General features: G+C 71.3%; 54 protein-coding genes and 2 pseudogenes (1 of these 56 only partly in view). 31 read left to right on the top strand and 25 right to left on the bottom strand.

What is annotated here, in order from left to right:
* The first annotated feature begins 4 nt into the window (after nt 1-4).
* The gene (locus QFZ76_RS43635; protein ID WP_307678877.1) at nt 5-649 is read left to right on the top strand and encodes a peptide deformylase; all 645 of its coding nucleotides are present in this window, start codon (nt 5-7) and stop codon (nt 647-649) included.
* Here QFZ76_RS43635 and QFZ76_RS43630 read toward each other — a convergent pair.
* Nucleotides 646-2,079: an NAD(P)/FAD-dependent oxidoreductase gene (locus QFZ76_RS43630; RefSeq protein ID WP_307678876.1), complete on the bottom strand. Its 1,434-nt coding sequence runs from the start codon at nt 2,077-2,079 to the stop codon at nt 646-648. The two genes, QFZ76_RS43635 and QFZ76_RS43630, sit on opposite strands and share 4 nt — an antisense overlap.
* 119 nt (nt 2,080-2,198) lie before the next feature.
* On the opposite strand from QFZ76_RS43630, the gene trxA reads away from it, so the two are divergent.
* Complete coding sequence (gene trxA / locus QFZ76_RS43625; protein ID WP_266451010.1) at nt 2,199-2,585, top strand: thioredoxin; 387 nt, start codon at nt 2,199-2,201, stop codon at nt 2,583-2,585.
* Nucleotides 2,586-2,621: 36 nt separating this feature from the next.
* Here the strand turns inward: trxA and QFZ76_RS43620 are convergent, their stop codons facing one another.
* Genes QFZ76_RS43620 through QFZ76_RS43605 form a run of 4 tightly spaced genes read right to left on the bottom strand, consistent with a single transcriptional unit; the run spans nt 2,622 to nt 7,079 of the window.
* Entirely contained in the window at nt 2,622-4,058 is a 1,437-nt protein-coding gene (locus QFZ76_RS43620) for a benzaldehyde dehydrogenase (RefSeq protein ID WP_307678875.1), read from the bottom strand.
* Between the two features lie 31 nt (nt 4,059-4,089).
* The gene (locus QFZ76_RS43615) at nt 4,090-5,268 is read right to left on the bottom strand and encodes a 4-hydroxybenzoate 3-monooxygenase (RefSeq protein WP_307678874.1); all 1,179 of its coding nucleotides are present in this window, start codon (nt 5,266-5,268) and stop codon (nt 4,090-4,092) included.
* A gap of 18 nt (nt 5,269-5,286) precedes the next feature.
* Nucleotides 5,287-6,333 carry a LacI family DNA-binding transcriptional regulator gene (locus tag QFZ76_RS43610; protein WP_307678873.1) on the bottom strand — a complete coding sequence of 349 codons (1,047 nt, stop codon included), beginning with the start codon at nt 6,331-6,333 and terminating at the stop codon, nt 5,287-5,289.
* A gap of 59 nt (nt 6,334-6,392) precedes the next feature.
* On the bottom strand, nt 6,393-7,079 hold the full coding sequence (locus tag QFZ76_RS43605; protein ID WP_307678872.1) for a TetR/AcrR family transcriptional regulator: 687 nt from the start codon (nt 7,077-7,079) through the stop codon (nt 6,393-6,395).
* Nucleotides 7,080-7,179: 100 nt separating this feature from the next.
* On the opposite strand from QFZ76_RS43605, the gene QFZ76_RS43600 reads away from it, so the two are divergent.
* Complete coding sequence (locus tag QFZ76_RS43600; protein ID WP_307678871.1) at nt 7,180-7,743, top strand: NAD(P)H-dependent oxidoreductase; 564 nt, start codon at nt 7,180-7,182, stop codon at nt 7,741-7,743.
* 89 nt (nt 7,744-7,832) lie between these two features.
* Here QFZ76_RS43600 and QFZ76_RS43595 read toward each other — a convergent pair whose 3' ends face one another.
* Entirely contained in the window at nt 7,833-8,738 is a 906-nt protein-coding gene (locus QFZ76_RS43595) for a LysR family transcriptional regulator (RefSeq protein WP_307678870.1), read from the bottom strand.
* 114 nt (nt 8,739-8,852) lie between these two features.
* On the opposite strand from QFZ76_RS43595, the gene QFZ76_RS43590 reads away from it, so the two are divergent.
* A complete protein-coding gene (locus tag QFZ76_RS43590) occupies nt 8,853-9,071 on the top strand; it encodes a hypothetical protein (RefSeq protein WP_307678869.1) in 219 nt (72 codons plus the stop codon).
* Here QFZ76_RS43590 and QFZ76_RS43585 read toward each other — a convergent pair.
* A complete protein-coding gene (locus tag QFZ76_RS43585) occupies nt 9,047-9,928 on the bottom strand; it encodes an LLM class F420-dependent oxidoreductase (RefSeq protein ID WP_307678868.1) in 882 nt (293 codons plus the stop codon). The two genes, QFZ76_RS43590 and QFZ76_RS43585, sit on opposite strands and share 25 nt — an antisense overlap.
* A gap of 96 nt (nt 9,929-10,024) precedes the next feature.
* On the bottom strand, nt 10,025-10,993 hold the full coding sequence (locus QFZ76_RS43580) for a TerC family protein (RefSeq protein WP_307678867.1): 969 nt from the start codon (nt 10,991-10,993) through the stop codon (nt 10,025-10,027).
* Between the two features lie 247 nt (nt 10,994-11,240).
* Between QFZ76_RS43580 and QFZ76_RS43575 the strand changes: the two genes are divergently transcribed.
* Together QFZ76_RS43575 and QFZ76_RS43570 are read left to right on the top strand one after the other, a co-directional pair.
* Nucleotides 11,241-12,218: an alpha/beta hydrolase gene (locus QFZ76_RS43575; protein WP_307678866.1), complete on the top strand. Its 978-nt coding sequence runs from the start codon at nt 11,241-11,243 to the stop codon at nt 12,216-12,218.
* 107 nt (nt 12,219-12,325) lie between these two features.
* Nucleotides 12,326-13,312: a helix-turn-helix domain-containing protein gene (locus QFZ76_RS43570; protein WP_307678865.1), complete on the top strand. Its 987-nt coding sequence runs from the start codon at nt 12,326-12,328 to the stop codon at nt 13,310-13,312.
* A gap of 56 nt (nt 13,313-13,368) precedes the next feature.
* Here QFZ76_RS43570 and QFZ76_RS43565 read toward each other — a convergent pair whose 3' ends face one another.
* The gene (locus QFZ76_RS43565; RefSeq protein WP_266450998.1) at nt 13,369-13,722 is read right to left on the bottom strand and encodes a hypothetical protein; all 354 of its coding nucleotides are present in this window, start codon (nt 13,720-13,722) and stop codon (nt 13,369-13,371) included.
* A 177-nt stretch (nt 13,723-13,899) separates the two neighbouring features.
* On the opposite strand from QFZ76_RS43565, the gene QFZ76_RS43560 reads away from it, so the two are divergent.
* The 5 genes from QFZ76_RS43560 (at nt 13,900) to QFZ76_RS43540 (ending at nt 18,655) form a co-directional block, all read left to right on the top strand.
* Complete coding sequence (locus tag QFZ76_RS43560) at nt 13,900-14,358, top strand: MarR family winged helix-turn-helix transcriptional regulator (protein ID WP_307678864.1); 459 nt, start codon at nt 13,900-13,902, stop codon at nt 14,356-14,358.
* Nucleotides 14,359-14,827: 469 nt separating this feature from the next.
* Complete coding sequence (locus tag QFZ76_RS43555; protein ID WP_307678863.1) at nt 14,828-16,021, top strand: CaiB/BaiF CoA-transferase family protein; 1,194 nt, start codon at nt 14,828-14,830, stop codon at nt 16,019-16,021.
* A gap of 99 nt (nt 16,022-16,120) precedes the next feature.
* Nucleotides 16,121-16,867 (top strand): GntR family transcriptional regulator, encoded by a 747-nt coding sequence (locus QFZ76_RS43550; RefSeq protein ID WP_307678862.1) that lies wholly within the window; start codon nt 16,121-16,123, stop codon nt 16,865-16,867.
* Nucleotides 16,868-16,887: 20 nt separating this feature from the next.
* Nucleotides 16,888-17,676: an electron transfer flavoprotein subunit beta/FixA family protein gene (locus tag QFZ76_RS43545; RefSeq protein WP_307678861.1), complete on the top strand. Its 789-nt coding sequence runs from the start codon at nt 16,888-16,890 to the stop codon at nt 17,674-17,676.
* A 16-nt stretch (nt 17,677-17,692) separates the two neighbouring features.
* Complete coding sequence (locus QFZ76_RS43540; protein ID WP_307678860.1) at nt 17,693-18,655, top strand: electron transfer flavoprotein subunit alpha/FixB family protein; 963 nt, start codon at nt 17,693-17,695, stop codon at nt 18,653-18,655.
* Nucleotides 18,656-18,856: 201 nt separating this feature from the next.
* Here the strand turns inward: QFZ76_RS43540 and QFZ76_RS43535 are convergent, their stop codons facing one another.
* Nucleotides 18,857-19,564, bottom strand: a complete 708-nt coding sequence (locus QFZ76_RS43535) for an SDR family NAD(P)-dependent oxidoreductase (protein WP_307678859.1) — start codon at nt 19,562-19,564, stop codon at nt 18,857-18,859.
* Nucleotides 19,565-19,677: 113 nt separating this feature from the next.
* On the opposite strand from QFZ76_RS43535, the gene QFZ76_RS43530 reads away from it, so the two are divergent.
* The 3 genes from QFZ76_RS43530 (at nt 19,678) to QFZ76_RS43520 (ending at nt 23,230) form a co-directional block, all read left to right on the top strand.
* Entirely contained in the window at nt 19,678-20,517 is an 840-nt protein-coding gene (locus tag QFZ76_RS43530; protein ID WP_307678858.1) for a helix-turn-helix transcriptional regulator, read from the top strand.
* 440 nt (nt 20,518-20,957) lie between these two features.
* Nucleotides 20,958-21,665 carry a hypothetical protein gene (locus tag QFZ76_RS43525; RefSeq protein ID WP_307678857.1) on the top strand — a complete coding sequence of 236 codons (708 nt, stop codon included), beginning with the start codon at nt 20,958-20,960 and terminating at the stop codon, nt 21,663-21,665.
* A gap of 68 nt (nt 21,666-21,733) precedes the next feature.
* Nucleotides 21,734-23,230 carry a FadR/GntR family transcriptional regulator gene (locus QFZ76_RS43520; protein ID WP_307678856.1) on the top strand — a complete coding sequence of 499 codons (1,497 nt, stop codon included), beginning with the start codon at nt 21,734-21,736 and terminating at the stop codon, nt 23,228-23,230.
* A gap of 58 nt (nt 23,231-23,288) precedes the next feature.
* Here the strand turns inward: QFZ76_RS43520 and QFZ76_RS43515 are convergent, their stop codons facing one another.
* Complete coding sequence (locus tag QFZ76_RS43515) at nt 23,289-23,447, bottom strand: hypothetical protein (protein WP_307678855.1); 159 nt, start codon at nt 23,445-23,447, stop codon at nt 23,289-23,291.
* The gene (locus QFZ76_RS43510) at nt 23,417-23,917 is read right to left on the bottom strand and encodes an alcohol dehydrogenase catalytic domain-containing protein (protein ID WP_307678854.1); all 501 of its coding nucleotides are present in this window, start codon (nt 23,915-23,917) and stop codon (nt 23,417-23,419) included. The genes QFZ76_RS43515 and QFZ76_RS43510 overlap by 31 nt, the downstream gene beginning before the upstream one ends.
* 123 nt (nt 23,918-24,040) lie before the next feature.
* Between QFZ76_RS43510 and QFZ76_RS43505 the strand changes: the two are divergent.
* The 4 genes and pseudogenes from QFZ76_RS43505 to QFZ76_RS43490 all read left to right on the top strand — a co-directional run.
* Nucleotides 24,041-24,415, top strand: a pseudogene (locus QFZ76_RS43505) (RICIN domain-containing protein); the annotation flags it as partial.
* A 36-nt stretch (nt 24,416-24,451) separates the two neighbouring features.
* Nucleotides 24,452-25,330 (top strand): pectate lyase, encoded by an 879-nt coding sequence (locus QFZ76_RS43500; RefSeq protein WP_373464568.1) that lies wholly within the window; start codon nt 24,452-24,454, stop codon nt 25,328-25,330.
* A gap of 264 nt (nt 25,331-25,594) precedes the next feature.
* On the top strand, nt 25,595-27,673 hold the full coding sequence (locus tag QFZ76_RS43495) for a bifunctional polysaccharide deacetylase/glycosyltransferase family 2 protein (protein ID WP_373464445.1): 2,079 nt from the start codon (nt 25,595-25,597) through the stop codon (nt 27,671-27,673).
* A 30-nt stretch (nt 27,674-27,703) separates the two neighbouring features.
* Complete coding sequence (locus tag QFZ76_RS43490; RefSeq protein ID WP_307678853.1) at nt 27,704-28,918, top strand: LCP family protein; 1,215 nt, start codon at nt 27,704-27,706, stop codon at nt 28,916-28,918.
* 21 nt (nt 28,919-28,939) lie between these two features.
* On the opposite strand, the gene QFZ76_RS43485 is transcribed toward QFZ76_RS43490, so the two are convergent.
* On the bottom strand, nt 28,940-30,121 hold the full coding sequence (locus QFZ76_RS43485; protein WP_307678851.1) for a N(5)-(carboxyethyl)ornithine synthase: 1,182 nt from the start codon (nt 30,119-30,121) through the stop codon (nt 28,940-28,942).
* Between the two features lie 525 nt (nt 30,122-30,646).
* Here QFZ76_RS43485 and QFZ76_RS43480 point away from each other — a divergent pair.
* The 3 genes from QFZ76_RS43480 (at nt 30,647) to QFZ76_RS43470 (ending at nt 32,526) form a co-directional block, all read left to right on the top strand.
* Nucleotides 30,647-31,741: an acyl-CoA desaturase gene (locus tag QFZ76_RS43480; protein WP_307678850.1), complete on the top strand. Its 1,095-nt coding sequence runs from the start codon at nt 30,647-30,649 to the stop codon at nt 31,739-31,741.
* A 66-nt stretch (nt 31,742-31,807) separates the two neighbouring features.
* Nucleotides 31,808-32,305, top strand: a complete 498-nt coding sequence (locus QFZ76_RS43475) for a DUF2975 domain-containing protein (protein ID WP_307678849.1) — start codon at nt 31,808-31,810, stop codon at nt 32,303-32,305.
* Entirely contained in the window at nt 32,305-32,526 is a 222-nt protein-coding gene (locus tag QFZ76_RS43470; protein ID WP_307678848.1) for a helix-turn-helix transcriptional regulator, read from the top strand. The genes QFZ76_RS43475 and QFZ76_RS43470 overlap by 1 nt, the downstream gene beginning before the upstream one ends.
* A 25-nt stretch (nt 32,527-32,551) precedes the next feature.
* Here the strand turns inward: QFZ76_RS43470 and QFZ76_RS43465 are convergent, their stop codons facing one another.
* The 4 genes and pseudogenes from QFZ76_RS43465 to QFZ76_RS43450 form a co-directional block, all read right to left on the bottom strand.
* Nucleotides 32,552-32,806, bottom strand: coding sequence for a hypothetical protein (locus QFZ76_RS43465; protein WP_307678847.1), 255 nt, complete (start codon nt 32,804-32,806; stop codon nt 32,552-32,554).
* Nucleotides 32,803-32,967 carry a hypothetical protein gene (locus QFZ76_RS43460; protein WP_307678846.1) on the bottom strand — a complete coding sequence of 55 codons (165 nt, stop codon included), beginning with the start codon at nt 32,965-32,967 and terminating at the stop codon, nt 32,803-32,805. The genes QFZ76_RS43465 and QFZ76_RS43460 overlap by 4 nt, the downstream gene beginning before the upstream one ends.
* 69 nt (nt 32,968-33,036) lie before the next feature.
* Nucleotides 33,037-33,702, bottom strand: coding sequence for an SDR family NAD(P)-dependent oxidoreductase (locus tag QFZ76_RS43455; RefSeq protein WP_307678845.1), 666 nt, complete (start codon nt 33,700-33,702; stop codon nt 33,037-33,039).
* Nucleotides 33,699-33,880 (bottom strand): annotated as a pseudogene (locus tag QFZ76_RS43450) (alcohol dehydrogenase); the annotation flags it as partial. The pseudogene QFZ76_RS43450 and the gene QFZ76_RS43455, both read right to left, overlap by 4 nt.
* 199 nt (nt 33,881-34,079) lie before the next feature.
* Here QFZ76_RS43450 and QFZ76_RS43445 point away from each other — a divergent pair.
* From QFZ76_RS43445 to QFZ76_RS43420, 6 genes are all read left to right on the top strand, one after another.
* Nucleotides 34,080-35,222, top strand: coding sequence for a LacI family DNA-binding transcriptional regulator (locus QFZ76_RS43445; protein ID WP_307678844.1), 1,143 nt, complete (start codon nt 34,080-34,082; stop codon nt 35,220-35,222).
* A 371-nt stretch (nt 35,223-35,593) separates the two neighbouring features.
* Entirely contained in the window at nt 35,594-36,985 is a 1,392-nt protein-coding gene (locus tag QFZ76_RS43440; RefSeq protein WP_307678843.1) for an ABC transporter substrate-binding protein, read from the top strand.
* Between the two features lies 1 nt (nt 36,986).
* On the top strand, nt 36,987-37,883 hold the full coding sequence (locus QFZ76_RS43435; protein WP_307678842.1) for a carbohydrate ABC transporter permease: 897 nt from the start codon (nt 36,987-36,989) through the stop codon (nt 37,881-37,883).
* The gene (locus QFZ76_RS43430; protein WP_373464444.1) at nt 37,880-38,812 is read left to right on the top strand and encodes a carbohydrate ABC transporter permease; all 933 of its coding nucleotides are present in this window, start codon (nt 37,880-37,882) and stop codon (nt 38,810-38,812) included. The genes QFZ76_RS43435 and QFZ76_RS43430 overlap by 4 nt, the downstream gene beginning before the upstream one ends.
* Nucleotides 38,813-38,860: 48 nt before the next feature.
* Nucleotides 38,861-40,996, top strand: coding sequence for a beta-galactosidase (locus QFZ76_RS43425; RefSeq protein WP_307678841.1), 2,136 nt, complete (start codon nt 38,861-38,863; stop codon nt 40,994-40,996).
* 40 nt (nt 40,997-41,036) lie between these two features.
* The gene (locus QFZ76_RS43420; RefSeq protein WP_307678840.1) at nt 41,037-42,842 is read left to right on the top strand and encodes an RICIN domain-containing protein; all 1,806 of its coding nucleotides are present in this window, start codon (nt 41,037-41,039) and stop codon (nt 42,840-42,842) included.
* Between the two features lie 133 nt (nt 42,843-42,975).
* Here QFZ76_RS43420 and QFZ76_RS43415 read toward each other — a convergent pair whose 3' ends face one another.
* Nucleotides 42,976-43,989, bottom strand: coding sequence for a CdaR family transcriptional regulator (locus tag QFZ76_RS43415; protein ID WP_307680300.1), 1,014 nt, complete (start codon nt 43,987-43,989; stop codon nt 42,976-42,978).
* Nucleotides 43,990-44,328: 339 nt separating this feature from the next.
* On the opposite strand from QFZ76_RS43415, the gene QFZ76_RS43410 reads away from it, so the two are divergent.
* Nucleotides 44,329-44,475, top strand: a complete 147-nt coding sequence (locus QFZ76_RS43410) for a hypothetical protein (RefSeq protein WP_307678839.1) — start codon at nt 44,329-44,331, stop codon at nt 44,473-44,475.
* A gap of 126 nt (nt 44,476-44,601) precedes the next feature.
* Nucleotides 44,602-45,183: a hypothetical protein gene (locus tag QFZ76_RS43405; protein WP_307678838.1), complete on the top strand. Its 582-nt coding sequence runs from the start codon at nt 44,602-44,604 to the stop codon at nt 45,181-45,183.
* Nucleotides 45,184-45,242: 59 nt separating this feature from the next.
* On the opposite strand, the gene QFZ76_RS43400 is transcribed toward QFZ76_RS43405, so the two are convergent.
* The 3 genes from QFZ76_RS43400 to QFZ76_RS43390 all read right to left on the bottom strand — a co-directional run bounded on the left by QFZ76_RS43400 (nt 45,243) and on the right by QFZ76_RS43390 (nt 48,019).
* Entirely contained in the window at nt 45,243-46,691 is a 1,449-nt protein-coding gene (locus tag QFZ76_RS43400) for a flotillin family protein (RefSeq protein WP_307678837.1), read from the bottom strand.
* Between the two features lie 124 nt (nt 46,692-46,815).
* Nucleotides 46,816-47,301 carry a hypothetical protein gene (locus QFZ76_RS43395; RefSeq protein ID WP_307678836.1) on the bottom strand — a complete coding sequence of 162 codons (486 nt, stop codon included), beginning with the start codon at nt 47,299-47,301 and terminating at the stop codon, nt 46,816-46,818.
* Between the two features lie 163 nt (nt 47,302-47,464).
* Nucleotides 47,465-48,019 carry a TerD family protein gene (locus QFZ76_RS43390; protein WP_373464443.1) on the bottom strand — a complete coding sequence of 185 codons (555 nt, stop codon included), beginning with the start codon at nt 48,017-48,019 and terminating at the stop codon, nt 47,465-47,467.
* A gap of 306 nt (nt 48,020-48,325) precedes the next feature.
* Here QFZ76_RS43390 and QFZ76_RS43385 point away from each other — a divergent pair, with 306 nt between their 5' ends.
* Complete coding sequence (locus QFZ76_RS43385) at nt 48,326-48,871, top strand: isochorismatase family protein (protein ID WP_373464442.1); 546 nt, start codon at nt 48,326-48,328, stop codon at nt 48,869-48,871.
* Nucleotides 48,872-48,940: 69 nt separating this feature from the next.
* Here the strand turns inward: QFZ76_RS43385 and QFZ76_RS43380 are convergent, their stop codons facing one another.
* The 3 genes from QFZ76_RS43380 to QFZ76_RS43370 are packed head-to-tail and all read right to left on the bottom strand — an operon-like array spanning nt 48,941 to nt 50,964.
* The gene (locus tag QFZ76_RS43380) at nt 48,941-49,171 is read right to left on the bottom strand and encodes a hypothetical protein (RefSeq protein ID WP_307678833.1); all 231 of its coding nucleotides are present in this window, start codon (nt 49,169-49,171) and stop codon (nt 48,941-48,943) included.
* Entirely contained in the window at nt 49,168-50,745 is a 1,578-nt protein-coding gene (locus tag QFZ76_RS43375) for an amidohydrolase (RefSeq protein ID WP_307678832.1), read from the bottom strand. The genes QFZ76_RS43380 and QFZ76_RS43375 overlap by 4 nt, the downstream gene beginning before the upstream one ends.
* 6 nt (nt 50,746-50,751) lie before the next feature.
* Nucleotides 50,752-50,964, bottom strand: coding sequence for an MbtH family protein (locus tag QFZ76_RS43370; RefSeq protein WP_307678831.1), 213 nt, complete (start codon nt 50,962-50,964; stop codon nt 50,752-50,754).
* A gap of 87 nt (nt 50,965-51,051) precedes the next feature.
* Here QFZ76_RS43370 and QFZ76_RS43365 point away from each other — a divergent pair, with 87 nt between their 5' ends.
* Entirely contained in the window at nt 51,052-52,179 is a 1,128-nt protein-coding gene (locus tag QFZ76_RS43365) for an alpha/beta hydrolase-fold protein (protein ID WP_307678830.1), read from the top strand.
* Nucleotides 52,180-52,245: 66 nt separating this feature from the next.
* Here QFZ76_RS43365 and QFZ76_RS43360 read toward each other — a convergent pair whose 3' ends face one another.
* On the bottom strand, nt 52,246-54,182 hold the 3' portion of the coding sequence (locus tag QFZ76_RS43360; RefSeq protein WP_307678829.1) for a nitrate- and nitrite sensing domain-containing protein. It continues 67 nt past the right edge of the window; the window shows 1,937 of its 2,004 coding nt (coding positions 68-2,004); the start codon falls outside the window, past its right edge; it ends in the stop codon at nt 52,246-52,248.

Genomic DNA, 54,182 nt, shown 5'->3' with positions numbered 1-54,182 from the left:
CGCGATGGCTTCTCCCCGTGATCGCGCACCCCTGGCGGAACTGGTCGAGGAACTCCTGGCCACGGACGGCCCCTTGCCCATCGTCGCCGCCGGTGATCCGGTGCTGCGGCGCGGCACCGAGCGCTTCGAGGGACAGCTGGAGCCCGCGCTGCTGGCCCGTTTCGTCGAGGCCCTGCGGGTCACGATGCACGCGGCGCCGGGCGTGGGCCTCGCCGCGCCTCAGGTGGGCGTGCCGCTTCGGCTCGCCGTCATCGAGGATCCCGCGCCGGTGCCGGAGGAGGTACGGCTGGTCCGCGGCCGGGTGCCGCTGCCGTTCCGGGTCCTGGTCAATCCCTCGTACGAGCCCGTCGGCACCGCCCGTGCCGCGTTCTTCGAGGGCTGTCTGAGCGTGCCGGGCTGGCAGGCGGTGGTGGCCCGGCCCGCTCAGGTGCGGCTGACCGGCCAGGACGAGGCGGGCCGCCCGGTGGACGAGGTGTTCACCGGCTGGCCCGCACGGATCATCCAGCACGAGACGGACCACCTCGACGGCACCCTGTACCTGGACCGTGCGGAACTGCGCTCGCTGTCCTCCGGCCAGGCGATGGCGGAGCGCTGGACGCAGCCGTCACCTCAGGAGGCGGCCGCGTCCCTGGGCTTCCCGCTGCCCTAGTTGTCCCGGTACGCCTCCAGCAGTCGCAGCCACACCTCGCTGATCGTCGGGTAGGACGGCACCGCGTGCCACAGCCTGCTGATCGGCACCTGTCCCGCGACCGCGATCGTCGCCGAATGGATCAGTTCGCCGACGCCGGGACCTACGAACGTGACGCCAAGCAGGATCTCGCGTTCGAGGTCGACGACCATGCGGGCGCGTCCCTTGTAGCCGTCGGCGTACAGGCCCGCTCCGGCGACGGAGGCGAGGTCGTAGTCGACCGCGCGGACACGGTGGCCGGCCTGTTCGGCCTCCGCCAGTGAGAGCCCTACGGCAGCCGCCTCGGGGTCGGTGAACACGACCTGCGGGACGGCCGCGTGGTCGGCGGTCGCCGCGTGGGCGCCCCAGGGGTCGGACTCCAGGATCGGGGTGCCGGAGGCGCGGGCGGCGATGGCGGCGCCCGCGATGCGGGCCTGGTACTTGCCCTGGTGGGTGAGGAGGGCGCGGTGGTTCACGTCGCCGACGGCGTACAGCCACTTGCTGCCGGTGACGCGCAGGCTGTCGTCGACCTCCAGCCACGAGCCGGGCTCCAGGCCGATGGTGTCCAGGCCGATGTCGTCGGTGCGCGGGGCGCGTCCGGTGGCGAAGAGGATCTCGTCGGCCTCGATGCGGTCACCGGTGTTGGTGACGACCACGACCGTGCCGTTCTCGCGGGTGACCGACTCGACGGAGGTGCCGGTGCGCACGTCGGCGCCGGCCTCGACGAGGGCTTCGGCAACCAGTTCGCCGGCGAAGGGCTCCATGCGGTTGAGCAGGCCCTTGCCGCGGACGAGGACGGTGACCTGCGAGCCGAGGGCCTGCCAGACGGTGGCCATCTCGGTGGCGACCACTCCCCCGCCGACGACGACCAGCCGGCCGGGCGCCGCCTTGGCGCTGGTGGCCTCGCGGCTCGTCCAGGGCTTGACCTGCGCGAGACCGGGCAGGTCGGGCAGGACGGCGCGGGTGCCGGTGGAGACGGCCACGGCGTGCCGGGCGGTCAGCACGTGCCGCTCGCCTTCGGGGCCGGTGACCGTGACCGTGCGCGGTCCGGTGAGGCGGCCGTGTCCTCGGTAGAGGTCGGCGCCGATGCTGTCGAGCCATCCGACCTGGCCGTCGTCCTGCCAGTGGGAGGTGTAATAGTCGCGGTGCGCGAGGACCGCCGCCGTGTCGAGGGGGCCCTGCACCGCCTGGCTCAGTCCGGGTGTGCGGCGGGCGTCGGCGCGGGCGATGACCGGGCGCAGCAGGGCCTTGCTGGGCATGCACGCCCAGTACGAGCATTCGCCGCCGACCAGCTCGCTTTCCACGACCGCGGTGGAGAGGCCGGCCGCACGGGTGCGGTCGGCGACGTTCTCCCCCACGGGCCCGGCACCGAGCACCACGACGTCGTACGCGATGGATTCCGTTTCCGTCATGGGGTCAGTCTGGTGGGTGGTGTGCGTGGAGGCCACATGGGTAAGCGCGCGGAATATGTACCAGGGCCGCCGTGTTGTGCCAGCGGCTTCGCCCCCACACCAGGAAGAGGGATCACGCCATGAGCAGCACCGTGGAGCTCACCAAGGAGAACTTCGACCAGACGGTCACGGACAACGAGTTCGTCCTGATCGACTTCTGGGCGGCCTGGTGCGGTCCGTGCCGTCAGTTCGCGCCGGTCTACGAGAAGGCGGCCGAGGAGAACCCGGACCTGGTGTTCGGCAAGGTGGACACCGAGGCGCAGCCGGAGCTGGCCTCGGCCTTCGGCATCCAGTCGATCCCGACGCTGATGATCGTGCGTGACCAGGTCGCCGTGTTCGCCCAGCCGGGCGCCCTGCCCGAGGCCGCCCTGACGGACGTCATCGGGCAGGCCCGCAAGCTGGACATGGACGAGGTCCGCAAGGCCGTCGCGGATCAGCAGGCACAGGCCGAGCAGAACGGCCAGTAACCCGCCGTACCAAGGCACTTGGACGTACTGAATGCCTTAGAAGGGGTACGGCGCCACGTCCGCGCGCACCGTCGTCCAGCGCACGTCGGTGAAGGCCTCCAGGTTGGCCTCGCCGCCGAAGCGGGCGCCGGTGCCGGACGCGGCGACGCCACCGAACGGGGCGACGGCCTCGTCGTTCACGGTCTGGTCGTTGATGTGGACGATGCCGGTCGGGATCCGCTCGGCGAGGTCGAGTCCGCGGGCGGCGTCCCGCGTGACGATGCCGAGCGAGAGGCCGTAGGGGCCGGTCGCGGCCAGGGCTGCCGCCTCCTCGGGCGTGCCGAAGGACCGTACCGGCGCGACCGGGCCGAACACCTCCTCCGCGTAGGCGGGCGTGCGGTCGTCGACGTCGGCGAGGACCGTCGGCCGGTAGAAGAGCCCCTCATGCGTGCCGCCCGCGGCCAGCTTGGCGCCCTGGGCGGTGCTCGCCTCGACCAGGCCGTGGATCTTGGTGAGCTGGCCGGAGTCGATGATCGGGCCGAGATGGACCTGACCGCGGTGCGGGTCGCCGACGGCGAGCGAGTCGGCCTTCGCGGCCAGCCGCTCGACGTACTCGCCGTACAGCGACTCGTGCACCAGGTGGCGGCCGGTGGTCATGCAGATCTGGCCCTGGTGGAAGAAGGAGCCCCAGGCGGCGGTGGAGATCACGGCGTCGAGGTCGGCGTCCTCCAGGACGATCAGGGCGGAGTTGCCGCCGAGTTCCAGGTGCGCGCGCTTGAGGTGGCGTCCGGCGGCCTCGCCGACGGCCCGGCCGGCCGCGGTGGAGCCGGTGAAGGAGATGACCGGTACCCGCGGGTCGGCGACCAGGGCCTGGCCTGCGTCCGGGCCGCCCGGCAGGACGTGGAACAGTCCTTCCGGCAGGCCCGCCTCGGCGAAGACCGCGGCGAGTGACAGCCCGCCGCAGACCGCGGTACGCGGGTCCGGCTTCAGGACGACCGCGTTGCCCAGCGCGAGCGCCGGGGCGACCGAGCGGATGGAGAGGATCAGCGGGGCGTTGAAGGGCGAGATCACGCCCACGACGCCGACCGGGACGCGCCGCGTGTAGGACAGCCGGGCCGCCTCGCTGGGCAGCACCTGGCCGGCCGGGCGGGAGGCGAGGGCCGCGGCCTCGTAGCACTCCTGGGCGGCGACGTGCAGTTCGAAGTCGGCCTTGCCGGGGATGGACCCGGACTCGCGGACCAGCCATTCGCGCAGTTCGTCGGCGTGCGCGGCGAACAGGTCGCCGGCCTTGCGCAGGACGCCCGCACGGACGAAGTGGGGTGCGCGGGCCCACTCCGCCTGAGCGGTGCGGGCGGCCTCGGCGGCGGTCCCGACGTCCTCGGCGGTGGCGAGGGTGACGGTGCCGAGTGTGTCGCCGGTGGCGGGTTCGGTGACGGCGTGTTCAGGTCCCGACAGGGTGCGGGACTGCCAGGTCTTGGGGTCGAGCAACGGCATGACGGCTCTCCGTTTCGGTCACCGGCGGGACTCACAGGGCGAGCGGGAGTCCCGAGTAGTTCGCGGCCAGTTCGGCCGCCGCGTGGCGGGATGCGGTGATCCGGCGCAGCCGCGCGAGCTGCATCCGCTGGTCGAACGCATCCCCGTTTGGTTGAGCGTGCAACATCCTAGTCATGTCGTACGAGAACCGGGTCGCCTGCCACACGCGGGCCAGGCACGACTCCGAATAGCTGTCGACGAGCCGCGCGGATCCCGTGCGGTGCAGCTCCGTGAGGGCACGGGCCAGGACGCGGACGTCGGACACGGCGAGGTTGAGACCCTTGGCGCCGGTGGGCGGGACGATGTGGGCGGCGTCCCCCGCGAGCAGCAGCCGGCCGTGGCGCATCGGCTCGTGGACGTAACTGCGCATCGGGGTCACGGACTTGGCGGTGATCGGACCGCGGTCCAGAGTCCAGTCGGCGTCGATCGCGAAGCGGGCGGCGAGTTCGTCCCAGACGCGCTCGTCGGGCCAGTCGCCCGGATCGGTTCCGTTCGGGACCTGGAGATAGAGGCGGGAGACCGACGCGGAACGCATGCTGTGCAGGGCGAAGCCGCGTTCACCGCGGGCGTAGATCAGCTCGTCGCAGGACGGCGGGACGTCGGCGAGGATCCCCAGCCAGGAGTACGGGTAGTCATGGGCGTACGTCCGGCTCGTCTCCGTGGGGAAGGCGTCGCGGGCGATGCCGTGGGAGCCGTCGCAGCCGACCACCCAGTCGCAGGTGAGCGTCCGTTCGCGGCCCTCGTGCCGGAAGCGGACGACGGGCCGCTCGCTCTCCGGCTTCTCGACCGCCAGCGCCTCCGCCTCGAAGAACAGCGGTGGCCCGTCGGCCAGTTGGAGCTCGATGAGGTCCTTCACGATCTCGGTCTGGGCGTAGATCGTGACGGTACGGCCGCCGGTGAGGGCCGGGAAGTCGATGCGGTGGCGCTCGCCCGCGAACCGCAGCTCGATGCCGTGGTGCACCAGCCCCTCGGCGTCGAGACGGCCGGCGGCGCCCGCCTCGCGCAGCGCGTCGACCGTGCCCTGCTCCAGCATTCCGGCGCGCTGGCGCTGTTCGACGTACTCCCGCGTCCTGCTCTCCAGGACCGCGCAGTCGATGCCCGCCCGGTGCAGCAGACGGGCCAGGAGCAGTCCGGCGGGGCCGCCGCCGATGATGCCGACCGTCGTGCGCATGGGCCGCCTCCCTGGGGGTCAGCTGGAGTCGCGGTGCACCACCGAGGCTCCCAGCACCGTGTGCGTCTCGGGCGCGGCGCCGGGGTTGCGCACCGCGCGGTCGACCAGGTCGGCCAGATCGCGGCCGGACGGCAGCTCGATGTGCACGGTACTCAGTCTGGGCCGCAGCAGCCGTCCGAGCATCAGGTCGTCGGCGCCGATCACCGCCGTCTCCTGCGGGATGCCGACGCCCTCGTCCTGCAGGGCGCGCATCAGCAGCATCGCGTACTCGTCGTTGTAGGCGAACACGGCGTCCAGGCCGAGCTCGCGCCAGCGGGCCGCGAGCCGTGCGGCGGCGGCCTCCTCGTAGGCGAGGGGCAGGTCGGCGACGGTGGCGTCGGTGCCGTGCAGGGCCCGTCGTACGCCTTCCAGGCGGGGCATGGAGAAGGCGTCCAGGCCGGGTTCCTCGGGGACGACGACGCCGATGCGGCGCCGGCCGCGGGCGTACAGGTGGGTGCCGGCGCAGAGGCCGACGGCCTCGTGGTCCATGAGCAGGGCGTGGGCGCCCTCGACGGCCTCGGAGCCGAGGGTGACCACGGCCCGGGCGCCGGAGCGCTTGAGCACCGCGACGTCCTTGGGGCCGAGGCCGGAGCCGGGCACCAGGACGGCGACCGGGCGCAGCTCGGCCCAGGCGCGGGCGGCCTCGGCGCCGTGCAGGCCGACGGTGCCGAACTGCACGACCGTGTACTCGAGACGGCCCAGGGCCCACTGGAGTTCGCTGATGAACTGGCTGTAGAGCGGGCCGACCGGGAAGGTGGGCGCGGGCATCAGGACCATCCGGCTGTGGCCGGCGCGCAGGCTGCGGGCTGCCGCGTGCGGCACGTACCCGAGTTCCTTCGCGGCCTCGTGGACGCGGCGGCGGGTGGGCTCGCTGATCCGGACGGCGCTGGTGTTGTTGAGGACGTAGGAGACGGTCGCGCGCGACACGCCGGCCAGGCGAGCCACATCGGCGCTCGTGGGCACAGAGCGCGGTACGGGCGACGCGGGCGCGGGCGTTTTCGGTATCTGCACCATGACGTACCGCATCTTTGCAGAACCTGTGCGCGATGCTTTCGGGTGGGGGAACTTCGCGACCGAAGCGATGGTCAGCGCGGCTGCGAGGCCGCGGGGGCCGTCACCCGGTCGACCAGGTCGCACCAGCCGGCCTCCAGGCGCTCCATCGGCATCCCACACTGCACGGTCAGGTGATGGACCAGGACGGGGGCGAGATAGCCCATCAGGGTGTGGGCGAGGAGCTCGGTGTCCGAGTCCGGAACCGCCTGCCGCAGCAGCATGGCGACATGGCCGCGCTGGACGCGGCGGGCCGGGACGGAGAACCGGCGTTCCGGGCTCGGCTCGGCCGCCAGTTGCAGGTCGAGTTCGGCGGCCGAGCGGCGCAGCAGGGCGCAGCCGAACGCCCGCAGCCGCTCGGCGGGGGGTGCGCCGGGCCCCAGCGGCGCGGGACCGCCGAGGAAGGCCGCCTGGAACTTCTTCTCGGAGTGGTCGAGCAGCGCGGTCAGCAGGCCGGTGCGGTCGCCGAAGCGTCTGAAGACTGTGCCCTTGCCGACGTTCGCCGCGGCGGCCACCGCCTCCATCGTCACACCGGCCGCGCCGTGCTCCGCCACCAGCCGGGCGGCCGCTTCCAGCAGCCGGGCCCGGTTGCGCGCGGCGTCGGCACGCAGGCAGGGCTCCTCCTCAAGAGGGCCGACCTGGAGCAACTCGGGCTGCGGGACGGGCTCCTGGGACTGCGGGAAGGGCGGCAGAACGGCGGACATGAAAACAGCGTAAAGCATCGGGAACAAAACTGGACCGCGGTCCGGTTAGGATGCTAGAAAGTTAAACGGACCCCGGTCCGGATCGTAACGGCAGTGTTTCAGCACCCTGGAGTTTCGTATGTCTGTTCGCATTCTCGCTCTCGTCGGCAGCCTCCGCGCCGGTTCGACCAACCGCCAGCTCGCCGAGGCGGCCGTCAAGCACGCTCCCGAGGGCGCCGACGTGGTGCTGTTCGAGGGCCTGGCGGACATCCCCTTCTACAACGAGGACGTCGACGTCGAGGGCAGCGTCCCGGCCGCCGCCGCCAAGCTGCGCGAGGCCGCTGCCGCCGCCGACGCCTTCCTGCTCTTCTCCCCCGAGTACAACGGCACCATCCCGGCCGTCCTGAAGAACGCCATCGACTGGCTGTCGCGCCCGTACGGTGCCGGCGCCTTCGGCGGCAAGCCCGTCGCGGTGGTCGGCACCGCCTTCGGCCAGTACGGCGGCGTCTGGGCGCAGGACGAGGCCCGCAAGGCCGTGGGCATCGCCGGCGGCAAGGTGATCGAGGACCTCAAGCTCTCCATCCCCGGCTCCCTGACCCGCTTCGCCGAGACCCACCCGTCCGACGACGCCGAGGTCGCCGCGCAGCTCACCGAGGTGGTCGCCCGTCTGCACGGCCACGCGGGCGAAGTGGCCGCCGCCTGACGCGTCCTTGACCTCGCACGGGGGCTGTTACGCGGAAGAGGGCCGGAGCCCGTACAGGGCTCCGGCCCTCTTCCGCGTGTGGTTGTACGTCACGCCACCGCCGTCGGCGCCAGCTCCCGCAGCTCCGCCAGCGCGGCCACCACCGCGGGCCGGCTCCGGCCGCCCCGGCGGGTGCAGGTGAGCAGCTTGCGGTGCGGGTTGCCCGTGCAGTGCACCCGCGCGATCGGCAGGTGCGGGGTGAGGTGGGCCAGCCGTGGGATCAGCGCGACGCCGAGCCGGTTCGCGACCAGGTGGGCGGTGACGTTCCAGTCCAGGGCGTGATGGACCACGTCCGGCGTGAACCCGGCCTCACCGCACGCCGACAGCACATGCGGACGACAGGGGCTCTCCGGCACCGGGGCGATCCAGTCCTCGTGCGCCGCCTCGGCGAGCTCGACGCGGGCGCGCCCGGCGAGCGGATGGTCCTCGGGGACGACCAGGTCGAAGGGGTCGTCCAGCAACGGCTGCTGGTCGAAGCGCGCGTCGCCGAGCGGCGGGTTGTGCGGGGTCGCCTCCACGACCGCCAGGTCGGTCTCCCCCTCGAAGAGCAGGTCGAAGCTCTCCGGCACCGGCGCCTCCTGGATGCGGACGACCAGCCGCGGATGCCGCTCGCGCAGCCGGACCGCCATCGGGGCCAGCAGCACCGAGATGGCCACCGGGAAACCGCTCACCCGCAGCGGCCCGGCTGGTTCGCCGCGGTCGGCGCGGAGATCGAGTTCGGCCTGTTCCCAGCGGGCCTGGATGGCGTCGGCGTGCGCGAGCAGGCTCTCGGCGGCCGGGGTGAGCCGTACTCCGCGCCCCTGTGGTTCGAGGAGGTCGACGCCCAGCTCGCGGGCGAGCTGGCGGATCTGCTGGGAGGCGGCGGAGGGGGTGAAGTGCAGCGCACCGGCAGCGGCGGTGACCGTGCCGTAGTGCGCCACCGCCCGCAGGACATGGAGCCGGCGCAGATCAATCATGAAGTCCACGCTTCAAGGTGGAGTCCGGAAAGTCAACCTGGACATGCACGAAGACTCCGACGCACCCTGGCTGTGTCGCGACGGCCCACCAGCCCTTGGTACGAAGGAGTTCCCATGACCAGCACGACCGGAGCCGTCTGCCCGCACTGCGGCTGGCCCGACGGCGCCGAGCCCTTCCAGGTGGTGTCCCGGCACTGCACGGCAGCAGGTACCACGGTGTGGACCCGGTGCGGCTGCGGTTCGCTCCAGGTCCGGGTCGTCGACGGCCGGGGCACGCGGATCGTCTCCCGCAGCCGCCCGGCCGCGGCTCAGTCCAGCTCGGCCAGCCGCTGAACGGCCGGGGCCACGAAGCGCTCGATCCACTCGGCCGGCTCCCCGATGCGCGGCGCCAGGATCACCGTGTCGATGCCGAGCTTGGTGTAGCCCGCGATGTCCCGGGTGAAGGCGGCGAGGTCGCCGTCGGTGGCCGGTTCGCCCGTGTAGGCGACGGTCTTGCGGATCTCGTCGGGGTCGCGGTTCTCGGCCTCGCAGTGGCCGCGCAGGACGTCGAGCTTGTGCCGGACCTCTTCCGGCGAGGTGGCGAACAGGTTGCAGGCGTCGCCGTAGCGGGCGACCAGGCGGAGCGTCTTGCGCTCGCCACCGCCGCCGATCATGATCTCGGGGCGCGGGCTGCTCACCGGCGCCGGGACGCACAGGGTTTCGGCGAGCCGGTAGTGCTCCCCCTCGAAGGGGCCGTTCGCCCGCGGGTCCCACATCTGCCGGCAGATCCGCAGGGTCTCCTCCAGCCGCTCGAAGCGCTCCGCGAGCGGCGGGAACGGCACGCCCAGCCCCTCGTGCTCACGGTCGTACCAGGCCGCCCCGATGCCGAGGGTGGCCCGGCCCTCGGACAGGACGTCCAGTGAGGTGACGATCTTGGCGAGCAGACCGGGGTGGCGGTAGGTCACTCCGGTGACCAGGGCGCCGAGTCGGACCGTGGAGGTGTGGGCGGCGAGGTAGCCCAGCGTCGTGTACGCCTCCAGCATCGGGGCCTCGGCGCCGCCGTTGAACTCCATCTGGAAGTAGTGGTCCATCACCGACAGCCAGCTCACGCCGGCTTCCTCGGCCGCGGCGCCGGTGGCGGCGAGTTCGGCGCCGAGTGCGGGTCCGCCCCCGCCGTGGTCGAACCGGTTGATGTGCACGCCCACCCGCATGTCCGCCTCCGCTCCCCGGGATCACCCGGTCCTTCACCGACCCTGGTGACGCTAGGCCTTGAAGCGCTCTCGAAGTCAAGCGTGACCGCGGCCGCCTCAGGCCACGCGCTCGGCCTCGGCCGCCTCCTGCTTCTTCGCGGCCCGCAGACTCGTCAGCGTCGTGACCGCCAGGACGAGCACGATGAAGCCCAGCGAGAAGGGGATGCCGATCTCCGGGACGTGCACGCCGGACTCGTGCAGCGCGTGCAGGACCAGCTTGACGCCGATGAAGCCCAGGATGATCGACAGACCGTAACTGAGGTGGACCAGCTTCCTGAGCAGGCCGCCGATCAGGAAGTACAGCTGCCTCAGGCCCATCAGGGCGAACGCGTTGGCCGTGAACACGATGTACGGGTCCTGCGTCAGCCCGTAGATGGCCGGGATCGAGTCCAGGGCGAACAGGACGTCGGTGGAGCCGATCGCGAGCATCACGACCAGCATCGGGGTCATCACCCGCTTGCCGTTCTCCTCGATCCACAGCTTGGTGCCGTGGTAGCGGTCGGCCACGCCGAAGCGCTTCTCCACCGCCTTCAGCAGCTTGTTCTCCTCGTACTCCTCGTCATGCCCCTCTTTGCGGGCGTCCTGGACCAGCTTCCACGCCGTCCAGATCAGGAAGGCACCGAAGAGGTAGAACACCCACGAGAACGCGGAGATGATCGCCGCGCCGGCCGCGATGAAGCCCGCGCGCAGCACCAGGGCCATGATCACGCCGACCATCAGCACGCGTTGCTGGTACTGGGACGGCACCGCGAACTTGCCCATGATCAGGACGAAGACGAAGAGGTTGTCCACGCTCAGCGACTTCTCGGTGACGTATCCGGCGAAGAACTCACCGGTGGGCCCCGAACCGCCGAAGACGAACAGTCCGACGCCGAACAGACAGGCGAGGACGACCCAGACGACCGTCCAGGTCCCCGCCTCTCTGATCGACACGTCATGGGGTTTTCGTCCGATGAAGAAGTCCGCGGCGACCAGCGCGCACAGACCTGCGACGGTCAGCAGCCAGACGGTGAGGGAGACGTTCACTGATACTCCTGGTGCGTGGGGGGCATCGACAGCGTTGCCAGGCCTTTGGATTCCTTCCACCGCCGATAGGTGAAGATCAGGCCATGTCCTGGCAAAGATCGGCAGGTCACACTGGCACATGGCCGGAAAGCGCGGGGGCCCACCCGCCGAACGGCGGGCAGGTTCCGCCGCACGGCGGCGCCCCGCGCGTCGGACGGTGCGCGAATCATGGCGCAACGAGCCGCCGCGCCCCGCGTGAGGAGATCACATGAGCCACGTCCCGCCCCCGTTCGACCCGGAACTCGCCGCCGCCCTGGACCTGATCAAGGACTTCCTGTCGCCCGGATTCACCCCGGACGAGATCGACGCCATACGCCAGGGCCCGGGCATCCAGCTGCTCGCCGAGCTGGACCTGACCATGGACGGCCATTTCAAGGTCGAGGACCGTACGGTGCCAGGACCCGAGGGAGCTCCCGAGATCTCGCTGCTGATCTGCCGGCCCACCGCTCCGGACTTGGCGGGCGTGCCGCAGCCCGTCGTGTACCACGTGCACGGCGGCGGCATGGTCCTCGGCAACAACCGGGTGGGCGTGGACGGCCCGCTGGCCTGGGCGAAGGAGCTGGGCGCGGTCGTGGTGTCGGTCGAGTACCGGCTGGCGCCCGAGCATCCGCATCCGGCGCCGATCGAGGACGTCTACGCCGGTCTCGTCTGGACGGCCGAGCACGCGGCGGAGATCGGCGGTGACCCCGAGCGCATCGTCATAGCGGGCGCGAGCGCGGGCGGCGGTCTGTCCGCGGCGCTGGCCCTGCTCACCCGGGACCGCAAGGGCCCGCGGCCGATCGGCCAGCTGCTGATGTGCCCGATGCTGGACGACCGCAACGACACCGTCTCCAGCCACCAGATGGCGGGCCTCGGCGTGTGGGACCGGACGGCGAACGAGACCGGCTGGGGTGCCCTGCTCGGCGAGGCGTGTGGCGGCCCGGACGTGCCCGCGTACGCGGCACCGGCCCGCGCCGAGGACCTGTCCGGGCTGCCGCCGGCCTTCCTCGACGTGGGTTCCGCGGAGACCTTCCGGGACGAGGTCGTCGCCTACGCCACCCGGCTCTGGCAGGCGGGAGGAGCGGCCGAGCTGCACGTGTGGCCCGGCGGCTTCCACGGCTTCGACGGCTTCGCCCCGCAGGCGGCCCTGTCGCAGGCGGCCCGGGCGGCGCAGTTGGCTTGGCTGCGGAGGCTGCTGGGTGGGTGACCCGGGGGAGGTGGGCCGGGGCGTCGGCGCGTCTGCTGGGCCGTAACCCGAAAGTCATCCTGCCCCACAGCTCCACGGAACGTGGCCGCATAGCGCACCATGGACGCATGAAAGAGCTGGCCGGGCGTCTGACCGCGCTCGACCCGGACGCCGGTGCCGCCGTCCAGGTCATCGCCTACTTCGACCGGCTGGCCGAGTCCCGGGCCGGTCTGGAGGCGCTGGTGCGTGGGGCCGCGGTGCTGGCCGGGGTGCCCGCGCGGCTGGTCGACGCCGGCCGGCGGGTCTTCGTCCGGGTGGAGGCCGACGGCACCCGCCGGGACACGGAAAACCTGCCCCCGGACCCCGTCTGGCCGTCGGCGGCGCTGACTCCTGGCGGGGCCGCCGCCCTGTGGCTGGAGCGGGCGGAGGCGGTGCCCAGTGTGGTCGACGCGGTGATCCTGGAGCGGGCCGCCGGTGCCATCCGCATCGTCCTCGACCGCACCCGGGGCCGGGTGCCCGTCGACGATCCCGCGCTGGTCGAGACGGTGCTGGACGCCACCGCCCCGGAACCGGCCCGGCTGCACGCGGCCCGCGGGCTGGGCCTGGACCCCGCGGCGTCGGCGCGTGCGCTGGCCCCGCGTGACGGACGGCCCCGGATCGTCGCCGGGGAGGCCGAGTTGCCCGTCGGCCGGCTGGGCGTCGGCCCCGCCGTCCCGGTGCTGGACCTGCCGCACTCCTGGGCCGCCGCCCGTACCGCCCTGAGGTTCACCGCGGACGGCACCGCACAGGACCCGGGACCGCGTGTCGTGCACGCCGACGAGCTCGGCGGCGTCGCCCTGCTGGCCGACCTCGTCGCCCCCGGCGCCGAACCCCCGCCCGATGTCCGGACGTTGGAGGCGGCGGCCGCGACCACACCCTGGCTGCTGGCCACCCTGCACGCGGTGGCCGCGACGACGAGCCTGCGCGCGGCGGCCGCCGAGATCAACGTGCACCACTCCACGCTCCAGGACCGGCTGACCCACGCCGAGCACCTCCTCGGCTGGCCGTTGCGCACCCCGCAGGGCCGACTCAGACTCCATCTGGCCCTGACCATGCGGCACTTGGCACGGTCGTAACGGTCCCGTCCATAGCGGTCCCGTCCGCAGCGGTCACGCCGGCGCTGTCCCGACCGTCAGCGGAACTCGTGGACGACCTGGATCCTGCCGACGATGTGGGCGTTGAACTCGTCCAACTCCTCGGCGGGCACCCACAGTTCGAGGATCGTCCGGCCGCCCGCCTGCTGGACGGGGTAGCGGCCCAGGAACTCCGTGTCGACCTCGAAGCGGGTGACGTAGCCGGCTCCGTCGTGCTTGACGTTCCAGTCCCGGGCGATCCGGACCGCGTAATCCTCGTTGAGGACGGGGTAGAAGATCGGCTGCTCGGGCAGCCGCGGCGGCCAGGCACGCCAGTCCAGCTCGCGGACCAGGGCCAGCTCCTCGGGTCCGGTGGGGCGCCAGAGGGTGGTCGTGGCTCGGCGGCCGGTCATGGGTATCGCTCTCCGTGCTGGGTGCGGCAGTTGAGGTCTGGACCCTATCGGGGCGCGTGCGGGAGAGCTACGGATTACCTGACAGTACTTGCATACGCGTGATAAACGCGTTCGCTGGAACTTTCACGGATGCCCTATCCTGGACGGTCAGTACCTCGGGACGGAGGAGCACGCCCCATGACCGCCACAGACCCCGCACTCACCGCCCTCGCGCAGGGCTGGTGCGCCCTGTCCCTGCTGCACGGCAGGATCGAGGCCCACATCGAGCGGGCCCTGCAGGCGGGACACGACCTGAGCGTGCGCGAGTACTCCCTGCTCGACGTCCTCAGCCGCCAGCACGACGGCGAGGGCGGCCACCTCCAGATGAAACAGGTCGCCGACGCAGTCGTCCTCAGCCAGAGCGCCACCACCCGCCTGGTCACCCGCCTCGAAGACCGCGGCCTGCTCTCCCGCTACCTCTGCCCCACCGACCGCCGCGGCATCTACACCGACGTCACCCCGGCCGGCCTCCAACTCCTCGAAGAGGCCCGCCCCACCAACGAGACCGCCCTGCGCGAAGCCCTCGACACTGCCGCCCACAACCCCGAACTCGCCCCACTCGTACGAGCGGTCGAGACCCTCCGCACGCCCGCCTGAGGCCAGGTGCGGGCGGTTTCACCGACGTCGGTTCATCAAGGCCGGGGCCTCGTGGCCGCAGCTCGTACCGCTGCCGTGGGTGACGGCGGGAGTTGCGCGAGCCGGCGACGAGGAGATCATCGCGCTCGTGGCCCGTCGCCGGGGAATGGCGCGGGAACTCCCGCATCCCGCGCATGCCCGCGCCGTCGATCCCGACTTCGCGGAGACCGTCCGGGGACCACGACCCGCTACCGCCAGGAACTGGCCGGCGCCGGCGAGCTCGTCGCCCGGGCCGTCATCGTGCTCTGCCTTCCGGACCGGCCGTCCTGAAACGGTCTTCGGTGCGGCCGCGTGCCGCATTGGTGCGTACAAAGCGCCGACATGACGCCGATGGTTTCGCCAAGACGTCGGGAGGGTGTCGAAGAGCACAGGTGACAGGCGGGTGGCCGTCGTTGACAGGCTCTGGAATTTGGCCGTACAAATGGGCCGTATGAGCGTCCCGCAGCGGCCCCTGGCCGGGATCACCGTGGTCAGCCTGGAACAGGCCGTGGCCGCTCCCTACGCCACCCGGCAGCTCGCCGACCTCGGCGCCCGGGTCATCAAGGTGGAGCGGCCGGGCGACGGCGACTTCGCCCGCCGGTACGACACGACCGTGCACGGCCAGTCCAGCTACTTCGTCTGGCTCAACCGCTCCAAGGAGTCCCTCACGCTGGACCTCAAGGACCCGCGGGGCCTGGAGATCCTGCACCAACTCCTTGACGGCGCCGACGTGTTCGTCCAGAACCTCGCACCGGGCGCCGCCGACCGCCTCGGCCTCGGCACGGCCGCCCTCGCCGAGCGCTTCCCCCGGCTGATCCCGTGCACGATCTCCGGCTACGGCACCTCCGGCCCGTGGGCCGACCGCAAGTCGTACGACCTGCTGGTGCAGTGCCAGACCGGGCTGGTCTCCCTGACCGGAACCGCCGAGGAGACCGCCCGCGTCGGGATCTCCGTCGCCGACATCGCCGCCGGGATGTACGCCTACAGCGGCATCCTCACCGCCCTCTACACCCGCGCCACCACCGGCACCGCGCACCCGGTGGAGATCTCCCTGTTCGAAGCGCTGGCGGAGTGGATGGGCCAGCCCGCCTACTACACCCAATACGGCGGCACGCAGCCCGCGCGCCTGGGCACCCAGCACGCCACCATCGCGCCCTACGGCGCCTTCACGGCCGCCGACGGCAAGGACGTGCTGTTCTCCATCCAGAACGAACGCGAGTGGGTCGCCCTGTGCGCCGGCTTCCTCGGCCGGCCCGAACTCGCCGACGACCCGCGTTTCGCCACCGGCTCCGACCGGGTCGCCCACCGCGAAGAGCTCAACACCGTGGTGGCCGAACGCTGCGCCCGGTCCGACGCCGCACAGATCCTCAAGGACCTGGAGGACATCGGCATCGCCTGCGCCGGGGTCAACGACGTCGCCGCGTTCCTCGACCACCCGGTCCTGGCCGCCCGCGACCGCTGGCGCGAGGTGGGCGTGCCGGGCGGTGCCACGGTGCGGGCACTGCTCCCGCCGGCCGACCTCGCGGGCATGTCCGCGCGGATGGACCCCGTTCCGGCGGTGGGTGAACACACCCGGGCGATCCTCGCCGAACTCGGCCGCGACCTCGACGACATCGAGGCGCTGCGCGCCGACGCGGTGGTCTGAGGACTGCCATGGAGGAGACACGAGTGGCTGCCGTGGATCAGACCCGAGCGATGAGGAGCGTGGCGGTCGTGGCGCGGTCGGCGGAGCGGGGTGGGCCGCATGGCTGAACCCGCACAGCGCGAAAGCACCTACCTGCGGCTCGCCCGTGAGCTGCGGGCGGCGATCCTGCGGCACGACTACCCCGAGGGCGTACGGCTGCCCACGGAGGCCGAGCTGGCACAACTGCACCGGGTCAGCAGGCAGACCGTGCGGCGGGCGTTCCAGGACCTGGTCGCCGATGGGCTGGTCCACCGGGTGCCGGGCCGCGGCACCTTCGCCGCGCCCCGCGACGAGCAGTACCTGCGCCAGTTCGGCTCGGTGGACGACCTGATGGGGCTGTCCATCGACACCCGCATGAACGTCGTCACGCCCCTGCACCGGCGGGTCGACGTCGACGCGGCGGGCCGCCTCGGTCTGCACACCGACCAGGTGTACAAGCTCGCCTTCCTCCGGCTGCACGAGGACACCGCGTTCTGTCACACCTCCGTCTTCCTGCCGCCCGACGTCGGCCGGCTCCTCGAGCCGGTTCCGGAGCTGGCGGAGCCCAGTGTCCCCAGCGCCTTCACCGTCATCGGACTGCTCGACGGACGGCTTCCCGAGCCGATCGCCGAGGCCGAGCAGAGCATCACCGTCGCGGACGCCACACCCGAACTCGCGGCGCATCTGGGCTGCGAACCGGGCCGGGCGCTGCTGCGCATCGACCGCGTCTACCAGTCGGTCGCCGGACAGCTCGTGGAGCTGGCGATCAGTCACTTTCTGCCCGAGCACTACTCGTACCGCGTGCGGCTTCGACGCAGCGGTCACTGACATGGAAACAGGAGAGGGTTGTGAGCTTGAGGATCGTTGTCACTGTGAAGTACGTGCCCGACGCCACTGGCGACCGGCACTTCGCCGATGACCTGACCGTCGACCGGGACGACGTGGACGGTCTGCTCTCCGAGCTGGACGAGTACGCGGTCGAGCAGGCGCTGCAGATCTCCGAGAACTCCGATGACGATGTCGAGGTCACCGTCCTGACGGTGGGTCCCGAGGACGCCAAGGACGCGCTGCGCAAGGCGCTGTCGATGGGTGCGGACAAGGCGGTCCACGTCGAGGACGAGGACCTGCACGGTACGGATGCGATCGGCACCTCGCTGGTGCTGGCCAAGGCGGTCGAGAAGGCCGGTTACGACCTGGTGATCTCCGGTATGGCGTCCACCGACGGCACCATGGGTGTGGTGCCGGCGCTGCTGGCGGAGCGGCTGGGGGTGCCGCAGGTGACGCTGCTGTCCGAGGTGTCCGTCCAGGACGGGGTCGTCAAGGGCCGCCGGGACGGCGACTCGGCCACCGAGCAGCTGGAGGCCTCGCTGCCGGCCGTGGTGTCGGTGACCGACCAGTCGGGTGAGGCGCGCTACCCGTCGTTCAAGGGCATCATGGCGGCGAAGAAGAAGCCGGTTGCGGCCTGGGACCTGTCCGACCTGGACCTTGAGGCCGAGGAGGTCGGACTCGACGGCGCCTACACGGTCGTCGACTCCGCGGCCGAGCGCCCGGCGCGTACCGCAGGCACGATCGTCAAGGACGAGGGCGAGGGCGGCAAGCAGCTCGCCGAGTTCCTCGCGGGCCAGAAGTTCATCTGAGAGAGGTCACGGATCCATGGCTGAAGTTCTCGTCTACGTCGACCACGTGGACGGCGCCGTCCGCAAGCCCACCCTGGAGCTGCTGACCCTGGCCCGCCGCATCGGCGAGCCGGTCGCCGTCGCGCTGGGCGCGGGTGCCGCCGACACCGCCGCCGTTCTCGGCGAGCACGGCGCGACCCGCGTGCTCACGCACGAGGCCGCCGAGTACGCCGACTACCTGGTCGTCCCGAAGGTGGACGCCCTGCAGGCCGCCTACGAGGCGGTCTCCCCCACCGCCGTGCTGGTGCCGTCCTCCGCCGAGGGCAAGGAGATCGCCGCCCGCCTCGCGCTGCGCATCAACTCCGGCATCATCACCGACGCGATCGACCTGGAGGCCGGCGAGGCGGGCCCGGTGGCCACCCAGTCGGTGTTCGCCGCGTCCTTCACCACCAAGTCCCGCATCGCCAAGGGCACCCCGGTCATCACCGTCAAGCCCAACAGCGCCGCCGTGGAGGCCGCCCCGGCCGACGGTACGGTCGAGGCCCTGGCCGTCACCTTCTCCGCGCAGGCCACCGGCACCAAGGTCACCGCCCGCACCCCGCGCGAGTCCAGCGGCCGCCCGGAGCTGACCGAGGCCGCGATCGTGGTCTCCGGCGGCCGCGGCGTCAACGGCGCCGAGAACTTCGCGATCATCGAGGCCCTGGCCGACTCCCTGGGCGCGGCCGTCGGCGCCTCCCGTGCCGCGGTGGATGCGGGCTGGTACCCGCACACCAACCAGGTCGGCCAGACCGGCAAGAGTGTCTCCCCGCAGCTGTACATCGCCTCCGGCATCTCCGGCGCGATCCAGCACCGGGCCGGCATGCAGACCTCGAAGACGATCGTGGCGGTCAACAAGGACGCCGAGGCCCCGATCTTCGACCTCGTCGACTACGGCATCGTCGGCGACCTCTTCGACGTCGTCCCCCAGCTCACCGAGGAGATCAACACCCGCAAGGGCTGACCGTGTTGGGTCCGGGCTGTACGGGGCACTCACGCCTGGAAACCCGCGTCGAGGGCGGCCCGGCCGGGGCCCACGGCTTCGTGGGCGAGGAGGACGCGCTCGGGGTTCAGGCCGTCGAGCAGGTAGCGACAGCCCTTGTCCTCCTCGCCGATCCGGGCGCTCGCCAGGACCCGGAGGCCGTCGGCTCATCCACTTGTGACCTCACCAGGGAAGGGGGCCCTCGGCGTCGAAATAGCCGCCGGTCGGGCCGTCGGGGCCCGTCTGCGCCATGCGCACGATGATCTCGGCGCCCTCCTCGACGGTCTGCGTGCCCGTCCTCCCGTTGAGATCGGTCGCGGTGAAGCCGGGCTCCACGGCGTTGATCCGCATGGCCGGGAACGCCTTCGCGAACTGCACGGTGATCATGTTGACGGTGGCCTTCGACGCCGGATAGGCGACGCCCGGGTAGTGGTACGCGGGAGTGGCCGGGTCACAGACGTTGGTGACCGAGCCGAGGCCGCTGCTGACGTTGACCACGACCGGCGTGGCCGAACGCCCCAGCAGGGGCAGGAAGGCGTGCGTGACGCGGATGACGCCGAAGACGTTCGTCTCGAACGCCGTCCGCATGTCGTCGGCGGTGACGTCCGCGGCGCCGGGCACGCTGTTGTCCTCGCGCCTCGCCTCGATGCCGGCGTTGTTGACCAGTACGTCGAGCCCGCCGTCTGCCTCGACGGTCTTGGCCGCGGCCTGCACGGAGGCCTCGTCGGTGACGTCGAGCTGGACGAAGCGGGCGCCGAGCTGTTCGGCGGCGCGGCGTCCGCGTTCGGCGTCCCGGGCGCCGATGTAGACGGTGTGGCCTGCGGCGATGAGCCGGCGGGCGGTCTCGAAGCCCAGCCCCTTGTTCGCTCCGGTGATCAGGGTTGTTGTCATGCGTCCAGGTTCCGGCGCGACGCCGCGGACAGCCAGGAGACCCTTCTTCCTGGGACTCCCAGTACCAGGCAGGTACCCGGCCGACAGTGGTCGTCGTGGTGTTCACTGGGGGCATGACGGCGACGGAACTCGGGCAGGCGCTACGGCGCTGGCGCGACCGGGTCTCCCCCGACACGGCCGGGCTGCCGTCCGGCGGACAGCGGCGCGCGGCGGGGTTGCGGCGCGAGGAGCTGGCCCTGCTGGCCGGGATCTCGGTCGACTACGTCACGCGCCTCGAACAGGGCCGGGCATCCAACCCGTCCGGGCAGGTCGTCGAGGCCCTGGCCCGGGCGCTGCGCCTGTCGGGGGACGAGCGGGCGTACTTGTTCCGGCTGGCCGGGCTGGTGCCCCCGGGGCCCGAGATGCCCGGGTACATCACGCCCGGCGTCCAGCGGTTGCTGGACAGACTGGTGGACACTCCCGTCGGTGTCTCCGACGCCGCCATGACGCTGCTGCTGGCCAACCCGATGTACGCGGCGCTGATGGGCGATCAGTCGGTCTTGCGCGGCTTCGAACGCAACGGCGTGTGGCGCAACTTCCTCGGCGCGCCCACCCGGGTCCGGCACACACCGGAGGAGCGGCGCGCCTTCGAGGTGGGCATGGTCTGCGAACTGCGCGCGACCTCCGCACGGTATCCCGCGGACCGTCAACTACGCCGTCTGATCGCGGAGTTGCACGCCGGGAGTGAGCGGTTCGCCGAGCTGTGGGACGCGGGCGTCGTCGGCCGCCTCGAGGCCTCGCGCAAGACGATCGAGCATCCGCAGGTGGGCCTGCTGACGCTGGACTGCGACCTGCTCCGGGTGGAGGGCAACGACCTGCACATCCTCGTCTACTCGGCCGAGCCGGGCAGCGAGGCCGCCGAGAAGCTGGGGCTGCTGTCCGTGGTGGGCACCCAGAGACTGGTCGAGCAGTAGGGCCTACTGGGCCTACTCCGGACGCACCCTCACCGGCGAGGAGTGAAGATTCCCGCGCTGCGCCGGCCAAGCGGGCCGTCAACCAGACCCCAGGACGTGCAGGCTTCGCCGCGGTCCAATCGGTGTTCGACGTTCAGCAGACCGGGCACGGCGACGCGCTCGGCGTGCCCAACTCCCAGATGTGGCAGTGACCTTCGACCCCACGCGCCGAGAATGCGGTTCTCTTCCCGTGACAACGTTCCTTTCCACAACGCTGTTCCTGCGCCCACCGTGGAAAGCCGCCCGACCCGCCGCAACCGCTCCGGAAGGTGCCCCGTCCTGAACCTCGGCGGGGCAGCGCTGACCAGCGTCTTTCCTCGGCCGCGCGGCCGGTTTCGGCAGGAGCGGCACGTTCGCCCGTCAAGGTGCGCCGTAGAGCGCTCACGGGGTAGGGATGTGCCGTGGACATCGACGAGGGGCTGATGCTCCGTCCGGACGGGCGGCCGGGGAATCCCGTGCGGTACCTGGTTCTCGACGACTGGCACCGCGCCGATCCGAGCAGTGTCGCGGCCGCCGCAGCCCGGGTGGCCGACTCCCTGTCGCCGACCGTGGGCATGGCGACCCGGCGGCCGCCGGACCGGCTGCGTCCGCTGTTGGACGCCCTGACCCTGACGTTGGCCGCACCGGACGTCGAAGCCGACGCCGCCGCCGACGCCCGGCAGCTGGTGTCCGTGGAGGATCCGCGGAAAGCGTTCGACGAGCTGGCCGACATCGTCGAGCATCACCCCCAAGCAAGCATCGCCCTGGGGCAGTTGCTGCGTCAGACGCCGTCGCTCGGCACGCTGCAGGGCCTGGCGGCCGAGGCCGCGGCGTACTCGATGCTGCTCGGCGGGACCGAGTTCGCGGCCTGGCTCGACGGGCGGGGGACGGCCCGTCCCGGCCGAGGCCAGGTCCGCGCTGGTGAAGGACGCCGCGTTCCCCAAGCACATGGGCCGCCCGGAGGAGTACGCCAAACTGGTGCTCGCCGTGGTCGACAACCCCATGCTCAACGGGCAGTGTCTGCGCCTGGACGCGTGGCAGCGCTTCGCGCCCCGATGAGCCGCCCTTCGCGAAAAGGGCCGGAAAACAGTACCCCCAACACGACATTTCAGCCCGGCCGACGTGTCTGACGTGCGCGGCGGCGTCAGGACGGCCACATATGCTGAGGATACGCAATGCCTTCTGAGGAGTTGGCCGCATGGCGACTGCCGCCGACCTCGAACCCGCCGACGGCGAGCGGGAGTCGGACCTCGCCGCGAGCGGGAGCGACGCCCCGGTCGGCAAGCTCGCCGCGCAGATCGCGCACCGTATCGAGGCGGACGTGATGCGCCGGGGCTGGCCCGTCGACGAGTCGCTCGGGTCCGAGCTGGAACTGCGCGGGCGCTTCTCGGTGAGCCGTTCGGTGCTGCGCGAGGCGGTGCGGCTGGTCGAGCACCACCAGGTCGCCCGGATGCGCCGGGGACCGGGCGGCGGTCTGATCGTCTGCGCTCCCGACGCGGGCCCGGCCACCCGGTCCATCGTGATCTACCTCGAATACGTCGGCACGAGCGTCACCGACCTGCTCCACGCCCGCCTCCTGCTCGAACCGATCGCCGCGGGACTGGCCGCCGACCGGATCACCGAGGAGGGCATCGAGACGCTGCGCGCCACCCTCGACGACGAGCGCGCGCACCGGGAGGACCTGGGCGTCGAGTCGCACGACCCGCTGCACCCGGTGCTCGGCAGACTCTCGGGGAATCCGGTGCTGCACCTCTTCATCGACGTGCTCACCCGCCTCACCGCGCGGTACGCGCACACCTCCCGCCGGATCGCCCGGGCGGAGGTGGTGGCCTCCGCGGAGGAGTCGTACGAGGCGCATCAGGCGATCGTCGACGCCGTGGTGGCCGGCGACGGTGCCCGTGCCCAGACGGCGCTCACCGCACACCTGGAATGGGTGGCCGCCTGGATCGAGAAGCACCGGGTACGCCGCACGCGGATCACGGGCAACGTGATCGAGCCCGAGGTGGCCGAGGGCCCGCGGGCCAAGCTGGCCGAGGTCGTCGCCTCCTGGATCCACGACGACATCGCCGCGCGCGGCTGGCAGGTCGGCTCGGTGCTCGGCTCGGAGGCCGATCTGCTCGCCCGCTACGGCATCAGCCGGGCGGTGCTGCGTGAGGCCGTGCGGCTGCTGGAGTACCACGCGGTGGCCCGGATGCGCCGCGGCCCCGGCGGCGGGCTCATCGTCACCGAACCGGAGCCGCAGGCCAGCATCGACACCATGGCGCTCTTCCTCGAGTACCAGGGCGTCACGGCCGACGATCTGCGGACCGTGCGCGACGCCCTCGAACTCGGCACCGTCGCCCGGGTGACCGCCCGGCACGCCGAGGGCGACCAGGAGGTGGCCGAGCGCCTGGCCGCGGCCGTCCGGTGGACCACCGAGGGCCGGGCCGACGATCCGCGCAAGGCCGACCTGTTCCACTCCGAGCTGGCCGAGCTGTCCGGCAATCCCGTGCTGTCGCTGTTCCTCGGCATCATCACCGAGCTGTTCCGCAGGCACGCGGACGGACAGGACCGGCAGTTGCCGGGCGACGCGGCGGCCGAAGAGGTCCGGCACGTGCACCAGCGCATCCTCGACGCGATCCTCGCGTCGGACTCCGGGGTCGCCCGGCACCGGATGCGACGTCATCTGGACGCGCTCGTTCCCTGGTGGCACTGACCGACCGCGTGCCTGCGGAACAGTTCGGTGGCTCTGACCGACCGGTGGCCGTGCCCGCTCAGTCGGTGACGCTGAACCGGGCCAGTTCGTGCGCCACCATGCCGGGCAGGTCCGGGGCGGGAGGCGCCGGCAGTTCCACGGCGTGCTCCCGGGTCGGCAGGAGTACGACCGCCGTGCCGGGCGTGGTCACCTCGCCCCGCTGGTTCTCGCAGCGCACCGCCAGATGCACCTCGGCCCGGCCGTCGACCTGCTTCTTGTCCACGGCCTCGCCGCGCACCCAGGTGGTGTGCCCAGGTAGTTGAACTTGCGGTGCTCGCAGCGCAGTTTCCACAGCCACCCGTCGTCGCCGATCCAGTCGGTGAGCAGAAGGCCGTCGGGAATCGGGCGCAGTGCCGCGAGGGGCGCCACGACCTGCTCGGCGAACGCGCCGCTGAGCACCGCCCCGGCCACCGGTGAACCCACCGCGGGCCCGGACACCCCGGGCCCCAGCCCGGTGACGACACCCGCGAACTCACTGCTGGGCGTGAAGGGCAGGGGCGCCGAGACCTGGTAGCGGTCCGCCGCGATGAGCACGTCGGGGTAGTTGACCGCCGCGGCGTGCACCCGGACCAGGAATCGCGGCAACCTTTCCCGGAGCGGTGACGACTGGTAGGTGACGCGCTCCACGAACTGCCGAACGAAGGTCACCACGTGAGTCAAAGAGCAGCCCTGCACCGCCGGTCACGGCGCGGGAGAACGAACCGCCGTACTGTTCTGATCAGCGTGGTGGCCACCGCTTTGGTCGGCGGCGCGATCACCGGCGGCATCCTGATGGGGTCATCGGACTCGGGGCCGGAGGCCGGCACCTACCGGCTGGTGAACGTCGCCGACGACCAGTGCCTGGCCGTACCGTCCGCCGCCACGGCGAGCGACGTCCAGCTGAACGAGGCGCCCTGCGACAGCGCCGCCGACCGGACCTGGCAACTGGCCTCCTCCGACGGCGGGTTCACCGTCAAGGCCGCGCACAGCGGACTGTGCGCCGGGGTGGAGAACGCGTCGAAGTCGGCGGGCCGGGCGGTACAGCAGCAGACCTGCGACGACACCGCCTCGCAGGTGTGGGAGCCGAAGCAGGCGGGGAGCGCGTACCACTTGGTCAACGCCGAGAGCGGCAAGTGCCTGGCCATCAAGGCCCGCCGGGCGCGGCAGGACTCCTGCGACGAGGCGAGCAGCAAGAGCTGGACGCTGAAGGCGGTCAAGGGCTGGTCCTCGCCGACCGCTTCGGCCTCGCCCTCACCGTCGCGCTCGACAGCGTCCCCGTCCCCTTCCCCGTCCGCGTCACCGTCGGTATCGGTATCGGTATCGGCCTCGGCTTCACCGAGCAAGTCCACATCCGCTTCCGCCTCCGCGCCCCCGTCCCCCGTCTCCGCCCTCGGCTCCTGGCCCACCACCACCGGGGGCAGGCCGGTGACCTCCACCATCCAGGTCTCCGGCAGCTACGACGGCGGCCTGCGACGCTACTACGGCTCGGGCGCACTGGGCGGCGACGGCCAGGACGAGGACCAGGACCCGGTCTTCGAGCTCGCCGACGGAGCCGTCCTGAAGAACGTCGTCCTCGGCGCGCCGGCCGCCGACGGCGTGCACTGTCTGGGCAGCTGCACCCTGCAGAACGTGTGGTGGCAGGACGTCGGCGAGGACGCGGCCACCTTCAAGGGCACGTCTCCCTCGGCCAGGTACCTCGTGGTCGGCGGCGGCGCGCGGAAGGCGGACGACAAGGTCTTCCAGCACAACGGTGCCGGCACGCTGACGATCAGGACCTTCCAGGTCGCCGAGTTCGGCAAGCTGTACCGCTCGTGCGGCAACTGCGACACGCAGTACGAGCGCCACGTCGTCATCGACAACGTCAGGGTGACCGGCCCCGGGAAGGTACTGGCCGGCGTCAACGCCAACTACGGGGACACCGCCACCCTCTCCGGTGTGACGATCGTCGGTGACAGCGGCAGGGACATCACCGTCTGCGAGCGCTTCCAGGGCAACACCAGCGGCGCGGAGCCCGACAAGATCGGCAGCGGTCCGGACGGCACGTACTGCCGCTACAGCGCATCGGGCATCACCTACAAGTGACCCGGGGCCGCGTTCCTGTGAGGCTCGGTGTTATGGCCATGCAATCGAAAAGCTGTGGCTAGACTCGCGCCCCATGCGTACCTCCTGTCCCGTCAGGCAGTCGAAGAAGACGTCCCCTCGCACCGCGCGCCCCGACGCGCACGACTGGAGAAGAAAGGCCCGGAACGCGGCCTGTCGGGGCGACCGGGCGTGCCTCAACTCGCCTGAGGCAGACGCCACTTGCGACCCGCTCGGCGCGTCGGCCGAAAGGGGGGACGAGGTCCCGTGAAGGCTCGGCACAAGCAGTCCCGCGACCCGCGCGGACACTGGCTGTTACTGATCCTCGTCCTCCCCGGGATGTTCGCGGCCCTGCTCTTCGAGGGCTGGACCAACCACGAGGTCGACGCGGCGACGACCCGGTCCGCCTGCACCTCGCCCGCCCCCGATGCCGTGGCGGGCGGCGGCCCGGTGGTGGGCATCAACCGCAACGGCATACAGACCGGCTCGATGCCCGCCCGCACCGTCGCGCTCACCTTCGACGGCGGCCCCGACCCCGTGTGGACCCCGCGCCTGCTCGACCTGCTGCGTCGGCACCAGGCGCGCGCCACCTTCTTCCTCTTCGGCTCCCAGGCGGCCCGCCATCCGGACCTGGTACGGCGCATCCGGGACGAGGGGCACGAGATCGGCTCGAACACCTACACCGGTGGCGCCCTGGGCGAGGCGTCGCCCGTCCGTTTCTCGGCCGAACTGGACCTGACGCAGAGTGCGTTGGCGGGGACCGCGGGTCTGCGCACCAATCTGCTGCGGATGCCGCGTACCACCTCGCCGGACACCCTGTGCGGCCGCGAGTGGCAGGCGGCACGGCGTGCCACCGCCGAGGGCTATGTGCTCGTCGCCGCCGACAAGGCGTCCCGGAAGCCGGCGCAGGGCCTGGTCCGGCAGCTCAGCCAGACGGCGACCGCCTACCGGGAGGCGAAGAAGCTGCTCGAGAACCGTGGCGTCGACCGCTTCACCACCGTCTCGGCGGGTCTCCGGCTCACCCCGTACGCGCCGGTGTCGGCCCTCGACCGGTGGGGTGGCACCGCCCTGGTCCGGGCCACCGCCGTCGGGCGGGCGTTCTCGAACGCCATGACCTGGACGCTGGGCATCGCGGGCGCTCTCGGGGTGCTGCGCCTGCTGCTGCTCGCCGTCTTCGCGCGTGCCCACGTCCGGCGTCTGGAGCGCTCCCGGCCGGGCGCGCCCTGGCTGCGGGAGGTGACGGAACCGGTGACGGTGCTCGTGCCCGCCTACAACGAGGAGGCCGGGATCGAGTCCACCGTCCTCTCCCTGCTGGCCTGTGACTACCCCGAGCTGCAGATCATCGTGGTCGACGACGGCTCGACGGACCGTACGGCCGAGCTCGCCGAGGGGATCGGCGATCCGCGCGTGCTGGTGATCCGCAAACCCAACGGGGGCAAGGCGGCCGCCCTCAACACCGGCCTGGCCCAGGCGAGTTACGACATCGTGGTCATGGTGGACGCCGACACCGTCTTCGAACCGGATGCCATCCACCATCTCGTCCAGCCGCTCGCGCACCCGGCCGTCGGCGCGGTCAGCGGCAACACCAAGGTCGGCAACCGGCGGGGCCTGCTGGCCAAGTGGCAGCATCTCGAGTACTGCTTCGGCTTCAATCTCGACCGCCGCATGTTCGAGGTGCTGGAGTGCATGACCACCGTCCCCGGTGCCATCGGCGCCTTCCGCCGGAACGCGCTGGTGGGCGTCGGCGGGGTCAGCGACGACACCCTCGCCGAGGACACCGACCTCACCATGGCGCTGTGGCGGGCGGGCTGGCGGGTGCTCTACGAGGAGTCCGCCGTCGCCTGGACCGAAGTGCCCACCTCGCTGCGCCAGTTGTGGAGGCAGCGCTACCGCTGGTGCTACGGCACCATCCAGGCCATGTGGAAGCACCGCCGTGCCGTGGTGGAGGTGGGCGTGGCCGGGCGCTTCGGCCGGCGCGGACTGACGTATCTCGCGCTCTTCCAGGTGGTCCTGCCGCTGCTCGCGCCGGTCATCGACGTGTTCGCCCTGTACGGCGTGCTGTTCCTCGACCCACTGAGCGCGGCCGCGGTGTGGTTCGCCTTCCTGGGCGTGCAACTGGTCTGTGCCGGTTACGCGTTGAAGCTCGACGGGGAGCGGAAGCGGGCCCTGTGGTCGATGCCCTTCCAGCTCTTCGTCTACCGGCAGCTGATGTATCTCGTCGTCATCCAGTCCGTGGTCGCCGCCCTGCTGGGCAGCAGGTTGACCTGGCAGCGCATGAAGCGTTCCGGTACGGCCGCTGAACAGATCGGTGGCCCCGCCCCGTATAAGAGCGTGCCGACGAGGTGATCCCGATGTGGTGAGGGACTGAGCAGGCTGATGAGTGACGGGACCGACCGCCCGGCGGGCCACTACGACCGAAGCAGTGGGGTGGCCGAGCCGCCGCGCGTCGCCGCGGGCCGGGCGGCGCGCGGGAACGGGGCCCTGCCCACGACCCGTACGGCACCGCTGCCGGGCATGCCCTCCCCCGCCACGCCGGGCCGCACGGGCCACGGACGGCGGCCCCCCGGCGAGGCGGGCGGCCGCCGTCATCCCAAGCCGCGGCCTACCCGGCGCCGTAGGATCGTGCGGCTGACGGTCCTCGTGGTCGGTGCGCTGCTCGCTTCGTCCGTCGGTACGTACGTGTGGGCCGACACCGAGCTGGACCAGGAGGTCGACCTCGGCGCGCTCCCGGACCGCCCGGCGGACGGGCGGGGGACCAACTACCTGATCGTGGGCTCCGACAGCCGCGCCGGGCTGTCCGAGCAGGCGCGGAAGGATCTGCGCACCGGCACGGCCGAGGGCCGCCGCACCGACTCGATGATCCTGCTGCACACCGGCGCGAACGGCACCACGATGCTGAGCCTGCCGCGCGACTCGTGGGTGACCGTCCCGCCGTACGTCCGCCCCGAGACCGGCCGGAGTTATCGCGCCGAGCCGGACAAGTTGAACGCCGCGTTCTCCCTCGGCGGCCCCGACCTGCTCGTCCGGGCCGTGGAGCGCAACACCGGGCTGCGCATCGACCACTACGCGGAGATCGGCTTCGCGGGCTTCGTCGGTGTGGTGGACGCGGTCGGCGGTGTGGACCTGTGTCTGGACCGGGCCGTCAAGGACGAGAAGTCGGGCGCGGACCTGCCGAAGGGCTGCCAGACCCTCGACGGCGCCGAGGCGCTGGCGTTCGTCCGGCAGCGCAAACAGGAAGCCCAGGGCGACCTGGGCCGTACCCGCAACCAGCAGAAGTTCCTGACCGCGCTGGCCAAGAAGGCCGTCACGCCGAAGACACTCCTCAACCCGGCCAAGTCCTTCCCCACCCTCGGCGCGGGCCTCGACACGCTCGTGGTGGACAAGGACACGGACCTACCGGATCTCATGTCGCTGTTCCGGGCGATGCAGGGTGTCACGGCGGGCGGCGGCAGGCAGCTCAACGTGCCCGTCTCCGACCCCGCTCTCGCCACCTCCAAGGGCAGCGCCGTGAAGTGGGACGACAGCCGGGCACGGAAACTCTTCGCGGAACTGCGCGACGACCGGCCGGTGACTCTCCCGCAGGGGAGCTGACATCGACCGGTCGCGGATGCGTCAGGCCGGCTGTGCGGCGGAGTGCCCTGCCAGGGCGAGAGCCTCGGGGAGGTGGGGGTAGGCGGCCGCCCGGTGCTGGAAGGACAGGATCTTCGGGTTCCGTACGACGCCGTCGCGGATCTCGATGGCCTTGCTCACCGTGGCGTCGGCCTCCCAGGCCGCGGGGCCGCTCATGACCTTGCGCAGGTAGGGAAGGAGCGCCTCGCTGATCTCCCAGGTGGCCGAGTTCCACAGGTGGGACGGGCTGTGGTCCACCGCGTAGTAGTGACAGCCCGGCCCGACCCTGGACATCGGCTCGCCGAAGGTGCTCGGCTCGGCCCATTCGAAGCCCATGCCCTCGTCGCACGAGACGTCGACGAAGAAGGTCCCCGGCCGGAACAGGGCGAGGTCCTCTTCGGTGACGAACATCAGCGGCGCGTCGGTGTCCTGCAGGACACAGTTGACGATGATGTCGAACCCGGCCAGATACTCCGCCATCGGCACGGAACCGGCCGCGGTGACGGCCCGCAGGCGCGACGGATCGTCCTCCTGCTCCTCGAAGTGGCCCATCACGACCGACGGCATCGGCGAGGCCACCGCCGCCGCGGCGCGCTGGGTGAGCACCGTGACGTCGGACACGCCCATGGCGCCCAGTCCCGTGACCGCTCCGCGCGCCGTGGCACCGAAGCTGATGACCACCGCGCGCAGGCGGCGACCGTAGCTGCCGGTCAGTCCGCCGAGCTGCAGGGCGTGCAGCACCGAGCAGTAGCCGGCGAGCTCGTTGTTCTTGTGGAACACATGGACGCTGAAGGCGCCCGTGGAGGTCCAGTGGTTCATGGCCTCCCAGGCGATGAGGGTGAGCCGTCGGTCGATGCCGATCTGGGTCATCCTCTCGTCCTGCACGCAGTGCGGCCAGCCCCACAGCACCTGGCCCTCGCGCAGTGCGGCGGCGTCCTCGTGCATGGGCTTGGGCAGCAGCAGTACGTCGCACTCGGCGAGGAGTTGCTCACGGGAACGCAGACCCGCCACCAGCGGCCGCAGCGCGTCGTCGGCGACGCCGAACCGGTCGCCGTAGCCCTGCTCGAGGAAGATTTTCTCGCGTACGTCCGGGTCGATCCGGTCGAGGTGGGCGGGGTGCAACGGCAGCCGGAACTCGTTTTCCTTGCGGGAGGAGGCGAGTACTCCGAGGCTCAAAAGGCTCATGCGCTTCCTCATCATCCCGAGGGCGACGCCGTGACGGATGACGGCATACGAAGTGCGCTCGGTGCCTCAACCGTACTCCCGTCCGGCCCCCGAAGCCGACCGTCAGGGCGTCGCCGGACCCCGCCCCGCCGCGACCGGGAACCTTGCCGGCGTCCCGGACGTTGAGAGCAGTGGTTGTAGTTGAAGTTTGCGAACGTGGAAGCGCCCGCGGAGTTCTGACAGCGGGCGTTTCGTCGTTTCTGGGGTTTTCTTCGACGGCTGGCGACCAGCAGCCCGCAATCGCGCGAGCGCGCGTTCTGCGACCTTTCGCCATCTCGAAGGAGACATCGCATGACTCGAGGCACCCAGGGAACCCAGGGCCCCAGGGGCCTGCACGCGGACCGGGTCCGCGCGCTCTGAGGTCACGTTCCGAGGCAGGCCCGCGCCGCGGGCCTGCCTTGCGCTGCCTCCCTACGGGCCACCCGCAGCCGGCGCCCTGCCCCCGCGCCGTCGACACCGGCCCGCGTTCTCCCCGAAAGGAAAACTGTGACCACTGAAATCATCAACCGGGGCATCGAACCGGCGGATCCCACCGGGACCCCCGAACCCGCGCCCGGCAGCCGGGGCAGCGACTACGCCGTGCTGTCCCGCGAGGTGCGACAGAGCGGGCTGTTGAAACGGCGCCCGGGCTACTACTCCGTGAAGGTCGGGGGGAACCTGCTCCTGCTGGCCGCCGGGTGGACCGCGTTCGCCCTGATCGGGGAGTCCTGGTGGCAGCTGCTGACCGCCGCCTTCCTCGCGGTGATGTTCACCCAGACCGGGTTCATCGGCCATGACGCCGGGCACCAGCAGATCGCCGCCTCCAAGCGGGTCAACAACCTGCTCGGCCGCGTGCACGCCGACCTGCTGATCGGCCTCAGCTACGGCTGGTGGATCGCCAAGCACAACCGGCACCACTCCCACCCCAACCACGTCGACCGCGACCCGGACATCGCCGACGGCGCGATCGCCTTCACCCAGGACCACGCCCGCGTCCGCAGCGGAGCGTATGCCTGGCTGGCCCGTCACCAGGCCTGGCTGTTCTTCCCGATGCTGCTCCTGGAAGGGCTCGCCCTGCACGTCGCCGGTGTGAAGGCGCTGTTCGACGGCACCGGTGCCCGCGCCTCCCGGATGACCAAGGTGGCCCAGGCGAGCCTGCTGACGGCGCATCTCGTCGGCTATCTCACCGCCGTGTTCTGGGTCCTGCCTCCCGTCCAGGCCGTGTGCTTCCTGCTGGTGCACCAGGGACTGTTCGGGCTGTACATGGGGTGCTCCTTCGCCCCCAACCACAAGGGCATGCCCATCTTCGCCAAGGACGACAAGATCGACTTCCTGCGTCGGCAGGTACTGACCTCACGCAACATCCGTGGCGGCCGGTTCACCGACTTCGCGCTCGGCGGGCTGAACTACCAGGTCGAACACCACCTGTTCCCGTCCATGCCGCGCCCCAGCCTGCGCCATGCCCAGGAGATCGTGCGCACGTTCTGCGCCCGGCACGGCGTCGCCTACCACGAGACCGGGCTCCTCGGCTCCTACGCCCAGGTGCTGCGGCACCTCCACACGGTCGGCGGCCCGCTCCGCCGCCCGGAGCTGGAGTACTGACCGGCCCCTTGCCGCGCCTATCGAATATCGATAGATTCCCATCGTGCCTCGATCGAAGGAGAGACGATGGGAAAGCTGCCCGTGCTGGCGCTGCGAGCCGTGCTCGTGGCGCTGCTCGCCGGTTCGTTGTTCGTACAGACAGTGATGGTGCCGCTGCTGGCCCAGGACCTGGACGGGCTCAACGCGGACTACGCCTACCTGCGGACCCCGTTCCTCGTGATCACGGTCCTGGGGATCGTGACGGTCCAGGTGGTCCTGGTCTGCGTGTGGCGGCTGGTGACGATGGTGCGACGAGGGACGGTGTTCTCCCACGCCGCCTTCCGGTACGTGCACATCGTGACCGGCGCGATGGTGGCGGCCGCGCTCCTGGCCTTCGCGCTCGGAGTGGTCCTGGCGCCGGGCGAGGCCGTGGCCCCGGGCGTGGTGCTCCTGCTGGGCGGCGTCGCCCTGGCGATCCTGGGGGTCGCGCTCATCGTGCTCGTCCTGCGGATGCTGCTCGCCCAGGCCGTCGCGCGCGACGTCGAGGCGACGCAGATGCAGGCCGAGCTGTCCGAGGTGATCTGATGCCGATCACCGTCGACATCGACGTGATGCTGGCCAAGCGCAAGATGTCCGTGGGCGAACTCGCGGACCGCGTCGGAATCACCCCCGCCAACCTCGCTGTGCTCAAGAACGGCCGCGCCAAGGCGGTGCGCTTCACGACACTCGCCGCGCTCTGCGAGGTACTCGAGTGCCAGCCGGGAGACCTGCTGCGCTGGGAGACCGAGGGCGCCACGGACGGGTGACGGCCACCGCCCGGGATCCTTGCCGTCACGGAGCGACGAGGACCCTCAGCGCCTCCTGCTCGTCCATGGCCCGGTACCCCTCGGGTGCTTGCTCCAAGGCAACGGTGCGGTCGAAGACGCTACCCGGCTCGACGGTGCCGTCCAGGACCGCGGGCAGCGGCTCGTCGATGCAGGCGCGCACCGGCGCGGGACCACCGGTCAGGGTGACGTTCGGGCCGAAGAGACGGCCGAAGCCGACGGGCGCGTCCTCGCACCGCGGGACACCGACCCGGCTGATCACTCCCCCCGGCCCTGCTGACCGCGCTCGGGGATGACGTCGGTGGCGCCGAAGCAACGGCCGAGATCGGTACGGTCCCGGTGCCGGCCCATGACGTCGAGTCTCACCGCGTCGGGGGCGGGACCGCCGCGCACCCCGGTGTCGGTCGCGTCGACGGCGGCCATGTCGTGCGGCAGTTCGGCCTCGCGCGGCGCGCCGAGTTCGAGGCCGATCAGGTACGTCTCCCGGCCCCGTCAGGAGTCGAGGTCGTCGGCGAAGTGCCGGAACCCCTGCCTGTCGCGGTGGATGCCCCACAAGGTGTCCGCCAGTACGGCCGGGTCCTTGCGGTGGTGGCCGGGGACGATCGCGCCGGGGATGATCAGCTGTGCGACGTGGATGCCCTCGGGGGCGAGCGTGTCGTGCAGCAGCCGGCCGTAGGCGCTCTCGGCGGCGAAGGCGATCGAGGTGCCCGCACGGTCGGGGTGCGGGACGACGGCGGTGCCGCCGTTGACGAACAGGACGGTGCCGCGGCCGAGCGCCCGCAGGTCCGGCAGCACCTGCCGTACGGCGGCGACCGGGCCGTGGACGGAGAACGCGAGGGGACCGACGAGGTCCGCCGGGGTGGTCTCCAGCACGGGCCGCATGAAGTCCCGGTGCGGGACCGGGCTGTACTGGAGGATCTCGATCGGGCCCAGGGTGGCGTGCGCCGCGTCCAGGGCGGCCTGAAGGGCATCCGGGTCGCGTACGTCGGCGACGAAGCCGCGCGCCGTGACGCCGTCGCGCAGGAGGTCGCCGGCCAGGGTGTCCAACCGCCCCTGGTCACGGGCGATCAGCGCAATGTCGTGGCCCTCGCGGCCGAACCGACGGGCGACCGCGGCGCCGAGGCCCGGTCCCGCTCCGATGATGGCCATGGTGGTCATGAGGCGTCCTTGAGGGTGAGGGTGTCGATGACGAAGCGGTGGCGCATGTCGGAGGCGAGGGCGCGCTCGTACGCCTCGTTGATCCTCTCGGCGGGATGACCTCCGCTTCGGCGCCCACACCGTACTCGGCGCAGAGGTCGAGCAGCTCCCGGGTGGTGCGGACACCGCCGATCTGCGAGTCGAGCGGCGAGCAGGTGGTCACGCCGGCGCACAGCAGCGGGGCCGCCTCGTCGAGGCCCCTCACTCCGGGGGGACTCGGTTACGGATGTGTTCCGAACTCTTGACGGCCGTCGTATGACTGCGTAGACATGACAGCGCAGTCAGACAGACGGCGTCTGACATCATTGGGCTCGATCGTGCGGCCGTCGGGAGGCGTGATGACGCGAGGGACAGGGCGGGACCAAAGCCCCGTGGCGCCGCGCAGCGTGGACGTGGCCCGGCTGGCCGGGGTCTCGCAGAAGACGGTGTCGCGGGTCTTCAACGACGAGCCGTACGTCTCCACCGAGGTGCGCCGGCGCGTCCTCGAAGCCGCCGAACAGCTCGGCTACCGCCGCAACAACGCCGCCCGCGCGCTGGCTTCCGGACGGACCCGCTCGATCGGCGTGGTCACGCTGGGCACGGCCCTGTACGGACCCGCCTCGCTGCTCATAGGGGTCGAGCGGGTCGTCCGGGACACGGGCTACGCGCTCCGCGTGGTCAACACCATGGAAGGCGACCCGGCGGGCCTCGCCGGCGCCGTCGACTCGCTCCTCGACCAGGGCGTGGACGGCATCGTCATCTCCGAGCCGATCGAGGAGGAAGGCGCCGAAGGAGACCTCTCGGTCCCCGTCAACGTCCCGGTGCTGGTCCTCGGCGCGCCCCCGCCGTTCACGGCCTCCACCGTGCTGTACGGGGCGGGCGGCGCCGACCTGATGGCCCAGGCGGCCGTCGAGCATCTGCTGGACCTGGGACACCCGACCGTTCATCATCTCGCCGGTCCCCAGCGGTGGTACGCCGCCAAGGACCGTCTCGCGGGCTGGCGGGCGGCGCTGGCCGCCCACGGCAGGGACGAACCGCCGGTGATCGAGGGCGACTGGTCGGCCGCCTCCGGCTACGCGGCGGGCCGGGAACTGGCCGCCGACCCCGAGGTGACGGCGGTGTTCGCCGCGAACGACGACATGGCCATCGGCCTGATCCGCGCGCTGGCGGAAGCCGGCCGGCGCGTGCCGGAGGACGTCAGCGTGGTCGGCTTCGACGACATCCCGGTCGCCGCCTATGTGACTCCTCCGCTGACCACGGTGCGGCAGCAGTTCGACATCGCGGCGCAGGAGGGGCTCAAGCGCCTCGTGCACGCCATCGAGAACCCGCAGGCACAGGCTCTGCCGGCGAGCGACCCACCGGTCCACCTCGTCGTCCGTGCCTCGACCCAGCCCCCGCCGCCCCGGCGCCCCCCGGGACATCGACGACATACCGCCTCCCGCCCCCGTGGCGGGCCCTACGAGCCCCCGCTCCCGAACGGAGGTTCGTCCACCCACCACTGAACAGGGCCGACCAGTCCGGGCCACGGAGCTCGGACCGGGCCTGTGACCTCAGGGCGAGCCGCCGAACCGGCCATCGTTCAGCCCTGCTCATCCCGACCGCGTCCCCGCCGCTGCGGACGACCCCGCACCACGGACGACGCGCGCGTTCCCCTTCGCCCGCGGCCCTCGGGCCGCATGCCGCAGCGCTCCGCGGCCCTCCTCTTCCCGCACCTGTGTGCCGCACCTCGGTCGCAGCCCGCGCAGCCGGGCTCACCAACCCGTCGGCCTCGACGCCCAGTCGTCACGTCCGCGCGTTGTCTCCCCTTCGTCATCCCTTGTCCGCACGCCCTCGCCCGGCGTGCTGCCCCCTTCGCCATCGGCGGGAGTTCACCATGCCCATATCCGGATCCTTCGTCAGCCCCTCCTCCATGAACCGTCGGCTCTTCCTCACCGCGACGGGAGCGCTGTCGCTGAGTGCCGCGCTGTCCGCCTGCGGTGGCGGCGGTTCCGACGACTCCTCCGCCGCCACCGACCCGGTCGGCCAGGCCGACATCGACAAGGCGATGAAGACACCGACCGAGCTGACGTTCTGGACCTGGGTCCCGAACATCGCCAAGGAGGTCGCGCTCTTCGAGAAGAAGTACCCGGCCATCAAGGTCAAGGTCGTCAACGCCGGCCAGGGCACCCCGCAGTACACCAAGCTGCGTACGGCATTGAAGGCCGGCAGCGGCGCTCCGGACATGGTGCAGATCGAGTACCAGGCCATCCCGACCTTCACGATCACCAACAGCCTGCTGGACCTGCGCCCCTACGGTGCCTCCGCGCTCAAGGAGCAGTTCGTCGACTGGACATGGGGCCAGGTCAGCGGCAGCGACGGCGAGGTCTGGGCGATCCCCCAGGACACCGGCCCGATGGGCATGCTGTACCGCAAGGACATCTTCGACAAGCACGGCATCGAAGTCCCGGGCACCTGGGACGAGTTCGCCGCTGCGGCGCGCAAGCTCCACAAGGCCGACCCCGACGTGTTTCTCACCAACCTCGCGGCCAACCAGCCGGCCGCCTGGCACGGACTGCAGTGGCAGGCGGGTGCCAAGCCGTACGTCACCTCCGGCAAGAGCGACATCGCCATCAGCGTCGACGACGCGGTTTCCCGGAAGCTCGGCGAGTACTGGGGCGGGCTCGCGAAGGAAGGCGTCATCGGCGTCGAGCCGGACTTCACCGACGCCTGGTACGCCGCGCTCAACAAGGGCAAGTACGCCACCTGGATCACCGCCGCCTGGGGCCCCGTCTTCCTCTCCGGCTCCGCCAAGGACACCGCGGGCAAGTGGCGGGCGGCCCCGCTGCCCCAGTGGGACGCGGCCAAGCCCAGCTCGGGCAACTGGGGCGGCTCGACCACCGCGGTCATCCGCTCGACCAAGAACCCGATCGCGGCGGCGATGTTCGCGCAGTTCCTCAACACCGACCCCGCCAGCGCGAGGATGTTCGCCACCGAGCAGTTCTTCTTCCCGGCGACCAAGTCCCTTCTCACGAGCGCCGAGTTCGTCGGTGAGGCGTCGTCGTTCTACGGCGGCCAGAAGGTCAACGAACTGTTCGCCGGCATCAGTTCCACGGTCAACGCCTCCTTCCAGTGGCCGCCGTTCCTCGACCAGGCGGCCACCGACTGGACCGAGACGGTCGGCAAGTCCCTCGCCGACAAGACCGACACGGTCCGTGCGCTCGGCAGCTGGCAGTCGCGGCTGACCACGTACGCCAAGGGCCAGGGCTTCACCGTCAAGGGGGGCTGAGATGGCCGTCACCACCGCGACCTCCGCCAAGGGGAAGCGCCGTGCGGCAGGGCCGTTGTTCGTCGCGCCGTTCATGGTGCTCTTCCTCCTGCTCTTCCTGGCCCCGCTCGGCTATGCCGCCTACCTCAGCCTGTTCCAGGAACGCCTCATCGGCGGAACGGCGTTCGTCGGGCTGGACAACTACGTCAAGGCCGTCCAGGACCCGCTGCTCATCCACGGCGTCGGACGCGTCGCGCTGTTCTTCGTGATCCAGGTCCCGGTGATGCTGCTGCTGGCGCTGCTGTTCGCCCTCGCGCTCGACAGCGGGCTGCTGCGGCTCGCCCGGGTGATCCGGCTGGGCATCTTCGTGCCGTACGCCGTGCCGAGCGTGGTCGCCGCGCTCATGTGGGGCTATCTGTACGGTCCGGACTTCGGCCCGTTCGCCCAGCTGAGCCGGAACCTGGACCTGCCGGTCCCCGACTTCCTCAGCGAGGGCTGGATGCTCAGCAGTCTGGCGAACATCGTGACCTGGGAGTTCGTCGGCTACAACATGATCATTCTGTACGCCGCGCTGCGCACGATCCCCCCGGAGCTGTACGAGGCGGCCGCGGTGGACGGGGCCGGCGCCTGGCGGACCGCCTGGTCCGTCAAGCTGCCCGCGCTGCGACCCGCGCTCATGCTCACCCTGCTGTTCTCCATCATCGGCAGCTTCCAGCTGTTCAACGAACCGAACCTGCTGATGAAGATCGCCCCGGACGTCATCAGCAGCTCCTACACCGCCAACCTCTACGCCTACTCACTCGCCTTCACCGGCCAGCAGGTCAACTACGCGGCCACGGTGTCCTTCCTCCTCGGCCTCGTCATCGTGATCGCCTCCTACGCCGTCCTGCTCACCGCGAACCGCAGGAGGACCCCGTGACGACGACCGCCCCCGCGGCCCCGATCACCACGGACCGCTCACCCACCAAGCCCCCCGCCAGGCGCGGGCCGTCGTCCTCCCGGCGTCGCAGTACCCCCCTGACGATCGCCATGCTGGCCGTCCTGGCCTACTTCCTGCTCCCGCTGTTCTGGCTGCTGATCGCCTCGACCAAGAGCACCCAGGACCTCTTCAACAGCTTCGGCCTGTGGTTCTCGGACGCCCCGCAGCTGCTGGCCAACATCAAGGAGACCTTCACCCAGGACGACGGGGTCTTCGTGCAGTGGCTGCTCAACACGCTGCTGTACGCCGTCGTGAGCGCCCTCGGTGCCGCCCTGCTCGCGGCCGGGGCCGGATACGGCTTCGCCAAGTTCCGCTTCCGCGGCGACCGGGCCGCCTTCAACCTGGTCCTCGGTGCCGTCATGGTCCCGACCACCGCGCTGGCGATCCCGACCTATCTGCTCTTCGCCGAGGCGGGCCTGGTCAACACCCCCTGGGCGATCATCCTGCCCTCGCTGGTCAATCCGTTCGGCCTCTACCTCATGCGCGTCTACGCCCAGGACGCCGTCCCCGACAGCATCCTGGAGGCCGCCCGCATCGACGGCGCCGGGGAAGCCCGGATCTTCTTCACCATCGCCCTGCGGCTGCTCGCGCCGGGCCTGGTGACGGTCCTGTTGTTCACGCTCGTGGCGACCTGGAACAACTACTTCCTGCCGCTGATCATGCTCAACGACCCGGACCTGTACCCCATCACGGTCGGGCTCTCCTCCTGGGCCGCCCAGGCCCAGAACGGCGGGGCCGGCGCCAGCAGCGACATGCTCGCGCTGGTCGTGACCGGTTCCCTGATCTCGATCCTTCCCCTCGTCGCGGCCTTCCTGCTGCTCCAGCGGTACTGGCAGAGCGGCCTGGCCGCGGGCGGCGTCAAGCAGTAGGGCACGCGGTCCTCACCCCACTCCCCACTCTCTCCGGAGGTTCACTTCATGGCAGTTCTGCCTGCCCGCGTCCTCTTCGGCGCCGCGTACTACCACGAGTACCAGCCCCCTTACGGCACCGACCGCCCCGACGAGCGTCTCAAGACCGACCTGGACCTGATGGCCGACGCGCATGTCACCGTCATCCGGGTCGGCGAGTCGGTGTGGTCGACCTGGGAACCTACGAGCGGACGGTTCGACCTCGACTGGCTCCGGCCGGTCCTCGACGGCGCCCACGAGCGCGGTATCTCCGTCGTCCTCGGCACCCCGACCTACGCCGTCCCGCCGTGGCTGGCCCGCCAGTACCCGGAGATCACGGGCGAGCGGCGCACCGGCGAGCGCATCGGCTGGGGCGCCCGCCAGGAAGTCGACTTCACCCACCCCGCGTTCCGGTTCCACGCCGAGCGGGTCATCCGCAAGATCGTCGCCCGTTACGTCGACCACCCGGCGGTCATCGGCTTCCAGGTCGACAACGAACCGGGCCTGGAACTGTTCCACAACCACGGCGTGTTCCAGCGCTTCACCGACCACCTGCGCGCCAAGTACGGCGACGTGGAGACCCTCAACCGCGAGTGGGGCCTGGTCTACTGGTCCCACCGCCTCTCCACCTGGGCCGACCTGTGGACACCGGACGGCAACGCCCAGCCGCAGTACGACGTCGCCTGGCGGGAGTTCCAGGCCCGCCAGGTCACCGAGTTCATCGGCTGGCAGGCCGACATCGTCCGCGAGTACGCGGGCCCCGAGCAGTTCGTCACCACCTGCATCTCCTACAAGCGCCCCGGAGTGGAGGACGACGAGCTGACCGACCGCCTCGACATCGCCTCCGGCAACCCGTACTACGACATGCAGGACGGCCTCCTGCTCCCCGACCCCACGCCCGACGACCACCGGCAGACCTGGAAGACGACCGGGGTGTGGTCGCTGTACCAGACCGCCGACTGGATGTTCTCCTCGCGCCAGGAGCCGTTCCTGGTCACCGAGACCAACGCCGGCTCGATCGGCTTCCCCTGGGAGAACCGGCCCGCCTACGACGGCCAGTGGCGGCAGGCGGCCTGGGCGCTGGTCGCGCGCGGGGCCCGCATGATCGAGTACTGGCACTGGCACACGCTGCACTTCGGCGCGGAGACCTACTGGGGCGGCATCCTGCCCCACACCGGCCGGCCGGGCCGCACCTACGCCGAACTCGCCCGTCTGGGCGCCGAGTTCGAGGCGGCCGGTCCGCTCGTCGCCGGGCTCGAACCGGACGCGGACATCACGATGGTGTACTCGACGCCGAGCAAGTGGCTCATGCAGAAGTACCCGCCGCTCGCGACACCCGACGGCGAGCCGGACCCGGAGGCCTACCACCGCATCTTCGACCCCCTCTACCGCGGCGCGTTCGACGCCGGCCGCCAGGTGCGCATCGTGCACGCCCGCCAGCTGCACGACCCGCGCGGGGAACGGGAGGGCCTGACACCCGAGGAGGCCGTCGGCCGCCACCCCGTCCTCGTCGTCCCGGCCTTGTACATCGCCGCCGACTCGACGCTCGACTGGCTCGCGGCCTACGCGGAAGCGGGCGGCCACCTGGTCCTCGGCCCGCGCACCGGCTACGCCGACCACGAGGCCCGCGCCCGGCAGGAACCGGCTCCCGGACGGCTGGTGGAGGCCGCGGGTGTCCACTACGACGAGTTCAGCAACCTCGTACGGGAGGTCCCCGTGCGGTCGGAGGCCGGCGGGCCGCTCGACCTGCCCGAGGGGGCGACGGCGACCCGCTGGGCGGACGGCCTCACCGTCACCGACGCCGACGTCCTCGTCACGTACGACCACCCGCACTTCGGCCGCTGGCCCGCGGTCACCACCCGCCGTCACGGCGCGGGCCGCGTCACCTGCGTGGGCACCGTTCCTGGCCGCGACCTCGCCCGGGCACTGGCCGCCTGGATGGCACCGGCGGCCCGCAGCGCGTGGCGGGACCTCCCGGCCTCCGTCACCGCGACGACCGGCACCTCACCCGACGGGCGCCGCGTCCACGTCGTCCACAACTGGAGCTGGGAGCCGGCGAGCGTCCCGGTCCCGGTGGACCTCTCCGACGCCCTGGACGGCACGTCCCTGCCCGGGGGCACGGCGCTGGAGCTCGGCGCCTGGGACGTCCGTGTCCTCGTCTCCTGATCGAACCCCTGTGACCATGGTCGTCCCCCGAGGAGGGGCTATGCAGAGAAGAAGAGTGGGCAAGGCGCTGGGAACGTTCGTGGCGGCATCAGCGATGCTGGCGATACCCGCCTCAAGTGCGCAGGCGTACAACCCGACCGGCGGGATCCTCTACCAGCTCGGAAGCGAACCGTGTCTGAAGGGGCGCGGCAACTGCGCGGTCTACCCGAAGTCGGCGCAGCTGCCGAGCGGACGTCTGGTCGCGTCGTTCGAGAAGTCCACGGTCGTGACGGCGACGGGCAGCGCCGACAGACAGACGCTCCCCGTGTACAAGAGCGACGACCACGGAACCTCGTGGCAGCCGCTGTCCGAGGTCAAGGCGCCGGCGTACCTCTCGAGCGACCCCAAGTACGCGAAGTACACGAGCAACTGGACGAACCCGTACCTCTACACGCTTCCGCAGGACGTCGGGAACCTGAAGCAGGGCACGCTGCTCCTCGCGAGCGTCGTGTCGGGCGACGACTACTACTACAAGGAGCACAAGGCGGCCGACCCGAACTGGACGCCGTCCAACGACGGGGACCGCAAGGACCTGGCGATCGCCCTGTACTCCAGCACCGACCAAGGTGCGACGTGGAACGTCCTCAACATCGTCGCGACGGGCGGCTGGCAGGGCGGCAGTGCGGGCGCGGTCGGCCAGAACATCGCGAACGCCAACACGAACAAGCAGGTGGATCCCCTGTGGGAGCCGTACCTGATGGTCTACAAGGGCAAACTCGTCTGCTACTACTCCGATGAGAACGACTACATCGGCTTCAACTCCACCACCGGCGTGCCCACGCTGGACCCGGCGAACGACACTGCGCCCGACTCGCACGGCCAGATCCTCGCCCACAGGACCTGGGACGGCCGCAGCGCCCAGTGGAGCTCCCCCGTCCTCGACATCGCCGGACTGACCCAGAACATGGGAGGCGGCAAGACGGAGATCGGCGGCGGCCGGCCGGGCATGACGAACGTCGTGCGCACGACGGACGGCAAGTGGATGCTCCCCTTCGAGTACTGGGCCGGCGGAGCCAACACCAGGTACGTGCTCGCCGACAGCCCGTTGGAGTTCTACCGGGGCTCCGCCACCGGAACGGACGTCGGCTCTCTGCCGGTCGCCACCGGCTCCCGTCCCCTCTCGGGGGGCGGCAGTCCGGTCATCATCCGGCTTCCCGGCGGGCGCCTGGTCTACAACGCGGCCGGCAGCGGCAACGTCTGGGTCAACGAGAGCGGGCGCAGCGACGGCACGTGGACGGAGTACCAGACGACCTCACCGGCCGGATACAGCCGCAACCTGCAGTACGTCGAGGGCACCGGCCGCATCGCGATCCTCAACAACCAGGGCACCTCGACGCTCGCCTTCGCCGAGGTGGACCTCGGCAACTCGGACGGCGCCTACTACCAGGTGGTGAACCGGAAGACGGATCAGGTCATCGGCACCGGGAACAACACCACTGACGCGAACATCGGCAACGCTGACGTGCCCGATGTCGTCCTGGAAGAGCCCGGTGCGGCGGCGAACCCGGCCACCCAGTACTGGCACGTGGTGACCGAGCCGAACGGCGGCACGACCCTGCTGAACAAGTCGGGCGGCCGCGCCGCGGCCATCTGGACGGGGAACGCGACGGCCGGTCAGCGGATCGGCCAGTGGGTCGACAACAGCGCCACCGGCAGCTGGAACCTGATCAGGACGAGCGACGGGTTCTACAAACTGCAGGCCGTCAAGAACACCAGCCTGTACCTGACCGGTGCGTCCGACGGGGCGGCACTCACCCTGCAGACCGCGACCACGGACGGCTCGCAGGACTGGGAGCTCGTCCAGTAGGCCGCTCGCCCGTGTCGGCGGCATCCCGTACGAGGGCTCTCATGGGCGCAGCTCCTCGTACGGGGTGGGCCCGGGCGGGCCTGCCGGTGGGTCGGGCCGGCGGCGACGACGTCGGCCGAACTCGGCGGCTCCCTCACACGTCGTTGTCGGGCCAGCCCAGCAGTCTGGCGCCGATCACCGCGGTCTGAAGCGTGTAGCGGTGAACCGGGTCGGCCGGATCGGCGCCGGTCAGTTTGTGGATGCGCTCCAGCCGGTAGGTGAAGGCGCGCACGCTCAGGTTCAGGCGGCGTGCCGCCTCCGCGGCGACGCAGCCCGAGTCGAAGTAGGCGGTCAGCGTCTCGACGAGCGGGCGGGCTCCGCCGCGCGCGGTCCAGAGCGGGCCGAGGGTGTTGACGACGAGGTCGGCCATGGCCTGCCGGTCGCGGGTCAGGACGGGGTAGACAAGGAGGTCCGCGGCGCGCAGCACCGGCTCGTCGAGGTGCAGCCGGTCGGCCAGGTCCAGGGCGTTGAGGGCCTCTTCGTAGGAGTGGACGACTCCCCCGGCGCCCGGGTGGGGGCGCCCGATGGCGACCTGACCACCGTCGGTGGCCGCGTGCGCCTGCTCGGCGAAGAACACCAGCACGTCGTCCTGGTCCCCGGGCGCGATACAGACCAGCCGCCCGTCCTTCGTGGTGAGCAGGATGCTTCGCTCGCCGAACCGGCCGATCACGGCACTCTCCACCTGCCGGGTGGCCGGGTGGATGTCCTCGACCGGCTGGCTGCCCTGAGCGACGGCCACCGCATGGGCGCGAGACAGGAGCAGCCCGAAGCGTACGGCTCGTTCGGCCAGGCGGCCCAGGTCACTGCGGCCGTAGAGCAAGTCGTCGATGAACTCGCGCCGTACTGCTTCCTCCTGCCGCACGGCGAGCTTCTGCGCGCGTTCGTGCCCTTCGGCGAAGGCGTCGATCGCCTGCTCCACGGCGGCGAGCAGGCGATCGCCTTCGGCCGACGACAAGGTGGGCCGGCTCTCGCGCGTCACGGACAGATGCCGACGGACCAGGGCCCGCAGACCGAGCCCGGCCTCGGCGGCACGCTCTCCCCTGGTCCTCAGGGCCTCCAGTTCGTCCCGGGTGAGACGGCGGCCGGTCGCACACACCTCGGCCAGCATCTGGGCATACCCCTCCAGGTACTCGTCGGGGATCTCCCGCCCTGCCACCCGTCCTCCTGTGTCCTCGGCTGTGTCCTCGACGTACTGCCGGCGCGTCCTCACGCACGAGGGACAAGAGTGGCAGATGCCAGGTCGGTGAGTGACGCGGGCCTCGGGCGTCGCTGTCCGGCATCAAGGAGACATAAACACTGCCGGAACAAGGCAATGCGGTGCAGACCAGCGCCACTTCAAGATGGTGACGGCGAATACGCGGTGCCGGACGTCGGCAACAGCTGCGGGCACGCGGACCACTGATCGCACATCCGGCCGCCCGGACGCGGCCGGGCGAAAGGAGCTGCCATGATCTTCTTCCTGATGCCGACCACCGCCGCTCTCCTGATCATCGTGGCCGGTACGGCCGTACTGATCCGTCGGGACCGGCGACGCATGCAAGGCAACGTCGCCACCCTGTCGGATCGAACGAGCCGCCACCAGACGGACACGTGACGCACGGCGCCTGGCGGGCCGCTCGTTACGCCTTCGGCCAGGACATTGACGTGAAACTTACGCGGCGCGTTCCCCGGGGAGCACACTGGTGGTGTGCTGTCGGTGCTCACAAGGGGGTGTCGGCCGATGGCTGCGTCACGGTGTGCGCGTGTGCGGTTGTGGCGGTGGCGGCGCAGCCCGCTTCGGCGGCGCAGTGACGTCATCGAGGCCTGGATGGTGCTCGCGGGGTGGCTGTTCGCCCTGGTGGGTGGGCTGCTCGTCGGCCAGGTGACGGCGGACGCGGTGGAGCGGTCCGCCGAGCGGCAGCGGGCCGAGAGCCGCGAGGTCGCGGCCGTCCTCGTCGAGGACGCGGACGATCAGGCGCCCGCGCGGGTGGGGAGCGACTACCGGGTGCGGGCCACGGTGCGCTGGACCGCGCCGGACGGCTCGACACACACGGACGAGGCGCGGGTGCCTGCCAAGACCCGGGCCGGAACGACGGTTGCCGTGTGGACGGACCGGAACGGCAAGATCACGGACAAGCCCCTGGGCCACGGGGAGATCCGGCTGCACGCGGTCTCGGGAGGCGTCCTCGCGGCGCTGAGCGCGGGCGGGGCGGTCCTGGGCACGGTCTGGGTGGTGCGCCGGGGGCTCGAGCGAGGGCGTATGGCGCAGTGGGCCGCGGAGTGGGAGCGGATCGACACACGGCGGGGCTGGAAGACGGGCTGATCGTACGAGCCCGGGCGGCTCAAGGGCTGCCCGGGCTCGCTGTGCCTGCACTGCCGTCGTCAGCCGGTGACGTCGATCTTCCCGTTGGCTTCGGCGGGAGCCGTGGTCGGGGACATGGTCACGGGCTGCGAGCCGCTGCCTCGCCCCTGGGTGAGGTTCTTCAGCAGTTCGGCGAGGTCGACTCCGGTGGTGGAGCCGAGGAGTTCGACCCCTTGGGCGACATTGTCGGCGACGGTCCGCGACAGCCGGCTCGCCCCGTCCGTCGAGATCACCGTCATCTTGTCGATGGCGCTGAGCGGCTCGGACGCCTTGGCGACGACCTGCGGCAGCACCTCGACGAGCATCTGCAGCACGGCCGCGTCGCCGTACCGCGCGAACGCGTCCGCCTTCTTGTGCATCGCCTCGGCCTCGGCGGCGCCCTTCGCGCCGATCGCCGCCGCCTCCGCCTCGCCCTCTATGCGTACCGCGTCGGCGAGCGCGGCGCGGTGTGCCTTCTCGCCCTCACCGGTCAGCCGGGACCTCTGGGCGTCCGCCTCGGCCTGCTTGACCAGGGCGATCCGGCGGGCCTCGGCCTCCTGCTCGGCCTGGTAGCGGGCGGCGTCGGCGGGCTTGCGGACCTGGGTGTCCAACTCACGGTCGGTCAGCGCGGCCTGCCGCTCGGCGACCTTCTCCTGCTCGCTCAGAACCTCCTGGCTGCGCGCGGCCTCGGCCAGCGGACCCGCGGCGGCGGCGCGCGCGGCGGCCTCGTCGGTCTCGGCCTTGATCTCGGCCTGCTTCAGTGCGAACGTCCGCTGTGCGACGGCGATTTCCTCCTCGGCCTTCAGCCGTGCCTGCTCGGCGGCGCGCCGGGCCACCGCCTCGGCGATGTCGGCCTCCTGCTTGGCGCGAGCGGCCTCCGGCCGGCCGAGGTCTTCCAGGTAGGAGCCCTCGGTGGAGATGTCCTGGATCTGGAAGGCGTCCAGCACCAGGCCCTGTCCGGACAGGCTGGCCTCGGCCTCCTCGGCGACCTGGCCCGCGAACGCGGCCCGGTCGCGGATGATGTCCTCCACCGACATCCGGCCGACGATGGCACGCAGCGCACCCGAGAGCACTTCCTGGGTGAAGCCGACGATGCCGTCCTGCTGCATCAGGAACCGCTGGGCCGCGGCGCGGATGGAGTCCTCGCTGCCGCCGACCTTGACGATGGCGACGCCTTCGAGGTGGGCCTTGACCCCGCGCAACGTGACGGCGCCGCGCACGGCGACCGGGATGTGCCGCGAGGAGAGGTCGAGGGTGAACTTCTGCTGCACGAACGGCACGACGAAGACACCGCCGCCGACCACGACCTTCTGTCCGCTGTTGTCGGTGAAGACCCGGCCGGTCTCCGGGTCGGTCGCCTTCTTGCCGCGCCGCCCGGTGACGATGAACGCCTCACTGGGGCCGGCGACCTTGTAGCGGGTGATGACGACGAGCGCCAACAGGACGAGGAGTACGACGACTCCTACCACTGCGATGACGACTGAACTCATGGTGGTTCCCCCTCAGCCCTCCCAGGGGACGGCAGATCGATACGAGTGCTGCGGAACAGTCCTGCGAAACAGGAAAGAGAAGGAGTGCCTCTGAACGGCACTCCGGCCGAGCCGGCTCGGCCGGTCAGCGTTCGACGCGGCGTACGGCGACCGCCGACTGTGACAGTGCGGCTTCCACCCAGATCTCGGCGCCGCGCGCCACGGGGACCGCGCTCCTGGCCGCGAGCTTCACCGGCTGCCCGGCCAGGTGCACCAGCACCTCGCCGTAGCCGTCGGCCGGGATGGCGGTCACCACGGAGCCCGCCACACCGATCATGTCGTCGCCGCGCGGGGCGGCACCGGACGCATCGTTCATCAGCGCGCGGCTCAGGCGATACGCGAGCCGGCCCGTGACGGCCCCGGCAGGCACGCCGACCGCGGTGGCGCCGACCGCGCCCAGCCCCGTGGTGCCCATGACGATCGCACCCGAGAAGCCGAGCATGGAGACGAATCCGGCGACGACCGGGAGCGACAGCAGCCCGTCGAAGAGGCCGTCCAGAACTCCGTCGAAGACGAGGGACAGGACGAGGAGCACGACCCCCGCGATGCCGAGACCCAGAAACCAGGTCATCCGCACTCACCGCCTTCCTTCACCACCACCCGCTGATGAAGGCATGCTCACATGCGGGAGTCCCCCATGACATTGCCTGCTTCCGGCAATCTTTACGCGACTTTTATGCCGTGCTCTCCACCGGGCCGCGGCAGGCAGCGCGCTCCGGGATCCGGCCCGTCGGTCAGGGGTGCCGAACGCTCCCCATTTCGGCGCTGAAAGCCACGGGGTCGCAGTCGAAGCCCCGGATCCTCTCGTGGAACTCCCATACGCCGGAGGAATCCCTGGCGAATTCCGCAACCGTCGCAGCGGTGGATCCGGCGACCCGCGTGAAGTCGTCGTTCAGCAGCTCCCGGTACGCCTGGACGACGACGACCCCTGTGTTCGTCAGGTCGCCGAAGGTCTTGTGACCGCCGGTCTGATGGATGGCCACCCCTACGACCACGCGCGCGAACGAGGGTGCCAGCCGGTCGAGTTCCAGCACCATCACCTCGACGAATCCGAAACCCTGGCCGGTCTCGCTGTGCCGGCTCATGTTGATGGTGCCGTCCGGCGATCGGCTTTCGGTGTGCACCACGTATGCGGGCCGCCCGTAAGGGTCGTCGACGGAGTAGGTCGCGGCCATGATGTCGAGATGGTGAGGTGGCTGGTCCCAGGAACTGGGATCCCAGCGGAGCCTTACTTCGACCTTCTCGAGCCCTTTGCCGACGCTGCTCACCGAACGATGCCTCTCCCGCATGGTGCCACCACTGGACGATCCTGCCTGGTCAAGTATGGCTCCTTGACGCCCCGTTGATGCCGACCGAGAGCACCTGATCGGGTAAAGCGGGGCGATGAGACGTCGACAGAGTCCCCACCGGTAACTTAGGTTAGGCTAAGCTAATACACCGTGGAGGCTCTGTTCGCGGGCGCGTCATGCAGAAGGGAATCGCCCATGGGCTTGCCGGCCATCGACTCGTATCCCATGCCGGACAGCTCCGTTCTCCCTCGGCCGCACGTTTCCTGGAGGATCGATCCGGCGCGTTGCGCGCTCCTGGTCCACGGCATGCAGAACCATTTCGTCGGCGCGTTTGAGGCGGGGCGTTCTCCCGTGGTGGAACTCGTCGACAACATCGTCGCGCTCCGCGAGCTCGCCGGAGCCCTGGGCCTGCCGGTCGTCTTCAGCGCGGAGTCGACCGGACAACGGCCGGGCCGACGTGGTCTCATGGCCGAGGTCTGGGGTCCGGGTATCGGCCAGGAGCCGGATGCCGCCGCGATCATAGAGCCACTCGTACCGCGCCCCGGCGAGCATCTGTTGAGCAACGTGCGCCACAACGCCTTCCTGCGCAGCCATCTCGGCCGGCTGCTGCGCTCGGAGGGCCGCGACCAGCTGATCGTGTGCGGGGTGTACGCGCATCGCGGCGTCCTCCTGACGGCGGCGGACGCCTTCATGAACGACATCCAGCCCTTCATCGTCGCCGACGCCGTGGCCGACGTCTCCGCCGAGGAACACTCCATGGCGCTCCGGTGGGCGGCGCGCAGTGGCGTGGTCTGCTCGACTGCCGCCCTGCTGCGCGATCTGCTCCTGCACCGCGGGCGCCGGAACACCTGACCGGGGCTGGACGTCACGCACACCCAAGTGCCCGCCAGCCGCTCGGCCTTGGGGACCGCCGGGTCGTGCCTACGCGCACGGGCCGCCCGGATACTCGTCGGTCTCCGGTACGCCCGCCCCCCGCATCCTGCGCAGAACCTCGGGCTGGACCGTCTCGTCACCCCCGTCGACAGGACAGTTGATGTCCCTGTCGAAGACCAGGGTCTCCCCGGCCGTGTTCCAGATCACCCAGCGGTGCAGGTGCCCGTCGTCCTCCCAGAGGTGGGCGTAGCTCTCGACTGGTGCCGTCTTCCCGCTCATGATGCCGCCTTCCCGGTGTCACGGCCGTCGACGTATGTCGCCACGACCTCGATGTCTCCGATCCGCGATGTGTCGACGCGCCGGGGGTCGTCGCCGAGCACGACCAGGTCGGCGAGCTTGCCCGCGGTGAGGCTTCCCACGCGGTCCTCCCAGTGGCAGGCGAAGGCGCCGGCGACCGTGTAGGCGTGCAGGGCCTCGTCGACGGTGATGCCCTCGTCCGGTCCGATCACCCGGCCGGACTCGGAGGCGCGCTCGACCATGAACTGGACGGCCCGCAGCGGGGATCCGTCGGTGACGGGGCGGTCGGAACTGCCGACGAGGGTGATGCCGTGGTCCAGGAACGCCCTGCCGCGGTAGAGCCACGGGGCACGCTCCTCCCCCATGATCGCCGCGTAGTCGTCGCCGAAGTAGCGCAGGAAGTTGGGCTGGACGACGGCGCTGACGCCGAGTCGGGCACAGCGCGGGAGCTGGTCGGGGCGGATCAGTCCGGCGTGCTCGATGCGGTGCCGGGCGCCGGGGCGCGGGCGGAGCCGTTGGGCCCGTTCCAGAGCGTCGAGGGCGACGTCGGCCGCGCGGTCGCCGATCGCGTGGACGGCGAGCTGCCAGCCGGCGAGGTGACCGGCCACGATCGTGTCCGCGAGCACGTCCGGGTCGTCCTGCAACTGGCCCGCGCCGTCCAGCCCTTCGTACGGGCTGCTGAGCGCGGCGGTCCGGGCCATCATGCCGCCGTCGGTGAAGACCTTCAGCGCGCCCACGGAGAGCCGGTCGTCGCCGAACCCCGTACGCAGGCCGAGATCGAGGGCGAGGGGAATGCCGTCGTCCGTGTGCGCGGCGACCGGGTGCAGCCGGTCGGCGGACACCATGAGCTGCACCCGCAGCGGCAACAGGCCCTTCTCACCGGCGAGTTGGTAGGCGCCCAGCTCGACCGGGCTGTGGCCCAGGAGGGTGCCGCCGATGCCCGCCTCGGCGCAGGCGGTGACTCCCTCGGCCAGGCAGGCCCGGGCGGCGCGCCCGATCGCCTCGGCCAGTTCCTCCTGGGAGTGGGGCAGACGCAGTGCGCGGGCGGCTCCCATGGCGCCCTCGGCGAGGAAGCCGTTGTCGTGCGGGATGTCGGCGGGGAGCAGGTCGAGCACGGCGGAGTTGACGACGCAGCCGTGCCCGGAGTCGTGCAGCACGAACAGCTTGTGCCCGTGGCTGACCTGGTCCAGTTCGGCGGCGGTCAAGTGGCGGCCCAGGGCGCGCTGGTCGTAGCCGGCGATGCTCACCCAGGCGCCGGGCGAGCCCTTCCGGATGACGGCCTCCTCCACGACGGCGAGCACGTCGTCGATCCGCGTGCGGCCCGCGATGCTCGGGGTGTGCTGCTTGAACCCGGTCCAGGCCAGGTGCACATGGGCGTCGATGAAGCCGGGCAGCACGGTGGCGCCCTGCAGGTCGATCACCTCGCGCGCGGGCAGGGAGGTGACGGCCTCGTCCAGACCGACGATCCGGCCCTGCCAGATACCCAGGTCGTGGGCGACGGGATGGTCGGGGTCCATGGTGAGGAAGCGGGCGTTCGTCAGTCTGGTGGAGAGCATCGGCCGTCAGGCGTCCATGGACTCGGCAAGGGAACGGGGGCGCAGATCGGTCCAGTTGGCCTCGACGAACTCGAGGCAGGCGTCCCGCGTGTTCTCCGCGAAGGCGATCGTCCACCCACCGGGCACCTCCGCGAAGGACGGCCAGAGCGAGTGCTGGCCCTCGTCGTTCACGAGGACGAGGAAACGGCCGTCGGCGTCGTCGAAGGGGTTGGTGCTCATGCGCGGTGCCTCCTGGGGAATAAGGTTAGGCTCGCCTAATCGGCATGAGCTTAGCCTTCTCACTTTCCGCTCCACAAGGAGACGTTCATGAGGTTGGTGGGGGACGACACCTTCGCCGCGTTCGGACTGCCCGGCGCACCCGGCACCGACGAGTTCTGGGCAGCCGCGAGGACACCCGCGTCGATACCCGACGGCGACGGCTGGGTGACCCTGTTCCTGCGGCGCGGGTCCGAAGCGGCGAGCATCGCCTTCGAGAGCTGGTCGGATCCGGTACCCCTGCGCCGGTGGGGCGACACGGACTGCTGGTACGCCGAGGTGCGCATGCCCGCGCGGCTGCGGGTGACCTACCAGTTCCTGACGGGCGACGCGGCGTACGCCGACCCGCTCAACCCGGTCGGTGCGGGCGGTGACCGGTCCATCGCCGCGACCCCGGACGCGCCGGCCCAGCCGCACTGGCCCGTCATCGGCGCCGATGTCGTCCTGCCCCTCCCGCGCACCCGGATCCGCTGGACCAGTGAACGGCTCGGCGGGCGGCGTACCGTACGCGTCCACCCGGTGGGCGGCGGCGGACCGGTGGTCCTGTTGCTCGACGGGGACGACTGGCTGTACCTGCACCCGGCCATGACCGCGTTCGACTCCGCCGTCGCCAGTGGCGACATGCCCCCGGTCACCCTCGTCTTCCTGCCGGCCAAGGACAGGAAGGCCGAGTTCGGGTGCAGACCCGAACTGTGGGAGGCGGTCCGGGACGAACTGCTGCCCCTGGTGGCGGAATCCGGCGTACCCGCCGACCGGGACCGGCTGGTGGTCGCCGGGCAGAGCCTCGGCGGGCTGAGCGCGCTGTACGCGGCACTGGAGTTCCCGGACCTGGTGTCCCGCGTCGCCTGCCAGTCCGGGTCGTTCTGGTGGACGCCCGACGCCCTGGACCTGGCGGACCCCTTGGGCGGCCCGGTCGGCGGCGCCATCGCCGCGCGCCTGCGGACCCTTGGGCCCGACCTGTCCGGTCTGCGGGTCGCGTTCGACGTGGGGGAACACGAGACCCGGATGCTGCCCCACTGCGAGCTGACCGAGACCCTGACCGAACAGGCCGGTGCGACGGTACGGGTTGCGCGGTCGGCGTCGGGCCACGACCGAGCGGGCTGGCGGCATGCCCTGCTCAGGGATGTGGCCTGGGCACTCGATCACAACGGCCGGCGCCAGGAGGTGGATCGGTGCTGAGGGCCGTGTCCGGGTGATGAGTGGTTGAGCGTTGTCATCAGTACGACCGCTGTCCCGCAGCGTTCGTCATCCCCGCTGCTGCGGGATCAACGCCGACGCGGGGGCCAGTGCCCGGCCGCCGTCCTGGTCGCCGGGGAGCGCCGCGTCGTGCACCGGCATGTCGTCCCGTATCAGGTTCTCGGGGATGAGGACGGCCGCCGTGGCCCCGCCGCTCGCCGAGGAACGCAGTTCGACGCTCAGGCCCTGCCGGGCGGCGATGCGGTTGACCACGAAGAGCCCGATCTGCTTGGCGTCGAGCAGATCGACGTTCTCGGACTGGATCTTGCGGTTGGCCTCGGCCATCGCCTCCTCGTCCATGCCGAAGCCGCTGTCCTCGATCTCTATGAGGAGACCCTCGCGCATCCGGGCGGCCCGCAGCCGGACATGGGCGCTCGGCGGTGAGAAGGAGGCCGCGTTCTCGACGAGTTCGGCGAGCAGGTGGATGACGTCGGCGACGGAGCCGCCGTGGACGGAGACGCGCGGTACGGCCCAGATCTGGACCCGGCCCGGCTGCTCGATCTCCGCGACGGCGGCCCGCAGGACGTCCACCAGCGGGATGGGGTCGCGCCAGCCGCGTCCGGGCGCGATGCCGGACAGGATGAGCAGGCTCTCGGAGTGGCGGCGCATCCGGGTGGCGAGGTGGTCGACCTGGTACAGCTCCTGCATCTCGGCCGGGTCGCGCGGGCGCTGCTCCAGTAGGTGGAGCAGGTCGAGCTGGCGGTGCAGCAGCACCTGGCTGCGGCGGGCGAGACTCACGTACACCCCCGAGATGCCGCTGAGCAGTTCGGCGCGCTCGGACGCGGCCTTGAGCGCGGCCCGCTGCACGGCGGTGAGCGCGGAGCCCACCTGGGCGAGTTCGTCGCCGACGAGGCGGCGCATCGGGGCCTCGGCGTCGATGTCCACGCCCTGCCCGGCGTGCAGTCGGCGCATGGCCTTGGGCAGCCGGCGCCCGGCGACCTCCAGGGCGGAGTTGCGCAGGTCGAGCAGTTCGACGATGAGCCCGCGGCCGACGCCCACGGACACGAGCAGCGACAGCAGCACACCCACCAGCCCGAGGATGACGGCGATGCCGGAGGCGCCCAGCGTGTCCCAGCCGAACGGGTTCGCCTTGGCCGTGGCCCCCGTGCCGGCGTCCGACTCGGCCTCGGCGAGCCCCTTCAGCACGGCGTCGGCGGCCAAGTCCCAGTCCCTCAGGAAGCCCGCGGAGATGACTGGAGCGCCGGGCCCGGCGCCGCGCACCCGGTCCTCGCCGGCCGCGAGCCCGTCGTAACCACCGCTGTCCAGCACCGCGTCGTACGCCGCCCGGTGCGCCGGCTTCAGGTCGGCGACCGCCGGCCTCAGGAGCTCCCGCTGGGTGGCGACGGCGCCGACGAACTGCGTGTACTGCTCCATGGTGAGGTTCCCGGCTGCGCCTGCCGCGGCGAGAACGGCCTGTTCCTGGGCCACGGCCTCGCGGGCGCGGGCGAGTTCGAGGACGACCCGTGCCTCGGATGCGGCGTCGGTGCCGTTCTCGCCGGTGAGCGCGCCGGTGACGGCGAAGGCGTGCTCGATGACCGTCGAGTACGCGGTGAACGCCGCCTGGGCGGTGCCCTTCCCATCGGTCCGCTCGCGCAGCGCTGTGAGTCCGCGCGCGTCGGCCTCCAGACGGTCGATGCGGGCGGGCAGCCCGGCGTCGAGGAGCTCGGCGTCCGCGGTGGCGGCGTTGGCGCCGTTGCGGAAGGCGGTGGCGGCCCGGTCGGTGGCCCTGCGTTCTTCCTCGATCGCGTCGAGACCGGCTGTGTCCGGCGCGGCGGCGCGGCGCGCGACGGCGGTCCGTTCGGTCTGCAGCGCGGCGACGAACTCGTCGAGGGGGGCGAGGAGTTCGGCGTTGACGTCCTTGACCCGCTGGGTGTCGCCGATGCTGGAGGCCGTGGTCACCGCGGCGAAGCCCCACAGCGCCATGAGGGACACGATGGGCAGCATGA

It is taken from the genome of Streptomyces sp. V4I2, from assembly GCF_030817655.1.
GTDB classification, from domain to species: Bacteria; Actinomycetota; Actinomycetes; order Streptomycetales; family Streptomycetaceae; genus Streptomyces; species Streptomyces plumbiresistens.
This window is presented reverse-complemented; position numbering and strand designations above follow the sequence as displayed.

What these genes read in the sequence shown, in the direction of transcription:
- QFZ76_RS43635 (WP_307678877.1), top strand. Translation starts at nt 5, where the DNA reads ATGGCTTCTCCCCGTGATCGCGCACCCCTGGCGGAACTGGTCGAGGAA.
- QFZ76_RS43630 (WP_307678876.1), bottom strand. Translation starts at nt 2,079, where the DNA reads ATGACGGAAACGGAATCCATCGCGTACGACGTCGTGGTGCTCGGTGCC.
- trxA (WP_266451010.1), top strand. Translation starts at nt 2,199, where the DNA reads ATGAGCAGCACCGTGGAGCTCACCAAGGAGAACTTCGACCAGACGGTC.
- QFZ76_RS43620 (WP_307678875.1), bottom strand. Translation starts at nt 4,058, where the DNA reads ATGCCGTTGCTCGACCCCAAGACCTGGCAGTCCCGCACCCTGTCGGGA.
- QFZ76_RS43615 (WP_307678874.1), bottom strand. Translation starts at nt 5,268, where the DNA reads ATGCGCACGACGGTCGGCATCATCGGCGGCGGCCCCGCCGGACTGCTC.
- QFZ76_RS43610 (WP_307678873.1), bottom strand. Translation starts at nt 6,333, where the DNA reads ATGCGGTACGTCATGGTGCAGATACCGAAAACGCCCGCGCCCGCGTCG.
- QFZ76_RS43605 (WP_307678872.1), bottom strand. Translation starts at nt 7,079, where the DNA reads ATGCTTTACGCTGTTTTCATGTCCGCCGTTCTGCCGCCCTTCCCGCAG.
- QFZ76_RS43600 (WP_307678871.1), top strand. Translation starts at nt 7,180, where the DNA reads ATGTCTGTTCGCATTCTCGCTCTCGTCGGCAGCCTCCGCGCCGGTTCG.
- QFZ76_RS43595 (WP_307678870.1), bottom strand. Translation starts at nt 8,738, where the DNA reads ATGATTGATCTGCGCCGGCTCCATGTCCTGCGGGCGGTGGCGCACTAC.
- QFZ76_RS43590 (WP_307678869.1), top strand. Translation starts at nt 8,853, where the DNA reads ATGACCAGCACGACCGGAGCCGTCTGCCCGCACTGCGGCTGGCCCGAC.
- QFZ76_RS43585 (WP_307678868.1), bottom strand. Translation starts at nt 9,928, where the DNA reads ATGCGGGTGGGCGTGCACATCAACCGGTTCGACCACGGCGGGGGCGGA.
- QFZ76_RS43575 (WP_307678866.1), top strand. Translation starts at nt 11,241, where the DNA reads ATGAGCCACGTCCCGCCCCCGTTCGACCCGGAACTCGCCGCCGCCCTG.
- QFZ76_RS43570 (WP_307678865.1), top strand. Translation starts at nt 12,326, where the DNA reads ATGAAAGAGCTGGCCGGGCGTCTGACCGCGCTCGACCCGGACGCCGGT.
- QFZ76_RS43565 (WP_266450998.1), bottom strand. Translation starts at nt 13,722, where the DNA reads ATGACCGGCCGCCGAGCCACGACCACCCTCTGGCGCCCCACCGGACCC.
- QFZ76_RS43560 (WP_307678864.1), top strand. Translation starts at nt 13,900, where the DNA reads ATGACCGCCACAGACCCCGCACTCACCGCCCTCGCGCAGGGCTGGTGC.
- QFZ76_RS43555 (WP_307678863.1), top strand. Translation starts at nt 14,828, where the DNA reads ATGAGCGTCCCGCAGCGGCCCCTGGCCGGGATCACCGTGGTCAGCCTG.
- QFZ76_RS43550 (WP_307678862.1), top strand. Translation starts at nt 16,121, where the DNA reads ATGGCTGAACCCGCACAGCGCGAAAGCACCTACCTGCGGCTCGCCCGT.
- QFZ76_RS43540 (WP_307678860.1), top strand. Translation starts at nt 17,693, where the DNA reads ATGGCTGAAGTTCTCGTCTACGTCGACCACGTGGACGGCGCCGTCCGC.
- QFZ76_RS43535 (WP_307678859.1), bottom strand. Translation starts at nt 19,564, where the DNA reads ATGACAACAACCCTGATCACCGGAGCGAACAAGGGGCTGGGCTTCGAG.
- QFZ76_RS43530 (WP_307678858.1), top strand. Translation starts at nt 19,678, where the DNA reads ATGACGGCGACGGAACTCGGGCAGGCGCTACGGCGCTGGCGCGACCGG.
- QFZ76_RS43520 (WP_307678856.1), top strand. Translation starts at nt 21,734, where the DNA reads ATGGCGACTGCCGCCGACCTCGAACCCGCCGACGGCGAGCGGGAGTCG.
- QFZ76_RS43490 (WP_307678853.1), top strand. Translation starts at nt 27,704, where the DNA reads ATGAGTGACGGGACCGACCGCCCGGCGGGCCACTACGACCGAAGCAGT.
- QFZ76_RS43485 (WP_307678851.1), bottom strand. Translation starts at nt 30,121, where the DNA reads ATGAGCCTTTTGAGCCTCGGAGTACTCGCCTCCTCCCGCAAGGAAAAC.
- QFZ76_RS43475 (WP_307678849.1), top strand. Translation starts at nt 31,808, where the DNA reads ATGGGAAAGCTGCCCGTGCTGGCGCTGCGAGCCGTGCTCGTGGCGCTG.
- QFZ76_RS43470 (WP_307678848.1), top strand. Translation starts at nt 32,305, where the DNA reads ATGCCGATCACCGTCGACATCGACGTGATGCTGGCCAAGCGCAAGATG.
- QFZ76_RS43460 (WP_307678846.1), bottom strand. Translation starts at nt 32,967, where the DNA reads ATGGCCGCCGTCGACGCGACCGACACCGGGGTGCGCGGCGGTCCCGCC.
- QFZ76_RS43455 (WP_307678845.1), bottom strand. Translation starts at nt 33,702, where the DNA reads ATGACCACCATGGCCATCATCGGAGCGGGACCGGGCCTCGGCGCCGCG.
- QFZ76_RS43445 (WP_307678844.1), top strand. Translation starts at nt 34,080, where the DNA reads ATGACGCGAGGGACAGGGCGGGACCAAAGCCCCGTGGCGCCGCGCAGC.
- QFZ76_RS43440 (WP_307678843.1), top strand. Translation starts at nt 35,594, where the DNA reads ATGCCCATATCCGGATCCTTCGTCAGCCCCTCCTCCATGAACCGTCGG.
- QFZ76_RS43435 (WP_307678842.1), top strand. Translation starts at nt 36,987, where the DNA reads ATGGCCGTCACCACCGCGACCTCCGCCAAGGGGAAGCGCCGTGCGGCA.
- QFZ76_RS43425 (WP_307678841.1), top strand. Translation starts at nt 38,861, where the DNA reads ATGGCAGTTCTGCCTGCCCGCGTCCTCTTCGGCGCCGCGTACTACCAC.
- QFZ76_RS43420 (WP_307678840.1), top strand. Translation starts at nt 41,037, where the DNA reads ATGCAGAGAAGAAGAGTGGGCAAGGCGCTGGGAACGTTCGTGGCGGCA.
- QFZ76_RS43415 (WP_307680300.1), bottom strand. Translation starts at nt 43,989, where the DNA reads ATGCTGGCCGAGGTGTGTGCGACCGGCCGCCGTCTCACCCGGGACGAA.
- QFZ76_RS43410 (WP_307678839.1), top strand. Translation starts at nt 44,329, where the DNA reads ATGATCTTCTTCCTGATGCCGACCACCGCCGCTCTCCTGATCATCGTG.
- QFZ76_RS43405 (WP_307678838.1), top strand. Translation starts at nt 44,602, where the DNA reads ATGGCTGCGTCACGGTGTGCGCGTGTGCGGTTGTGGCGGTGGCGGCGC.
- QFZ76_RS43400 (WP_307678837.1), bottom strand. Translation starts at nt 46,691, where the DNA reads ATGAGTTCAGTCGTCATCGCAGTGGTAGGAGTCGTCGTACTCCTCGTC.
- QFZ76_RS43395 (WP_307678836.1), bottom strand. Translation starts at nt 47,301, where the DNA reads ATGACCTGGTTTCTGGGTCTCGGCATCGCGGGGGTCGTGCTCCTCGTC.
- QFZ76_RS43390 (WP_373464443.1), bottom strand. Translation starts at nt 48,019, where the DNA reads ATGCGGGAGAGGCATCGTTCGGTGAGCAGCGTCGGCAAAGGGCTCGAG.
- QFZ76_RS43385 (WP_373464442.1), top strand. Translation starts at nt 48,326, where the DNA reads ATGCAGAACCATTTCGTCGGCGCGTTTGAGGCGGGGCGTTCTCCCGTG.
- QFZ76_RS43380 (WP_307678833.1), bottom strand. Translation starts at nt 49,171, where the DNA reads ATGAGCGGGAAGACGGCACCAGTCGAGAGCTACGCCCACCTCTGGGAG.
- QFZ76_RS43375 (WP_307678832.1), bottom strand. Translation starts at nt 50,745, where the DNA reads ATGCTCTCCACCAGACTGACGAACGCCCGCTTCCTCACCATGGACCCC.
- QFZ76_RS43370 (WP_307678831.1), bottom strand. Translation starts at nt 50,964, where the DNA reads ATGAGCACCAACCCCTTCGACGACGCCGACGGCCGTTTCCTCGTCCTC.
- QFZ76_RS43365 (WP_307678830.1), top strand. Translation starts at nt 51,052, where the DNA reads ATGAGGTTGGTGGGGGACGACACCTTCGCCGCGTTCGGACTGCCCGGC.